The 57,243-nt window shown below is 71.2% G+C and carries 52 protein-coding genes, 3 tRNA genes and 1 pseudogene (2 of these 56 running past the window's edge); 27 read left to right on the top strand and 29 right to left on the bottom strand.

The annotated features are described in order from the left end of the window. The 4 genes from JMF97_RS12270 to JMF97_RS12255 form a co-directional block, all read left to right on the top strand. Positions 1-1,132: the 3' portion of a flotillin family protein gene (locus JMF97_RS12270; protein WP_203221693.1), read on the top strand. Its footprint begins 890 nt before the window's first position; the window shows 1,132 of its 2,022 coding nt (coding positions 891-2,022); its start codon lies off the left edge, out of view; the stop codon is at positions 1,130-1,132. After that, positions 1,125-6,200 (top strand): DNA repair ATPase, encoded by a 5,076-nt coding sequence (locus tag JMF97_RS31775; RefSeq protein ID WP_203221692.1) that lies wholly within the window; start codon positions 1,125-1,127, stop codon positions 6,198-6,200. Before JMF97_RS12270 ends, JMF97_RS31775 begins: the two co-directional genes overlap by 8 nt. 365 nt (positions 6,201-6,565) lie before the next feature. Then, entirely contained in the window at positions 6,566-6,922 is a 357-nt protein-coding gene (locus JMF97_RS12260) for a putative quinol monooxygenase (RefSeq protein WP_203221691.1), read from the top strand. 155 nt (positions 6,923-7,077) lie between these two features. Continuing rightward, positions 7,078-7,425, top strand: coding sequence for a winged helix-turn-helix transcriptional regulator (locus JMF97_RS12255; protein ID WP_203221690.1), 348 nt, complete (start codon positions 7,078-7,080; stop codon positions 7,423-7,425). Positions 7,426-7,491: 66 nt separating this feature from the next. Here the strand turns inward: JMF97_RS12255 and JMF97_RS12250 are convergent, their stop codons facing one another. The 3 genes from JMF97_RS12250 to JMF97_RS12240 all read right to left on the bottom strand — a co-directional run bounded on the left by JMF97_RS12250 (position 7,492) and on the right by JMF97_RS12240 (position 10,930). Then, positions 7,492-9,057 carry an AMP-binding protein gene (locus JMF97_RS12250; protein ID WP_203221689.1) on the bottom strand — a complete coding sequence of 522 codons (1,566 nt, stop codon included), beginning with the start codon at positions 9,055-9,057 and terminating at the stop codon, positions 7,492-7,494. Between the two features lie 204 nt (positions 9,058-9,261). After that, positions 9,262-10,476 (bottom strand): acyl-CoA dehydrogenase family protein, encoded by a 1,215-nt coding sequence (locus JMF97_RS12245; RefSeq protein WP_203221688.1) that lies wholly within the window; start codon positions 10,474-10,476, stop codon positions 9,262-9,264. 1 nt (position 10,477) lies between these two features. Then, positions 10,478-10,930, bottom strand: coding sequence for an SCP2 sterol-binding domain-containing protein (locus JMF97_RS12240; protein WP_126712372.1), 453 nt, complete (start codon positions 10,928-10,930; stop codon positions 10,478-10,480). A 65-nt stretch (positions 10,931-10,995) separates the two neighbouring features. Between JMF97_RS12240 and JMF97_RS12235 the strand changes: the two genes are divergently transcribed. Further along, on the top strand, positions 10,996-11,634 hold the full coding sequence (locus tag JMF97_RS12235; protein ID WP_203221687.1) for a TetR/AcrR family transcriptional regulator: 639 nt from the start codon (positions 10,996-10,998) through the stop codon (positions 11,632-11,634). A gap of 45 nt (positions 11,635-11,679) precedes the next feature. Here JMF97_RS12235 and JMF97_RS12230 read toward each other — a convergent pair whose 3' ends face one another. From JMF97_RS12230 to JMF97_RS12200, 7 genes and pseudogenes are all read right to left on the bottom strand, one after another. After that, a complete protein-coding gene (locus JMF97_RS12230; RefSeq protein WP_203221686.1) occupies positions 11,680-12,309 on the bottom strand; it encodes a DedA family protein in 630 nt (209 codons plus the stop codon). A gap of 25 nt (positions 12,310-12,334) precedes the next feature. Beyond that, positions 12,335-13,649: pseudogene (locus JMF97_RS12225) on the bottom strand (adenylosuccinate synthetase). Positions 13,650-13,657: 8 nt separating this feature from the next. Further along, positions 13,658-14,620, bottom strand: coding sequence for a hypothetical protein (locus tag JMF97_RS12220; RefSeq protein WP_203221685.1), 963 nt, complete (start codon positions 14,618-14,620; stop codon positions 13,658-13,660). 10 nt (positions 14,621-14,630) lie between these two features. Further along, positions 14,631-15,605: a protein kinase family protein gene (locus JMF97_RS12215; protein ID WP_203221684.1), complete on the bottom strand. Its 975-nt coding sequence runs from the start codon at positions 15,603-15,605 to the stop codon at positions 14,631-14,633. Then, positions 15,602-16,357, bottom strand: coding sequence for an NUDIX hydrolase (locus JMF97_RS12210; protein ID WP_013730860.1), 756 nt, complete (start codon positions 16,355-16,357; stop codon positions 15,602-15,604). The genes JMF97_RS12215 and JMF97_RS12210 overlap by 4 nt, the downstream gene beginning before the upstream one ends. Before the next feature lie 83 nt (positions 16,358-16,440). Further along, on the bottom strand, positions 16,441-17,562 hold the full coding sequence (locus tag JMF97_RS12205; protein ID WP_238359242.1) for a MaoC/PaaZ C-terminal domain-containing protein: 1,122 nt from the start codon (positions 17,560-17,562) through the stop codon (positions 16,441-16,443). Then, complete coding sequence (locus JMF97_RS12200) at positions 17,562-18,935, bottom strand: 3-oxoacyl-ACP reductase (protein ID WP_203221683.1); 1,374 nt, start codon at positions 18,933-18,935, stop codon at positions 17,562-17,564. The genes JMF97_RS12205 and JMF97_RS12200 overlap by 1 nt, the downstream gene beginning before the upstream one ends. A gap of 54 nt (positions 18,936-18,989) precedes the next feature. Between JMF97_RS12200 and JMF97_RS12195 the strand changes: the two genes are divergently transcribed. From JMF97_RS12195 to purB, 5 genes are all read left to right on the top strand, one after another. After that, a complete protein-coding gene (locus JMF97_RS12195; RefSeq protein WP_203221682.1) occupies positions 18,990-20,282 on the top strand; it encodes an acetyl-CoA C-acetyltransferase in 1,293 nt (430 codons plus the stop codon). A gap of 970 nt (positions 20,283-21,252) precedes the next feature. After that, positions 21,253-22,101, top strand: coding sequence for a helix-turn-helix domain-containing protein (locus JMF97_RS12190; RefSeq protein ID WP_203221681.1), 849 nt, complete (start codon positions 21,253-21,255; stop codon positions 22,099-22,101). Between the two features lie 6 nt (positions 22,102-22,107). Further along, positions 22,108-22,335 (top strand): DUF397 domain-containing protein, encoded by a 228-nt coding sequence (locus JMF97_RS12185; protein ID WP_203221680.1) that lies wholly within the window; start codon positions 22,108-22,110, stop codon positions 22,333-22,335. A 121-nt stretch (positions 22,336-22,456) separates the two neighbouring features. Further along, complete coding sequence (locus JMF97_RS12180) at positions 22,457-23,092, top strand: hypothetical protein (RefSeq protein WP_203221679.1); 636 nt, start codon at positions 22,457-22,459, stop codon at positions 23,090-23,092. A gap of 148 nt (positions 23,093-23,240) precedes the next feature. Next, positions 23,241-24,665, top strand: a complete 1,425-nt coding sequence (gene purB, locus JMF97_RS12175; protein ID WP_203221678.1) for an adenylosuccinate lyase — start codon at positions 23,241-23,243, stop codon at positions 24,663-24,665. 492 nt (positions 24,666-25,157) lie between these two features. Here purB and JMF97_RS12170 read toward each other — a convergent pair whose 3' ends face one another. Together JMF97_RS12170 and JMF97_RS12165 are read right to left on the bottom strand one after the other, a co-directional pair. Continuing rightward, a complete protein-coding gene (locus tag JMF97_RS12170; protein ID WP_203221677.1) occupies positions 25,158-25,721 on the bottom strand; it encodes a YbjQ family protein in 564 nt (187 codons plus the stop codon). Between the two features lie 27 nt (positions 25,722-25,748). Then, positions 25,749-26,429, bottom strand: a complete 681-nt coding sequence (locus tag JMF97_RS12165) for a S1 family peptidase (protein WP_203221676.1) — start codon at positions 26,427-26,429, stop codon at positions 25,749-25,751. A 456-nt stretch (positions 26,430-26,885) separates the two neighbouring features. Between JMF97_RS12165 and purS the strand changes: the two genes are divergently transcribed. The 4 genes from purS (at position 26,886) to JMF97_RS12145 (ending at position 31,341) form a co-directional block, all read left to right on the top strand. Continuing rightward, positions 26,886-27,149, top strand: a complete 264-nt coding sequence (gene purS / locus JMF97_RS12160; RefSeq protein WP_013730868.1) for a phosphoribosylformylglycinamidine synthase subunit PurS — start codon at positions 26,886-26,888, stop codon at positions 27,147-27,149. Beyond that, positions 27,146-27,829 carry a phosphoribosylformylglycinamidine synthase subunit PurQ gene (gene purQ, locus JMF97_RS12155; protein WP_013730869.1) on the top strand — a complete coding sequence of 228 codons (684 nt, stop codon included), beginning with the start codon at positions 27,146-27,148 and terminating at the stop codon, positions 27,827-27,829. Before purS ends, purQ begins: the two co-directional genes overlap by 4 nt. Positions 27,830-27,896: 67 nt before the next feature. Next, positions 27,897-30,578 carry a phosphoribosylformylglycinamidine synthase subunit PurL gene (gene purL / locus JMF97_RS12150; protein WP_203221675.1) on the top strand — a complete coding sequence of 894 codons (2,682 nt, stop codon included), beginning with the start codon at positions 27,897-27,899 and terminating at the stop codon, positions 30,576-30,578. 4 nt (positions 30,579-30,582) lie between these two features. Then, positions 30,583-31,341, top strand: coding sequence for a 2-phosphosulfolactate phosphatase (locus tag JMF97_RS12145; protein WP_203221674.1), 759 nt, complete (start codon positions 30,583-30,585; stop codon positions 31,339-31,341). Between the two features lie 98 nt (positions 31,342-31,439). Here JMF97_RS12145 and JMF97_RS12140 read toward each other — a convergent pair whose 3' ends face one another. Continuing rightward, a complete protein-coding gene (locus tag JMF97_RS12140) occupies positions 31,440-33,464 on the bottom strand; it encodes a carboxypeptidase regulatory-like domain-containing protein (RefSeq protein ID WP_307816884.1) in 2,025 nt (674 codons plus the stop codon). A gap of 525 nt (positions 33,465-33,989) precedes the next feature. Here JMF97_RS12140 and JMF97_RS12135 point away from each other — a divergent pair. From JMF97_RS12135 to amcA, 5 genes are all read left to right on the top strand, one after another. Then, positions 33,990-34,310, top strand: a complete 321-nt coding sequence (locus JMF97_RS12135; RefSeq protein ID WP_203221972.1) for a sterol carrier family protein — start codon at positions 33,990-33,992, stop codon at positions 34,308-34,310. A 159-nt stretch (positions 34,311-34,469) separates the two neighbouring features. Next, positions 34,470-36,071: an amidophosphoribosyltransferase gene (gene purF / locus JMF97_RS12130; protein WP_203221673.1), complete on the top strand. Its 1,602-nt coding sequence runs from the start codon at positions 34,470-34,472 to the stop codon at positions 36,069-36,071. A gap of 60 nt (positions 36,072-36,131) precedes the next feature. Then, complete coding sequence (gene purM / locus JMF97_RS12125; RefSeq protein WP_203221672.1) at positions 36,132-37,286, top strand: phosphoribosylformylglycinamidine cyclo-ligase; 1,155 nt, start codon at positions 36,132-36,134, stop codon at positions 37,284-37,286. Positions 37,287-37,454: 168 nt separating this feature from the next. After that, the gene (amcB, locus tag JMF97_RS12120) at positions 37,455-38,561 is read left to right on the top strand and encodes a cyclophane-forming radical SAM peptide maturase AmcB (RefSeq protein WP_307816904.1); all 1,107 of its coding nucleotides are present in this window, start codon (positions 37,455-37,457) and stop codon (positions 38,559-38,561) included. Beyond that, positions 38,530-38,766, top strand: coding sequence for a multiple cyclophane-containing RiPP AmcA (amcA, locus tag JMF97_RS12115; protein ID WP_203221670.1), 237 nt, complete (start codon positions 38,530-38,532; stop codon positions 38,764-38,766). Before amcB ends, amcA begins: the two co-directional genes overlap by 32 nt. A gap of 140 nt (positions 38,767-38,906) precedes the next feature. Here the strand turns inward: amcA and JMF97_RS12110 are convergent, their stop codons facing one another. Further along, positions 38,907-39,119, bottom strand: a complete 213-nt coding sequence (locus JMF97_RS12110; protein ID WP_043719245.1) for a DUF3073 domain-containing protein — start codon at positions 39,117-39,119, stop codon at positions 38,907-38,909. Positions 39,120-39,413: 294 nt separating this feature from the next. Next, positions 39,414-40,496 carry a Glu/Leu/Phe/Val family dehydrogenase gene (locus tag JMF97_RS12105; RefSeq protein WP_203221669.1) on the bottom strand — a complete coding sequence of 361 codons (1,083 nt, stop codon included), beginning with the start codon at positions 40,494-40,496 and terminating at the stop codon, positions 39,414-39,416. A 202-nt stretch (positions 40,497-40,698) separates the two neighbouring features. On the opposite strand from JMF97_RS12105, the gene JMF97_RS12100 reads away from it, so the two are divergent. Next, positions 40,699-41,538: a DUF8083 family protein gene (locus tag JMF97_RS12100; RefSeq protein ID WP_013730880.1), complete on the top strand. Its 840-nt coding sequence runs from the start codon at positions 40,699-40,701 to the stop codon at positions 41,536-41,538. A 276-nt stretch (positions 41,539-41,814) separates the two neighbouring features. Continuing rightward, positions 41,815-42,024: a BldC family transcriptional regulator gene (locus JMF97_RS12095; RefSeq protein ID WP_007073996.1), complete on the top strand. Its 210-nt coding sequence runs from the start codon at positions 41,815-41,817 to the stop codon at positions 42,022-42,024. A 95-nt stretch (positions 42,025-42,119) separates the two neighbouring features. On the opposite strand, the gene JMF97_RS12090 is transcribed toward JMF97_RS12095, so the two are convergent. After that, positions 42,120-42,506, bottom strand: coding sequence for a PPOX class F420-dependent oxidoreductase (locus JMF97_RS12090; RefSeq protein WP_203221668.1), 387 nt, complete (start codon positions 42,504-42,506; stop codon positions 42,120-42,122). Between the two features lie 54 nt (positions 42,507-42,560). Between JMF97_RS12090 and JMF97_RS12085 the strand changes: the two genes are divergently transcribed. Next, positions 42,561-43,340 (top strand): class I SAM-dependent methyltransferase, encoded by a 780-nt coding sequence (locus tag JMF97_RS12085; RefSeq protein ID WP_203221667.1) that lies wholly within the window; start codon positions 42,561-42,563, stop codon positions 43,338-43,340. A gap of 69 nt (positions 43,341-43,409) precedes the next feature. Here JMF97_RS12085 and JMF97_RS12080 read toward each other — a convergent pair whose 3' ends face one another. Further along, positions 43,410-43,700: a hypothetical protein gene (locus tag JMF97_RS12080; RefSeq protein WP_013730883.1), complete on the bottom strand. Its 291-nt coding sequence runs from the start codon at positions 43,698-43,700 to the stop codon at positions 43,410-43,412. 194 nt (positions 43,701-43,894) lie between these two features. On the opposite strand from JMF97_RS12080, the gene JMF97_RS12075 reads away from it, so the two are divergent. Both JMF97_RS12075 and JMF97_RS12070 read left to right on the top strand, forming a co-directional pair. Next, positions 43,895-44,818 (top strand): 3-hydroxyacyl-CoA dehydrogenase family protein, encoded by a 924-nt coding sequence (locus JMF97_RS12075; protein WP_203221666.1) that lies wholly within the window; start codon positions 43,895-43,897, stop codon positions 44,816-44,818. Next, positions 44,815-45,555, top strand: a complete 741-nt coding sequence (locus tag JMF97_RS12070; RefSeq protein WP_203221665.1) for an enoyl-CoA hydratase/isomerase family protein — start codon at positions 44,815-44,817, stop codon at positions 45,553-45,555. The genes JMF97_RS12075 and JMF97_RS12070 overlap by 4 nt, the downstream gene beginning before the upstream one ends. A 54-nt stretch (positions 45,556-45,609) precedes the next feature. Here JMF97_RS12070 and JMF97_RS12065 read toward each other — a convergent pair whose 3' ends face one another. Next, a complete protein-coding gene (locus JMF97_RS12065; protein ID WP_203221664.1) occupies positions 45,610-46,950 on the bottom strand; it encodes an ABC transporter substrate-binding protein in 1,341 nt (446 codons plus the stop codon). A 153-nt stretch (positions 46,951-47,103) separates the two neighbouring features. On the opposite strand from JMF97_RS12065, the gene JMF97_RS12060 reads away from it, so the two are divergent. Next, positions 47,104-47,493 carry a hypothetical protein gene (locus JMF97_RS12060; protein WP_013730887.1) on the top strand — a complete coding sequence of 130 codons (390 nt, stop codon included), beginning with the start codon at positions 47,104-47,106 and terminating at the stop codon, positions 47,491-47,493. Positions 47,494-47,521: 28 nt separating this feature from the next. On the opposite strand, the gene JMF97_RS12055 is transcribed toward JMF97_RS12060, so the two are convergent. From JMF97_RS12055 to JMF97_RS12015, 9 genes are all read right to left on the bottom strand, one after another. After that, the gene (locus JMF97_RS12055) at positions 47,522-48,025 is read right to left on the bottom strand and encodes an SRPBCC family protein (protein WP_203221663.1); all 504 of its coding nucleotides are present in this window, start codon (positions 48,023-48,025) and stop codon (positions 47,522-47,524) included. Between the two features lie 173 nt (positions 48,026-48,198). Further along, a tRNA-Phe gene (locus JMF97_RS12050) sits at positions 48,199-48,272 on the bottom strand. A gap of 101 nt (positions 48,273-48,373) precedes the next feature. Then, positions 48,374-48,447, bottom strand: a tRNA-Asp gene (locus JMF97_RS12045). Between the two features lie 33 nt (positions 48,448-48,480). Beyond that, a tRNA-Glu gene (locus JMF97_RS12040) sits at positions 48,481-48,553 on the bottom strand. A gap of 154 nt (positions 48,554-48,707) precedes the next feature. Next, complete coding sequence (locus JMF97_RS12035; protein WP_013730889.1) at positions 48,708-49,487, bottom strand: polysaccharide deacetylase family protein; 780 nt, start codon at positions 49,485-49,487, stop codon at positions 48,708-48,710. A gap of 100 nt (positions 49,488-49,587) precedes the next feature. Next, entirely contained in the window at positions 49,588-50,538 is a 951-nt protein-coding gene (locus JMF97_RS12030) for a MerR family transcriptional regulator (RefSeq protein ID WP_203221662.1), read from the bottom strand. Then, positions 50,528-51,118, bottom strand: a complete 591-nt coding sequence (gene idi, locus JMF97_RS12025) for an isopentenyl-diphosphate Delta-isomerase (protein ID WP_203221661.1) — start codon at positions 51,116-51,118, stop codon at positions 50,528-50,530. The genes JMF97_RS12030 and idi overlap by 11 nt, the downstream gene beginning before the upstream one ends. A 46-nt stretch (positions 51,119-51,164) precedes the next feature. Beyond that, entirely contained in the window at positions 51,165-52,667 is a 1,503-nt protein-coding gene (crtI, locus tag JMF97_RS12020; protein ID WP_203221660.1) for a phytoene desaturase family protein, read from the bottom strand. Next, positions 52,667-53,821 carry a polyprenyl synthetase family protein gene (locus JMF97_RS12015; protein WP_203221659.1) on the bottom strand — a complete coding sequence of 385 codons (1,155 nt, stop codon included), beginning with the start codon at positions 53,819-53,821 and terminating at the stop codon, positions 52,667-52,669. The genes crtI and JMF97_RS12015 overlap by 1 nt, the downstream gene beginning before the upstream one ends. Before the next feature lie 63 nt (positions 53,822-53,884). On the opposite strand from JMF97_RS12015, the gene JMF97_RS12010 reads away from it, so the two are divergent. Both JMF97_RS12010 and JMF97_RS12005 read left to right on the top strand, forming a co-directional pair. Then, a complete protein-coding gene (locus tag JMF97_RS12010; protein ID WP_203221658.1) occupies positions 53,885-54,829 on the top strand; it encodes a phytoene/squalene synthase family protein in 945 nt (314 codons plus the stop codon). Between the two features lie 107 nt (positions 54,830-54,936). Next, positions 54,937-55,788: a Rieske (2Fe-2S) protein gene (locus tag JMF97_RS12005; protein WP_203221657.1), complete on the top strand. Its 852-nt coding sequence runs from the start codon at positions 54,937-54,939 to the stop codon at positions 55,786-55,788. A 19-nt stretch (positions 55,789-55,807) separates the two neighbouring features. Here the strand turns inward: JMF97_RS12005 and JMF97_RS12000 are convergent, their stop codons facing one another. Next, the gene (locus JMF97_RS12000; protein ID WP_203221656.1) at positions 55,808-57,007 is read right to left on the bottom strand and encodes a LysM peptidoglycan-binding domain-containing protein; all 1,200 of its coding nucleotides are present in this window, start codon (positions 57,005-57,007) and stop codon (positions 55,808-55,810) included. 16 nt (positions 57,008-57,023) lie between these two features. Continuing rightward, positions 57,024-57,243, bottom strand: partial view of a pilus assembly protein TadG-related protein gene (locus JMF97_RS11995; RefSeq protein WP_203221655.1) — the 3' portion only. The gene runs 206 nt beyond the window's last position; the window shows 220 of its 426 coding nt (coding positions 207-426); its start codon lies beyond the right edge, outside the window — the gene reads right to left on this strand; the stop codon is at positions 57,024-57,026.

The raw sequence follows: 57,243 nt of genomic DNA, 5'->3' as shown, positions 1-57,243 counted from the left end.
CGAGATCGCGGTCGCGGAGAAGAACCGCGAGCGGGTCATCGCCATCGAGACCGAGCGGATCGAGAAGGACCGCATGCTGGAGGTCATCGGCCGGGAGCGGGAGACCGAGCTGAGCACGATCGCCAAGAACAAGGAGGTCGAGGCCGAGAAGCGGGCCATCGCCGAGGTCGTCCGGGAGCGGATCGCGGTGGAGAAGACCGTGGCCGAGCAGGAGGAGAACATCAAGCGGCTGCGGGTGGTCGAGGAGGCCGAGCGGACCCGCCAGGCGGTGATCATCCAGGCCGAGGCCGAGGCGCAGGAGAACCTGGTCAAGGACATCAAGGCGGCGGAGGCCGCCGAGGCGGCCGCCAAGCACAAGGCCCGCGAGCAACTGGTGCTGGCCGAGGCCCGGCAGCAGGCCGCCGAGCTGGAGACCCGGGCGAAGATCCGGTTGGCCGAGGGCGTCCAGGCCGAGACCGCCGCGGCCGGCCTGGCCGAGGTGCAGGTCCAGGAGCGCAGCGCCGAGGCGATCGAGAAGGTCGGCCGCGCGGAGGTCGCGGTGGAGCGCGAGAAGCTGCTGGCCGCCGCCGACGCGGTGCGCGAGAAGCTGAAGGGCGAGGCCGAGGGTCTCACCGAGAAGGCCGCCGCGATGGCCGCGCTGGACGACGCCACCCGGGAGCACGAGGAGTACCGGCTGCGCCTGGAGCTTGAGAAGGAGGTCCGCCTCGCCGGGCTGGACACCCAGCGGCAGGTCGCCGAGGCGCAGGCCAAGCTGGTCTCCACCGGCCTGGAGAAGGCGAACATCGACATCGTCGGCGGGGACAGCGTCTTCTTCGACCGGCTGCTCAGCTCGATCTCGTTCGGCAAGAGTGTGGACGGTTTCGTGGCCCACTCGGACGTGGCGCAGAACCTGACCAAGCCGTGGTTGGACGGCAGCGCCAGCTTCACCGACGACCTGACCCGGATGATCGGCTCGCTGAACAGCGCCGACGTGCAGAACCTCACCCTGTCGGCCTTCCTGGCACAGCAGATGCGCGCCGGTGGCGCCGACCAGGGCAAGCTCCAGGAGCTGCTGAAGGCCGCACAGCGCCTGGGCGTGGCGGAGACTCCGGTCGCCGCCCTGACCGGCTCCCGGCAGCGCGCCGGTGAGTGAGCCGACCACCGGTTCGGCCGCTGGGCGTACGCCCAGCGGCCGGCCGGGCCCGGCGCCCCTGACCGACGAAGTGGAGGCGGCGGTCCCGACGGCCGGAGCAGACGGGACGACCGGCTCGCCGGGCGCTGCCCCGGGACTGGACGACGGCAGCTACGAGGTGCTGCGCAGGCGGCTCGCCACGCAGGCCGCCGAGCTGGCCCGGCGGGCGGAGGCGCTCAACGCCCGACGGCTGGAGGTCTTCGGCAGCACCGAACTGCGGCTGCTGAGCACCGAGCGGATCCGTACCGAGCACAACTGCGTACCCCGGGACATCGTCTCCGTCGGCGGGCTGATGCTGTTCGGCTACAACGTCTTCATCGGGTTGAAGCCGGAGACGAGCGTCGACGACGTCTTCTCCCTGCACCGGTTCGTTCGTGAGCCGGCCATGGACGCCTTCCGGTTCGACGAGGCGGGCCACGACGAACTGCCCGGCCTGCTGCGCCACCCACAGTTCGTCCGCGACTTCTCCGAGCTGTACCGCTACTACCGGCAGGCCCGACTGCTGCAACTGCGCCGGGTGGACGGCCGACTGCTGGCGGTGTTCCAGACGGGGCCGCGCACCGAGGACATCCGGGTGCTGCGCTGGCAGGTCGGGGTCGACGGGGTGCCCGAGTACCTGGACAGCCGGGGCGAGCGGGATCACGTCTTCCCGCCCAGCCACGACTTCGAGTGGATCGAGACCACCCGCGAGGACCACGTCCTCGGCCGGCACCCGCACATCTCCATCGGCGGCGAGGTCTTCGTCGAGACGGTGGGCGGCACGCTGACCGTCAAGGTGGAGAACAACACCGAGGTCGGCGAGGGCATCTACAGCGAGCCGGTGGACGAGCCGTTGCAGAGCCTCGCCGACGCCGACGTGCACTGGGCCCGGGTCGGTACGTTGATCCTGATGCGGCTGCGGCCGTACAAGGAGACGCAGTGGCGGCACCTGGTCTTCAACACGATCACCCGTGAGGTGGTCCGGCTCGACGGCATCGGGGTCGCCTGCCAACGGCTGCCCGAGGACCACGGCATCATCTTCCCCGGCGGTTACCACCTCGCCACCGGTGTCACCCGGACCTTCGACGCCGAGGTGGCCGGTCTCGAATTCGAGCGGGTGGTGCGCTCGCCCAACGGCGAGGACGTGCTCTACGTCTTCCACGCCCGCGAAGACGGGCGCTCGCTGCTGCTGCCGTACAACGCGATCCGCAAGGAGGTCGCCGCACCGATCCCGTGCCACGGGTTCTCGCTGTTCGACGACGGCACGCTGGTGGTGTTCCGGGCGGTCTCCGAGGAACCGACCCGGGTCCACCCGATGCAGATCTGGCAGACGCCGTACGTCTCCGACGCGTACGCCGCCGCGCAGCCGGCCGGCACCGGGCCGTTGGAACGGGTCGGCAACGCCGACCTGGTACGCGGCATCTCCGACTCACTCTCGGCGGCCCGGATGGTCGAGGGCACCGCCACCGCCGAGGTGTACGAGGCGTTGATCGCCGCCTGCGGCCGGATCGGGGACCACTACCACTGGCTCGGCGAGTCCGAACTGGGCGACCTGGCCACCCCGTTGGCCGGGCTGAGGCGTACCGCCACCGCCGTGCTGGAGGAGCACGAGAAGGTTCGTACGCTCACCGAGCGGGCCCGGGCCGAGGTGGAGGCGAGCGCCGAGCAGATCGCCTCGCTGGCCCGCCGGGCCCGGGGCGAGGCACCCCTGACCGCCGACGACTGGGTGGCCCAACTGGGCGGCCTGCGGCGCGCCCGGGGACACCTGGAGACGCTGCGCGAGCTGCGCTACGTCGACCACGCCCGGATCGACGAGCTGGCCGGACGGCTGGACGAGGAACTGGCGGTGGCCGGCCGCCGGGCGGTGGAGTTCCTGCGCCGGGACGAGGCGTTCACCGGCTACCAGCAGGAGGTGGAGCGGCTCGCCGCCCGGGCCGCCGAGATCGGCACGGTGGCCGAGGCCGGCACGGTCGGCGACGAGTTGGCCGCCCGTACCGAGGGCCTGCAGACCATCACCGACGTGGTGGGTGGGCTGGACATCGCCGACGCGACGGTGCGTACCGCGATCTTGGGCCGGGTCGGGGAGGTGCTGGGCGCGGTCAACCGGGCCCGCGCGGTGCTCGACAAGCGCCGTCGTGAGCTGGCCGCGGTGGAGGGACGGGCCGGGTTCGCCGCCGAGTTCGCGCTGCTCGGGCAGGCGGTGGCCGGTGCGCTGGCGGCAGCGGACACCGCCGAGCGGTGCGACGAGCAACTGGGTCGGCTGCTGCTGCGGGTGGAGGAGCTGGAGTCGCGGTTCGGCGAGTTCGACGACTTCCTCGCCGAGCTGGCCACCCGGCGTACCGACATCTACGAGGCGTTCTCCAGCCGCAAGCAGGCGCTGCTGGACGAGCGGTCCCGTCGGGCCGACCGGCTGGTCGCCTCCGCCGAGCGGATCATGGTCAGCGTGCACCGGCGGGCCGGGACGCTCGGCTCACTGGACGAGATCAACACCTATTTCGCGGCCGATCCGATGGTCGGCAAGCTGCGTACGGTGGTCGAGGAGCTGCGTACCCTCGGCGACGCGGTGCGGGCCGAGGAGCTGGACGGCCGGGTCCGCGCCGCCCGCCAGGAAGCCGGGCGCGGCCTGCGCGACCGGCTCGACCTGTACGCCGACGGCGGCGAGACGATCCGGCTGGGCCGGCACCGGTTCGCGGTGAACACCCAGCCGATCGACGTGGCGGTGGTGCCGCACGACGGCCGGATGGCCGTCGCGGTGACCGGCACCGACTACCGCGCGCCGGTGCGCGACGAGCAGTTCCAGCAGACCCGCCGGTTCTGGGACCAGCTGCTGGTCTCCGAATCGCCGCAGGTGTACCGGGCGGAGCACCTGGCCGCCACGATCCTGTCCGCCGCCGAGGCGGGTCGCGACGGGCTCACCCTGGACGCGCTGCACACCGCGGCGGTCGACGGGGACGACCTGCGCGAGCTGGTCCGGCGGATCGCCGAGACCCGCTACGACGAGGGGTACGAGCGCGGCGTGCACGACCACGACGCCGCCGAGATCCTGCGGGTGCTGCTGCGCCTGCACGCCGGCGCGGGACTGCTGCGCTACCCACCGGCCGACCGGGCCGTGGCCTGCCTGTTCTGGCGGTACGGCACCGACGAGGCGACCCGGACGGCCTGGACGGCGCGAGCCGCCTCGCTGGCCCGGGCCCGCGAACGGTTCGGCCGACCCGACGGCGAGGACGCGGCCGACCGGCTCTGTGCGGAACTGGCCACCGCGATCGACGGTTTCCTGCGGGAGACCGGGCTGCCCGTGCCGACCGGCGGGACCGAGCTGGCCGGGGAGTACCTGTTCGCGGAGCTGTCCGCGCCGCCGGTGCGGTTCGTCACCGGCAGCGGGGCGCAGACCATGCTGGAACGGTTCCGGCGGGCGCTCGGCGGAGCACAGTCCCGTTCGTCCCGGGAGTTCGACGACGACCTGCGGGCGCTCGGCGGCGACCTGGCCGGCCGGTACCAGCTGGTCGACGCCTGGCTGACCGCGTTCCTCGCCACCGACGACGGCACCCTGTCCTCCTACGACCTGCCGGAGGCGATCGCCGTCGAGCTGTGCGGCACCGAGCTGCCCCGCTCCGACAGCGCCGCCGCCATGACGGAGACCGTCGGCGGGTTGCTCGGCGCGCACCCGCGCATCGAGGGCTCCACGCTGGACGTACGGCTCGACGAGATGTTGGCGCGTACCCGTGCCTTCCGCACCGAGCTGATCCCGGCGTACCGCGAATACCAGCGGCAACGCAACGCGCTGGTGGACGCCGAACGGGACCGGCTGCGGCTGGACGAGTACCGGCCGAAGGTGATGAACGCCTTCGTCCGCAACCGGCTGCTCGACGAGGTGTACCTGCCGCTGATCGGTGACAACCTGGCCCGGCAGCTCGGCGCGACCGGCGACGGCAAGCGGGTCGACCAGTCCGGCCTGCTGCTGCTGATCTCCCCGCCCGGTTACGGCAAGACCACCCTGATGGAGTACGTGGCCAGCCGGCTCGGCCTGGTCTTCGTCAAGGTCAACGGACCGGCCCTGGGTACGAAGGTCACCTCGCTGGACCCGGCGGAGGCGCCCGACGCCACCGCCCGCCAGGAGGTGGAGAAGATCTCCTTCGCCCTGGAGTTGGGCAACAACGTGCTGCTCTATCTGGACGACATCCAGCACACCAACCCGGAGCTGTTGCAGAAGTTCATCTCGCTCTGCGACGGGCAGCGCCGGATGGAGGGCGTCTGGAACGGCCGTACCCGCACCTACGACCTGCGCGGCAAGCGGTTCGCGGTGTGCATGGCCGGTAACCCGTACACCGAGTCGGGCAAGCGGTTCCGGATCCCGGACATGCTCGCCAACCGGGCCGACGTGTGGAACCTCGGTGACGTGCTCTCCGGCCGGGAGGAGGTCTTCGCGCTCAGCTACATCGAGAACTCGCTGACCGCCAACCCGGTGCTGGCACCGCTCGCCGGGCGGGACCGCGCCGACCTGGAACTGCTGGTCCGGATGGCCCGCGGCGACGACAGCGTACGACCCGATCAGCTGTCGCATCCGTACCCGCCGGTGGAGTTGGAACAGATCGTCTCGGTGCTGCGCAAGCTGCTGCGGGTGCAGCAGGTGGTGCTGGCGAACAACCAGGCGTACATCGCCTCGGCGGCGCAGTCCGACGACGCCCGTACCGAGCCGCCGTTCCAGCTCCAGGGCTCGTACCGGAACATGAACAAGCTGGCCGAGCGAGTCGTCCCGGTGCTCACCGAGGACGAGCTGGAAGCGGTGATCGACGACCACTACCTGGGCGAGGCGCAGACCCTGGCGGCAGGCGCGGAGGCGAACCTGCTCAAACTCGCCGAGTTGCGCGGCCGGCTCACTGACGAGCAGGCCGCCCGCTGGGCCGAGGTGAAGGACGCCTTCCGACGCACCCGGGCCCTCGGCGGTGCCGGGGACGACCCCGTCGACCGGGCCGTCGGCGCACTCGGCCTCCTCGCCGACCGCGTCAACAGCATCGCCACCGCCATCGGGAAGGGACGCGAACCTTCTTGACGCGAGCACCGACTGCCCGTCGGCCTTCGTGTCGGGCGGGGTTGCGGCGATCGACACTCCGATGTCACCGTTCGCAACCCCGCCGACAAGCGGTTGCTGGACCGCGAAACCGGCTACCTTCGCGCAGCTCGTGCATGACCTCCGAGCGGCGGCAGGTGCACTAGTTACTTGCAGGTTCGAAGTAGCTCGTGAGCCCTTTGCCAGGGTTGAAGCGGCGGCGGAGAATTGCCTTCGGTCGAGTTCCGCTCGGAATCTCGCCCTTTTCCGCTTGCTCTTGCGCGATTTTTGATGCATATCACGAAGCTCCGGACCGTGAATTCCTCGGTCTTGCCTCAAAATCGCCAACCCCGTGAAAGGATCTCCGAATGGCCAGCAACGATCAGACCCATCCCGATGACTTGGTGCCGGCAGAGGTACGTACCTCGACCAGTCCTGTAGCCATCTTTTCGCTGGCTGCGCTCAAGCCGGGCAGCAGCGAGAGCGATATGCAGCAGACTCTCAAATCGATGACTGCTGCGACCCGCGAGGAGCAGGGGTGCCGGCAGTACTCGGTTCACGCCAGCATCCAGGAGCCGGGCATCTATGCGTTCTACGAATGCTGGTCAACTGGTGCAGATCTTCTCGCGCACATGAAGAATCCCGCATTGCAGACCTACCATGCTCAGATGTTCGGGAACCTCGAGATGAAGACGCTGGAGTTTCTCCGCCCGTCGGAGGACTGACGCCGGACGGCGTTTCGGCCTGATCGGCACCGCGCGTCGCGGGGGAGATGCTGCCCAGCGGCAGCGCGGTGACCGACGCCGAGTCGGCGGATCCGTGGCGGCCTGTCTGCCGTACCCGAGCAACTGACTGCTGGGGGTTGCTTATGCTTCGACAAGTGACCGAGCCTCTGCCCTTCCCGAGTGGCGAGCAAGGGTGCCACCGGATTCTGAACGCGATCGACGTCATCGGGGCCCGCTGGACCGGATCGATCTTGATGGCGGCGGTCCGCGGCGCACGTCGATTCAAGGAATACCGTGCCCTGATCGGCGGCATCTCCGACTCTCAACTCACCGTCCGACTCAAAGAGCTTCAGGCTCGTGGCCTCATCGCGCGTACGGTGATCCCCAGCACGCCCGTGCAGATCACGTACACCCTGACTACCGCGGGCGAAGAGTTGATCGCCGCACTTGTGCCGCTGTCGCGATGGGGAGAGCAGCATCTGGCGGGCGACGACGACGCCTAGCGCGATGAACATGGTGAGATCGACGACAATTTTCGGTCGGACCTGGCTCTCAGAGATGACGGGTGGTCAGCCGGTGATGTAGTCGCGTAGTTCGCCGGTGAGTACCTTGCCGGTGGCGTTGCGGGGCAGGTACTTGACGAAGACGACGTCGCGGGGCACGGAGAAGCGGGCCAGGTAGTGCCGGACGTATTCGCGGACCGCGTCGGCGTCGAGGGTCTCGCCGGGGTAGAGGGCGAGGAAGGCGGCGAGCCGCTGACCGTACTCGGGGTCGGGTACGCCGACGACGGCGGCCTCGCGTACCTGGGGAAGTTGGGCGAGCAGGTTCTCCACCTCGGCGGGGAAGACGTTCTCCCCGCCGGAGACGATCATGTCGTCGGCCCGGCCGTCGACGAAGAGGCGGCCGTCGGCGTCGAGTCGGCCCAGGTCGCCGGTGTCCAGCAGACCGTCGTGGCGTTCCCGGTCGGCCCCGGAGGTGTACCCCTCGAAGAGCATCTCGTTGCCGACGAAGACCCGGCCGACCTGACCGGCGGGGACGGGTCGACCGTCGTCGTCGAGGATCGCCAGCCGGGTGCCGTGCGGCGGACGGCCGGCGGTGGTGGGTGCGTGGCGCAGGTCGGCGGGGACGGCGATGGAGGCCCAGGATGCCTCGGTGGAGCCGTACAGGTTGTAGAGCACGTCGCCGTAGCGGTCCATGAAGGCCGAGGGCAGGCCGCCGGGCAGCGCTGATCCGCTGACCGCCACGATCTTCAGGGGCGGCCGGGGGTCCGGCGGTGGCACCTCCATCAGGCGTTGCAGCATCACCGGCACCGCGAACAGTGCCTGGCAGCGGTGTCGTACCAGGGCGTCCAGGGTGGCGGCCGGGTCGAAGCGGCGGTGCAGCACGATGGTGGCCCGCAGCGCGAGGCAGACCTGCAGGGCCGCGTACCCCCAGGTGTGGAAGACCGGCGCGGCGATCATCACCCGGTCGCGGACGTGCAGCGGGATCCGGTCGATGATGGCGACCAGCGGGCCGAACCCGGTGGGGGTGGGGCGACGGGCGCCCTTCGGCGTCCCGGTGGTGCCCGAGGTCAGCACGATGATCCGCCCGTCCCGTTCGGGCGGGTCCAGTTGGCCGGGGAGGGCGGTGCGGATCAGTTCCTCCCGCGCCCGTTCGTCGACGCGGTGCAGGTCGGCCGGTAGCCCGAGGAGCCGTTCGGCGAACTCGTCGTCGTGCACCAGGACGCGCAGCCGCTGTTCCTCGGCCACAGTGGTCAGCTGTGCCGGGGAGAGGCCGGTGTTGATCAGTACCGCGTCCGCGCCGAGCAGGGTGGCGGCGACGATGGTCTCGACCAGGCCGGGATGGTTGCGGCCGAACACGCCGATCCGGTCGCCGGCCGCCACGCCCAGTCCGGCGCGGAGCGCGCGGGCCAGTCGCAGGCTGCGTTCCAGCAGGTCGGCGTAGGTCAGCTCGGTGCCCTGGTCGTCGATGACCGCGATCCGGTCGGGGTCGCGGGCGGCGGCCTGGCGAAGTTCACCGGCCAGGCTCCAGCCCCAGGTGCGTAGCGCGTTGAGCTGGGAGGCGACCCGGATCGGGCGACCCGGGGCGAGCAGGCCACGCCGGGTCAGCGTGGCGACGATGAATGGCAGCTCCACGACCGCGTACCTCCTTCGGTTGCTCGCCCGGAAGGCTCGAAGCCCTTTCGATCATGCATCGGGAGCCAGCCGGCCGCCACGCAGCGCCCGCCGCCCCACGCCGCATCGGCCCTCACGCAGCGCCGGTCGGCACCCGTTGAAGGGGTGCCGACCGGCGGCACCGCCGCGACCGTGAGGTCTGCGGCGGTGGCCGGGCCGGGCTCGTCAGCGGATCTGCATGCCGGAGATCGCCCGGGAGATGACCAGGCGCTGGATCTCCGAGGTGCCCTCGAAGATGGTGTAGATCTTGGCGTCCCGGTACCACCGCTCCACCGGGTGGTCACGCAGGAAGCCGGCCCCGCCGAGCAGTTGGACGGCCTTCTCGGTGACCGAGACGGCGACCTCGCCGGCCTTGAGCTTCGACATCGAGCCCTCGCCGGCGGTGAACGGCCGGTTGTTGCGCCCCATCCAGGAGGCCCGCCAGACCAGCAGCCGAGCCGCGTCGATCTCCATCTTCATGTCCGCGAGGGTGAACGCGACCGCCTGGTTGGTGATGATCGGACGACCGAACTGGACCCGGTCCTTGGCGTAGTCGAGGGCGTACTCGTAGGCGGCCCGGGCGACGCCGAGCGCCTGGGCGCCGACGGTGGGCCGGGACAGCTCGAAGGTCCGCATCGCGGCCTGACCGGAGGAACGCTGCCCGGACCGGGCGCGGGCCAGCCGCTCGTCGAGGGCCTCCTTGCCGCCGAGCAGGCAGCGACCCGGGACGCGGACGTCGTCGAGGAAGACGTCGGCGGTGTGCGAGGCCCGTAGGCCCAGCTTGCGCAGCTTGCGGGTGGCGCTGAGCCCGGGGGTGCCCGGCGGTACGACGAACGCTGCCTGACCGCGCGAGCCCAGTTCCGGTTCGACCGAGGCGACCACCACGTGCACCCCGGCGATCCCGCCGTTGGTGGCGTACGCCTTCTGCCCGCGCAGCACCCACTCGTCGGTGGCTTCGTCGTAGCTGGCCCGGGTGCGCATCGCGCCGACGTCCGAACCGGCCTCCGGCTCGCTGGAACAGAAGGCGGCGACGGCCGGGGAGTCGACGTCGCCGAAGCACTGCGGCACCCATTCGACCAACTGGTCGGGGGTGCCGGTGCCGTAGATCGCGGCGACCGCGAGCCCGGTGCCGAAGATGCTCAGGCCGATGCCGGCGTCACCCCAGAAGAGTTCTTCGCTGGCGATGGGCAGGGACAGGCCGGTCGGGTCGGCCCAGCAGGTGGCGAGGAACTCGAAGCCGTACAGCCCGACCTTCGCCGCCTCCTGGATCAGCGGCCACGGAGTCTCCTCGCGGGCGTCCCACTCGGCCGCGGCCGGGCGCACGACCTCGGCGGCGAAGCCGTGCACCCAGTCCCGCAGATCCCGCTGTTCCTCGTTCAGGTCGAGCGAGAACTCGACCATCTCAGGCCTTGGGGATGTCGAAGAGGTTCGCGATGTTGGCGGCGAGGCCCAGGTCGCCCTTTGCCTTGAGCTTGCCGGTCATGAACATCATGACCGGGTTGGCGCCACCGGAGACGACCTTGAGGAAGTCGACCGGGCCCAGGGTCAGGCTCAGCCGCGGGTCGTGCTGCGGGGTCTCGTTGACCGTGCAGGCACCGTCGGCGACGACCACCTCGTAGGTGTCGGTGCCGCCGTCGGGGGCGCCGGTGATGTTCCAGTGGATGACCGCGTTGGTCGAGCCGGCCCGGTCGGCCCGGAACAGCTGCGGCATCCGGCCGAAGACCTCACCGAGGATCTTGCCGCGCAGCTCGCCCGACATCACCTCGTTGAGCTTGCTGTCCGGCGTGGACTTGACGAGCTGAGCGAACTCCTTCGGGCCGACGTTGGCGAAGTTGGCCGGGTCGAAGTCAGTCATGGAAGCACCTCTCGGGCAGTGGTTACTCAGGCGTAACCTTACGTGTGAGTAGGTATGCTGGCAAGGTGTCCACCAGGCCCACCTTCAAGCGCTTACCCAGGGCCGTCCGCGAGCAACAGATGCTCGACGCGGCCGTCCGGGTCTTCTCCCGCCATGGGTACCACGGTGCCAGCATGGACGAGGTCGCGGAGCGTGCCGGCATCTCCAAACCCATGGTCTACGCCTATCTCGGCACCAAGGAAGAGCTCTTCATCGCCTGCCTGCACCGGGAGGCGACCCGGATGATGGAGGCGATCGCCGGGGCCGCCGTGCCCGGCCTGCCAGCCGACGAACGGCTCTGGCACGGGCTGCGGGCGTTCTTCGGGTTCGTCGGCGCACACCGCGACGGCTGGGCGGTGCTCTACCGGCAGGCGCAGGCCGAACGAGCGTTCGCCGACGAACTGGCCGGGATGCGGGCGAGGATCGTCGAGGTGGTCGTCGGGATGCTCGACCACGCACTGCGCGCCGAAGGGCGCGAGGTGGCCGAAACCGAACTGGAAGTGGTCGCGTACGCCCTGGTCGGCGCTACCGAGTCGCTCGGTGACTGGCTTGCCGACCACCCGGAGGCCGACCCGGAGAAGACCGCCACCCGGATGATGAACGTCGCCTGGCTCGGCGCGGGGCAACTCCTGCACGGCGTCACCTGGCATCCGCCCGAGCAGTAAGGAAGGGCACCTTATTAACGCCTGGTGTAGAGGAAGGGCCCCCTTTTAACATTCGCCGTCCGTGCCGCGCGCGGCCCGACGGTGGGCGCGGTGCCGCAGCCAGCGGATCAACTCCAGCCCCAGGGTGATCGCGAGCGACAGACCGATCCCCGCCAGGATCCCGTGCAGCGGGTGACGTTCGAAGGCGAGCCCGCCGAAGACACCGAGCAGCACGCAGTAGCAGGCCCAGCTGACCGAGCCGATCAGGTCGAACAGGAGGAACGACCGCACGGGGTAGCGGACCGCTCCCATGGTCAGGGTGACCGCCGTACGCCCGCCGGGGACATAGCGGGCGGCGACCAGGATCATGCCGCCGCGTCGGTCCACGGCCCGCCGGGCCCACTCCGATCCGGCCCGGCGGCGGCTGTCGACCGGCGAGTGGTCGAGCTTGCGCGAGCCGCCGCCGCGCCCCACGGCGTACGAGAGGTGGTCGCCGGCGGCGGCGCCGAGCGTGGCCACCACGAGCAGCAGCGCGAGGTTCGGCTCACCGCCGGTGGCGAGCACGGTGGCCGTGATGACCGCCGCCTCGGCCGGCACCAGCGGGAAGATCGCGTCGACCGTGGTGAGCCCGAACAGCAGCAGGTACACCCAGGGCGAGGTGAGGGTCTGCCGGAGCAGGTCGATCGCGGCTTCCATGCCTCCATGCTCGGGGCACCGGCTGTTAAGAAGGGGCCCTTCCTCTACACCAGGCGTTAATAAGGTGCCCTTCCTTACACCCTCGCGAGCAGCTTCTTGTCGGTGGCGGTGGGGCCGTGGGAGGTGAGCACGACGGGTGCGCCGAGCGCCTCGCCGACCGCCTGCGGCCAGTCGGACGGCGAGTCGTCGTCGTACACCGGGCGGGCGCGCAGCAGCCGGGCGGTCAGTGCGGCCTGCCGGTCGAGATCACCGGGCGGGCCGGGCAACAGCCGGTCCAGCCCTTCGTAACGGCGGCAGATGCGCAGGTCGAGGCCGCGTTCGGCGAGATCCAGGTGGGTCAGCGCCAGGCCGTCGACCCCACCGGCGGCCGCCAGGGCGTACGCGTGCGCGACCGCGTCGAAGTGACCGAACCGGAAGCGTCCCTGCCACGGGTTGGTCGGGTTGTGCGGATCGGTCAGCGGCAGGGTCGGATCCTCGGTGACCAGCGGTCCCGGCCCGTGTCGGGTGGTGACCGTCCGCAGCACCCCGAGTCGGCTCGCCGCCCCCGCCTGCCCGGCCTCGGTCAGCAGCGCCTCGGCGTTGGCGAAGGTGGTGGTGCTCCACGTCGTGTACGGGTGGAAGCCGTGCCACTCGTCCAGCAGCACCCCCTGCGCGCCCTCGAACACGCACGGCCCGGCCCGCAGTGCCCCGGCCAGCCAGGAGCGGTCGACGACCGCGACCCGTTCGGCGAAGGCGGTGAAGGCCGGCAGGCAGTCGTCGACCGGTGGTGCGTCCAGCGGGCCCAGTTCGGCGGTGAGCCGGTCCCGCAGCGCGGTCAACCGGCGGCGTAGCCGCTTCGGGCTGCGGCAGTCGGCCACCCGGGGCGCCTCGTCGGGGTGGGCGAGACCGTACGCGACGGCCTCACCCACCCCCAGCCCGCAGGAGCCGTGCCGGTCGGCTCCCCGGGACAACTCCCGCGCCCGGTTCGCGGCCCGGTGGTACGGGGTGGCCAGCAGCGCCTCCCCGTCCACGGTCAGCCGGTCGAGCGCGTCGGGCACCCCGACGTCGGCGAGGTGATCGGCCTCGGCGGCCAGCGCCAGCGGGTCGACGACGACGTGCCGGGACAGGTGCGTCCACACGCCGGGGTGGAACGTGCCCGCGCCGAACTGGGCGAAGGTGTGGTGCCGCCCGTCGGGCAGGACGACGTTGTGCGCCGCCTGCGCGCCCCCGTTGAAGCGGACCACGGTGTGCACCGGCCGGGTCGCGCAGAGCCAGTCCACGACCGTGCCCTTCCCGGCGTCGCCGTACCCGAGGTCGACCACGATGGTGTGTTCGTCGTCCAGCCCGTCCCGGCCCGTCATCAGCCCGTTCACAGCCGCACGACTCCGCCACGGCCGGTCCCGGTGGCCGGCAGCCGGGACGTCTCGGTGCGTCGGCCGGTGTTGCCGATGCGGGCCAGCGCCTTCGACACGGTGCCGGTGGCCGTCGAGCCGGCCCGGTGCAGGTCGCGCAGGCCGGTGTCGAGGTCGATGGCCTGCTCGCCGAGGCCGACGGTGAGCGCGATGGTCTCGCAGACCGCGTCCAGGTCGTCGAGTTCCAGGGTGTTCTGGCCGAGCAGCCCGCGCCAGAAGTCGAGCACCTTGCGGTTACCGGCGTAGTGGCTGCCGGCGGGGAGCAGGTAGTAGGTGTCCCAGCGCCGGGTCACCTCGTCGACGATCTGCTGCACCGGCATGTCCTTGCGCAGGCCGCCGCCGATCCACCGACTCACCTCGGCCGACTTCACCTTCGAGTACGCCAGTTCGTCGCCGATGATGAACAGGTAGCCGCGGCGGCCACGCTTTTCCCAGCTGTCGGTGACGGTGTGCCGGGCCATGAAGTAGAGCGCGAGCTCGTACGACTCCATCATCTGGCCGCCACCGCCGCCCTCCAGCACGATCCGGCCGAGGTCGTCGTCCATCCGGTTGTCGGACTCGAACTGGCCCACCTGCAACGGCACCCGGTCACAGGTGGCGTCGCCGATCGCGCCGAACATGATCTGCGGGTCGCGGGCGTACCCCTGACGCAGCAGCAGACCCAGCAGCTGCGGCAGCTTGGCCTGGAGCGTACGGGGCACGTGCCCCATCGAGCCGGTCACGTCGAAGAGCACGGCGACCGGGGTCGACTGCGGGTGCTCGGCGGAGTCGCGGCTCTCCCGCATCGCGTCGCGCGGGTCCAGCGCCGGGTGCACCTTCCGGGCTCCGCTGTCGCTGTAGGCGAACGCGCTGGTGCCGGTGGCCCGGCGGTACCGGTCGGCGGCGTCGTATACGTCGGTGGACCACATTCCGCTGCCCATGGCAGCCTCCTTAGGGGTTGAGGGTGAAGGGTCGGAAGGTGCGGGGGCCGTAGAGGCGTTCCAGCACCTCGTCGAGTTCGCCGAGTAGTTGCCAGGCGTCGTGCGGGCGGGCGGTCAGGTGGGGCTGCTGGCAGCCCTTGACGAAGGCGCGCAGTTCGGCCGGCGCGTGCCGCCCCATCAGCCAGGCCATGCAGCGCACCGCCATGGCGATGTCGGTGCCCGGTCCGGCGGGGTGGCGATCGGTGACCTCGGGCGGGTACCAGTCCTGGTAGTCGGGGACCAGCGCCGGCACGACGCCGCCGGTGTCCGTGGAGAAGCACCAGTCGACCAGGACGACGCCGTGCGCGTCCGGCTCGATCAGCACGTGCGGCGGCAGCACCGCACCGTGCACCAGGCCGGCCCGGTGGGCCAGGCCGAGCGCCACCAGCAGCCGCCGCCACATCCAGGCCACGTCCCGGGCGTCCAGCCCGTCCGGGTACGCCCGCCGCACCTCGATGAGGCTGTGCAGGCGGGGGGCGGTGGCGATGACGTTGATCCGCCGTTCCGCCCCGGTGGCCGCGTCCCGGTGGGCGAAGCTGTCGACCAGCCGAGGCACGTACGGCAGCCAGCGCGGGTCACCGTGCTCGGCGAGCCGACGCAGCGCGCGTTCCTCCTGGAGCATCAGGTCGTTGTCGTTGGCGGCACGGGGCAGCTTGAGCAGCCGGTCGTCGCCGACGTCGTACAGGTCGGCGAGGTCACCGCAGTGCGCCGGCCGGCCACAGCGGTAGCCGTTCAGCTCGGTCACGTGGCGGCTCCGCCAGCGGGTGGTCACCTCGACGAAGGCTGCGGTGGCCTCGGCCTGGAGGCCGGGCCCGGCCAGGCTGAGCCGGTCGGGGTGCAGGGCGGCGACCAGTTCCCGGTAGCGGCGTTCCGGTGCGTCGACACCGAACAGTTCCTCGTCGTCGCGGGCCGCGCCGACCAGCCGGATCGCTTCGGCGGTGGTCATCGCACCGCCTCCTCGCGGGCCGGACGCAGCAGCGCCGGGTGCAGCAACTGGGCGTCACCGGCCCGGTAGAGCCGCGCCCGCGGGCCGCCTCGGCTGCCGCCGCGTTCGGTGCTCGCACCGGTGCTCTCCACGAAGCCGGGCACCGACAGCACCTTGCGGTGGAAGTTGCCCGCGTGCAGCGGCTGCCCCCAGACCGTCTCGTAGACCGACCGCAGCTCGCCGATGGTGAACTCGGGCCCCAGGAAGCGGGTGGCCAGCGGGGTGTATTCCAGCTTCGACCGGGCCCGCTCCAGCCCGTCGGCGACGATCTGGCGGTGGTCGAAGGCGAGCTCCCGGTTGGCCAGCCCGCTGACCGGCAGCCAGACCGCCTCGTCGGCGTCGGTGCCGGCCGCCGCGTCGGGCAGGTCCGGCGCGAAGGCGAGGTGCGCGACCGAGACGATCCGCATCCTCGGGTCGCGCTCGGGCGCGCCGTAGCTGGCCAACTGCTCCAGGTGTACGCGGCCGAGCCGGTCGTCGCCGAGGCCGGTCTCCTCGGCCAGCTCCCGCCGCGCCGCGCCGGCCAGGTCCTCGTCGGGTCGGACGAAGCCGCCGGGCAGGGCCCAGTGACCCGCGTAGGGCTGCTCGCCGCGGCGGATCAGCAGCAGGTGCAGCGCGCCGTCGCGGATGGTCAGGGCGACCACGTCGACGGTGACCGCGATGGCGGGATAGTCCCGCGGGTCGTACGCGGCGAGGAAGTCCTGCTCATTCACCATGGGGTCACTCTCACTCCGAGAACATCTCTATGTGAGAACAACTTAGCGCGAAAACGAGGGCCGGGCAAGTGCCCGACCCTCGGTCAGCGGACGGTGCCCACCAGATGGGGACGTCCCCGCTGGTCATGCAGCGCGAAATCCCAGTCGTCACCCTGCCGCCCGGCGCTGAACGCGACAGTGCTGGGCAGCGACACCGGGAGCTTGAACGCCACCTGCACCGTGTACGCCTCCGGCAGGCGGCTCTCCAGCGCGGCCAGGCACCGCGCCTTCGTCCACATGCCGTGTGCGATCGGCCGGGGGAAGCCGAGCAGTCGCGCACCCAGCCGGGAGGTGTGGATCGGGTTGTGGTCGCCGGAGACCCGGGCGTACTCCGTACCGATGCGGGGTTCGACCCGCCACCGGGCGGAAGCGGCCGGCGGCGCGGGCGGCTCCGCCCGGTCGCGCCGCTCACCGCCGCTCGGTGTGCGCTGCCGCCAGAGGTACGTCGACACGCCGTGCCACACCTCCTCCCCGTCGACCGAGCCGACGAGTACGACATCCACCTGCCGCCCCCGGTCGTGCGGACGCAGGTTCTCCGCCCAGGCGGTGAAGTCCAGCCGGTCCGTGACCGTGATCGGCCGGTGCACGGTGATCCGGTTGCCGATGTGCACCACCCCGGTCAGCGGGATCGGGAACTCCGGCGCGGTGATCAGGCGCAGCGCCAGCGGGAAGCCCATGACGTGCGGAAAGGTCGCCGGCAGCGGGTCGGCCAACCGGAATCCACAGACCCGGTCGTAGTCGGCCAGCCGCTGCGGATCCACGGCCACCCCACCCACCGCCAGCTCGACCGCCGGCACGTCGGCACCGCGCCGGCCGCCGAGTCCGGGCAGCGTGCCCAGCAACGCCCGCCGGTACAGCGGCCCCGGCGCGGGTAGCCGGGACAGCTCCACCCGGGCCCGAGCCGCCGGCTGCCCGGCCTCGGAGACGGCAGCAGGCCCCACGACCGACGCGGCCGCACTGGTCAGGTCCTGCGTGACCCCCGGATCGGGGCCCGCACCGGCGCGCGCGGCGGCGCTGCTCAGGTCCTGGGTGGCGTCCACATCACGGCGTTCGTCGGCGAACGCGGCGGCCAGGATCTCCGGGGTCAGCGCCTCCGTCGGCCCGTCGATCAGCTCGCCGACCGACAGGTCGTCGGAGGGCTCCTCGTGCGGACTGCGCCGGGCCATCACGCCCCCAACAGGCTCTGGCCGCAGACGCGGACCACGTTGCCGCTGATCGCGCCGGACGCCGGCCAGGCCAACCAACTGATCGTCTCGGCGACGTCCACCGGCAGCCCACCCTGGGCGAGGCTGTTCATCCGGCGACCGGCCTCCCGCACCACAAGCGGAATCCGGGCGGTCAGCCGGGTCTCGATGAACCCGGGCGCGACCGCGTTCACGCTGATCCGCCGCTCCCGCAGCGCCGGGGCCAGCGAGTCGACCAGCCCGATCACCCCGGCCTTGCTGGTGGCGTAGTTGGTCTGACCCCGGTTGCCGGCGATCCCGGCGATCGAGGAGACACCGACGATCCGCCCACCGGCCGGAATCAGCTCCCGCTCCAGCAGCAGGTCGTTGATCCGCTCCTGGCTGGACAGGTTGACGTCGATGACCTGGTTCCAGCGGTCGGCGTCCATCCGGCCGAGGGTCTTGTCCCGGGTGATGCCGGCGTTGTGCACCACCACGTCCACCCGCCCGTGCCGGCCGGCCAGATACTCGGCGAGCCGGGTCGGCGCGTCGGCGGCGGTCAGGTCGAGCTGTACGGCGCTCGCGCCGATCTCGTTGGCCACCGAGGCCAACTCGTCCCCGGCGGCCGGGACGTCCAGCGCCAGCACGGTCGCGCCGTCGCGGGCCAGCACCCGGGCCAGCGCTGCGCCAATCCCCCGGGCCGCCCCGGTCACCAGCACCACCTGCCCGTCGAGCGGGCGCTCCCAGTCCACCGGCGCGGTGGCCTGGCCGGCACCGACCCGGATCACCTGACCCGAGACGTACGCGGACCGGCCGGAGAGCAGGAAGCGCAGGGTCGCCTCCAGGCTGGTCCAGGTGCCCTCGTCGGCCTCGCGGGTGACGTGGACCAGCTGGGCGGTGATGCCCCGGCCGAACTCCTTGCCGATGCTGCGGGTCAGCCCTTCGAGGGCGCGCTGGGCGGTCGCCTCACGGGGCGTGGCGCATTCGTTCGGCGGGGTGCCCAGCACGATCACCCGACCGCTGGGCTGCACCGCCCGCGCCTGCGGGTGGAAGAACTCGTAGAGCTGGCGCAGCTCGGTCGAGTCGGTGATGCCGGTAGCGTCGTAGACGAGGGCGGCGTTGTCGGGCGTACGGCCGGTTGTCGGGTCGGGCACGGCGGTGGCCGGATCGCGCAGGGCGAGCCCGGCGGCGGCCAGGATCCTGCCCACCGGTTCGGTGAGGCGACCGCCGGAGGCGGAGCCGAGCAGGACCGGCCCGGGAAGAATGGGCTCGCCGGGGGCGTACCGGCGCAGCCGCGGCGGATCGGGCAGGCCGAGGCGCTTGACCAGCGCCCGACCGGCGCCCGACTGGACGAAGCTCGCGTACCTGTCGCTCATAGGCGTAGCCTACTGGTGAGTAAGGTGCGGGCAACCCTTTCGAGGAGGCGGATCGTGCAGAACGTTCGACGGGTCGCGGTGATCGGCGGTAACCGCATCCCCTTCGCCCGCTCCAACTCCCGCTACGCCAGCGCCAGCAACTCCGACATGCTCGGTGCCGCGCTGGACGGCCTGATCGCCCGCTTCGGGCTGGCCGGGCAGCAGATCGGCGAGGTGGTCGCCGGTGCGGTGCTGAAGCACTCCAAGGACTTCAACCTCACCCGCGAGGTGGTGCTCGGCTCCAAGCTCGACCCGCGCACCCCCGCGTACGACATCCAGCAGGCCTGCGGCACCGGTCTGGAAGCCGCCATCCTGGTCGCCAACAAGATCGCCCTCGGGCAGATCGAGGTGGGCATCGCCGGTGGCGTCGACACCACCTCCGACGCCCCGCTCGCCATCAACGAGGACCTGCGCCGCACCCTGCTCAAGCTCAACTCCGCCCGGACCCTCGGCGAGCGCCTGAAGATCGCCGCGAAGCTGCGCCCGGCCCAGCCGTTCAAGCCGGAGATCCCGCGCAACGCCGAGCCGCGTACCGGACTGTCCATGGGCGAGCACGCCGCCCAGACGGCGCTGCGCTGGAACGTCGACCGGCAGGCGCAGGACGAGTTGGCGCTACGGTCGCATCAGCGGCTCGCCGCCGCGTACGACCGGGGGTTCTTCGACGACCTGATGACCCCCTACCTGGGGCTCACCCGCGACCAGAACCTGCGCCCCGACACCACCCTGGAGAAGCTCGGCACCCTCAAGCCGGCCTTCGGCGCCAAGGGCCCGGACGCCGAGCGGGCCACCATGACCGCCGGCAACTCCTCCCCGCTGACCGACGGCGCCTCCACGGTGCTGCTGGCCAGCGAGCAGTGGGCCGCCGAGCACAACCTGCCGGTGCTGGCCTGGTTCACCTGGTCGGAGACGGCCGCGGTGGACTTCGTCCACGGTGACGAGGGCCTGCTGATGGCACCCACGTACGCGGTGCCCCGGCTGCTCGCCCGAGCCGGCCTGACCCTTCAGGACTTCGACTACTACGAGATCCACGAGGCGTTCGCCTCCCAGGTGCTGGCCACCCTCGCGGCCTGGGAGTCGCCGGAGTTCTGCAAGGACAAGCTCGGCCTGGACGCCCCGCTCGGTGCGATCGACACCGACAAGCTCAACGTGAACGGCTCGTCGCTGGCCGCCGGGCACCCGTTCGCCGCCACCGGCGGACGGATCGTCGCCACCCTTGCCAAACTGCTCGCCCAGAAGGGCAGCGGTCGCGGACTCATCTCGATCTGCGCCGCCGGCGGCCAGGGCGTGACCGCCATCCTGGAACGCTGATCGTCAGGGCTCGTCGGCGTGTCGACTCGCGTTGATCCGGTCGGACGGTCGTCGCCCGGGTCGGGCAGCCAGCCCAGGAACCGCCCGTAGAGGTTCGCGGGCGGCACCTGGCGCAGATCCGACACCGCATCGACCAGCTGGGTGGCGAGGTAGACCGCGAGCGCAACCCGCTCGCCCGCGTACCGATCCAACAGCCGACGCCGCCGGTCGGGGCACGGCCACGGCCGCCCGCAGCCGGTGCAGTCCCAACCTGGTCGGGCCGGCACATGCGCGACCCAGGTGGGGGCGACACTGAGCCGTACGGCGTCGAGCCGGGCCAGCACCCGACGCTGCCGTGGACCGCGCGGATCGCCGAGATCGACGCCGCGCAGCCGGACCCACACCCCGTCGCTGTGCCGCTCCCGGCGACCGATCTCCACGATCCGCAACGTCAGCGTGCCCAGGCCGTAGCAGTAGTGCTGCTCGGGCACCTCCACCACCGCGCCAACCCGCAACGGTGGCCCGCCGGTCAGTCCCATCTCCCGCTCCTGTCAGGCGAGGGGCGGGCGCACGGCACGGCCACCGGGCCGCAGGGGGATTGCGGCCACAGGCGGGGGACCTGCCGGGCGGCGGGCGTGCGCCCGCCCCGTCACGGACCGGTGCGGGCAGGCTCGACCCGACACCGGAGTACGACCGGGAGCGGCCACGATGGACACGCCACGCCCATCACCGGGTACGCGCCGAGCGCGTTCGGTGGTAGACAGAAGGGGAGTCGATCCCCGGGTGCGTCCAGCGTGACTGCTCCCTTCGACTCGTTCCGGACCGGGAGTGGGAGAGGCCGCCAAACCGCCCCACCCCGGTCCCTCTTCTTTGGCGACTGTGACGCCGCCATCACTGCACGTACAAGCAGCATGCATGCATGGCGGCGTTCATGCAAGCTTGCATTTTCTGGATTTCTCGCAGACTCTTGGGTTGCAGCTAAGGAGGCGACATGGTGAAGGCGGCGACACTTCGCGCTCAGTGGCTCGGCCAGCAGCTCCGGGAGATGCGCGAGTCAGCCGGGCTGACCCTCAAAGACGTGGGCGACTACATCAATCGCAACGCCTCGACCGTCAGTCGCCTTGAATCCGGTGTCGTGGCGGCCCGCGTGCCAGAAGTGCTCGCCTACCTCGACATCTGCGGTGTGGACGATGGTCGGCGTCGCGCCGACCTGACCACCATGGCGAAGGATGTCTGGCAGAAGGGCTGGTGGGACGGCTTTGCCGCCGACGTTGTCGGCTCGCTGATCGACTGGATCTGGCTAGAGAGTCGGGCGACGGAGATCTACTCCTTCGACGTCGCCGTGCTGCCCGGCCTGCTGCAAACCAGGGCATATGCCGAGGCGATCATCCGTGCGGTGGACATCGACGCCACCGAGGAGCAGATCAACCGCTATGTCGAGATCCGGCTCGCCCGTCAGCGCCGACTCTACGGCGACGAGTCGGTGAAGCTCTCTGCCATCATCGACGAAGGTGCCCTCCGCCGGACCGTGGGCGGGCCCACCGTGATGCGGGCGCAGCTTGAGCACCTGTCCACGATGGCTGTGCGCAGCCACATCGAGCTGCTGGTGTTGCCGTCCGCCGCAGGCGAGCATCCGAGCCCCGAGGGAAGCTTCAACCTCTTCCAGATGCGTCCGCCGTATCCGCTTGCCGGGTGTATCTGGACGCCTGCCGGCAACATCGTGATCGAAGGTGGCATGGCGGAGTCCTTGCTCCGGACCTACGATCGGCTTCGCGGGCTGGCTCTCCCCGCGCAGACAGGGCTCGCACTCGTGTCTGAACTGATCGATCAGTTGGAGTAGACGGCAATGAGGCACACGGCGGCATCCGCGCTACTACTGCCGCCGGTGGCTTGGCACGTGAGCACGAGGAGCCCGAGCGGCGGCGGCAACTGTGTCGAGGCCGGACCGATTCTCGATGGCAGTGGCCGGGTGGCCGTCCGCGACAGCAAGGACCGCACCGGTCCCGTACTCATCTGTGCCTCCGACAGTTGGCACAGCTTCCTCTCCGCGCTCCGCCGCGGTGACTTTGCGTAGGGCGCGACCAGAGTTGCCAATGCCCCGACTTGAGCTGGTCGGGAGGCATTGTTAGTCGTCTCTACTGTGGACCACAGCCTGCGCCCCGGAGCCACCGGCGGCGCGCTACCAAGGAGTGGTCATGACTGGTCAAGCCCTGCTCCGCACCTCCATCGTCGCCCTGACTGCCGCGCTCGTGGTCAGCGGCTGCACGTCCGCTGACACCAGCCCGGAGTCCGCCTCCAACGCGGCCCCCAGCGCACCCGCAACTGCCGAGTCGACCGACGCCTCCGACCCCACCGCCGCTGCCGAGCCGACTCCCGCTTCCGCGCCCACCGCAGTCGATGCGACCAACGGCGGTTCTACCGACGGTGGTGCGACGGGAGGCGGCTCCACCGGCAACTCGACCGGGGGCGGCTCGACCGGCGGGGGACAGTCCGGGGCGAAGTCGGGCACCGGGCCGACCATCACCTACTTCCGGGTTGCCCAGAAGCCCTCCTGCCCGGCCGGGACGAACGTCAACCCGATCCCCGGCACGCCGGTCGTCCTGGAGTGGAAGGTCGGCAACGTCGACTCCGTCGCCCTCTCCGTCGACGGTCAGGGCGTGTACGCCGACAACTACCCGCCCACCGGCAGTGAAACGCTGACTTTCCCCTGCGGAGGGGCCGGGGGTGACGTGCAACGGCACACCTACCAGCTGACCGTACGAAACTCCCACGGCAAGCAGTCGAAGACCCTGGTGGTGACGGCGACCGTGAATGAGGTGCCGGAAGTCTGACCCGGTCGCTCAATGGGTCCGCCAGGAGTGTCGGGTCCCGCTCCTGCTTAGCTCCTGCCCTATCGCGCGTCCTCACCCCTGACCGGGAACCGTCACTGCTGGTGAGGGGCGGTCGAGGGCTGGCTGGTGGGTGCCGGAGAATGGGCGGGTGACGACGATCCCGAACGTGCTCGCCAACCGGTACGCCTCGCCCGAACTGGTCGCCCTCTGGTCCCCGGAGGAGAAGATCCGGCTGGAGCGGCGGCTCTGGCTCGCCGTGCTCCAGGCCCAGCGGGACCTCGGCGTGTCGGTGCCCGACGGAGTGGTCGAGGCGTACGAGCGGGTGTTGGACGACGTCGACCTGGACTCGATCGCGGCGCGGGAGCGGGTGACCCGCCACGACGTCAAGGCGCGGATTGAGGAGTTCAGTGCGCTGGCCGGGCACGAGCACGTGCACAAGGGGATGACCTCCCGGGACCTCACCGAGAACGTCGAGCAGCTTCAGGTACGCCGGTCGCTGGAGCTGATCCGGGATCGGGTGGTGGCCACGCTGGCCCGGCTGGCCTGGCACGCGCACGAGTACTCAGAGGTGGTGATGGCCGGGCGGTCGCACAACGTCGCGGCGCAGGCCACCACGCTGGGCAAGCGCTTCGCGTCGGCCGCCGAGGAGCTGATCATCGCGTACGAGCGGCTGACCGACCTGATCGACCGCTACCCGCTGCGAGGGATCAAGGGGCCGGTGGGCACCGCTGCCGACCAGTTGGACCTCTTCGACGGTGACGCCGAGAAGGTGGCCGAGTTGGAGCGGCGGGTCGCCGAACACCTGGGCTTCAACCGGGTGCTGGACAGTGTCGGGCAGGTCTACCCGCGTTCGCTCGACTTCGACGTGCTCTCCGCGCTGGCGCAGACCGCTGCCGCGCCGTCGTCGCTGGCCACCACGATCCGGCTGATGGTCGGTCAGGAGTTGGCCACCGAGGGCTTCAAGCCCGGCCAGGTCGGCTCCAGCGCCATGCCGCACAAGATGAACACCCGCTCGTCGGAACGGGTGAACGGCTTCGCGGTGATCATCCGTGGGTACCTGTCGATGGTCGGTGAGCTGGCCGGCGACCAGTGGAACGAGGGCGACGTCTCCTGCTCGGTGGTACGTCGAGTAGCCCTGCCCGACGCCTTCTTCGCCGCCGACGGGCTGTTCCAGACCTTCCTCACCGTGCTGGACGAGTTCGGTGCGTACCCGGCGGTGATCAACCGGGAGTTGGAGCGCTTCCTGCCCTTCCTGGCCACCACCAAGATCCTGGTGGCGGCCGTCCGCCGAGGCGTCGGCCGGGAAACCGCCCACGAGGCGATCAAGGAACACGCGGTCGCCGTTGCCCTGGCCATGCGCGAGCAGGGCAGCCCCGACAACGACCTCTTCGACCGCCTGGCCGCCGACCCCCGCCTGGGCCTGTCCCGCCCCGAGATCGACGCCCTGGTAGCCGACCGCGCCGCCTTCGTCGGCGCCGCCCCCGCCCAGATCCAGGCGGTGACCACCCGCATCTCCAAGATCGTCCAGTCCCACCCCCAAGCCGCCACCTACACCCCACCCCCCATCCTCTAACCCCTCCCACCCCCACCCCGCGCGCCCCACCCCGACGCACCCAGCCCTGCGCACCCAGCCCCGCGCACCCAGCCCCGCGCACCCAGCCCCGCCGCTCCACCCTGCGCACCCAGCCTGCGCGTCGATCATGCACTTTCCGTCGGGACATCAGCGGACAAAAGCCACATAGCGGCGACCCAAAGTGCAAGATCGGCGCGCGCAGCATCGTGCGGGCAAGGGCTGCGGGCAGGGGTGAGGACGTCGCGCGGGCAGGGCTGCGGACAGGGCGCGCGAGGGCACTTCGTGAACCCGCACTCCCTTCACACCCCCTCCCCGCGCGCCGATCTTGCACTTTCTGTCGGGGCGTAAGCGAGCGAAAGCCGCAAAACGGCGACTGAAAGTGCAAGATCGACGGGGCGAGGGCCGTGGGGCTGGAGGGTCGAGGCGAGGGTTGCGGGCAGGGGCCGTGGGGCAGGGCCTCGCGGGTCGAGCGCGTGGGCGGCAGGGCGTGGGTTAGCTGTCGCGGGTGGGGGTTTCGGCGGCGGTGCGGAGGTTGGGGGCGCTGGCGGGTTCGGCGATGCCGCCGGGAGTGCTGGCGAAGGACGGGTCGTTGGCGGTTTCGGCGGCGATGAGTGGCTGGTCGGGGGGCATGACGTCGGGGACCTTGGGTGCCACGATCACGGCGGTGCCGTAGGCGCAGATCTCCATCCACATCTCGCCGCAGTCGCGGCTGTCGAACCGCATCCCCACCACGGCGTTCGCGCCGAGCCGGCGGGCCTCTTCGCCGAGTCGGGCCACCGAGTCGGTACGCCAGCGGGTGAGGTTGTCCGGTGCCATCGGGTCGTACGCGCCACCGCGCAGGTTCTTCACGCCCTCGCGGTACGGGTTGCGGGTCCTGGCCATCGAGGAGACCACCTCGCCGAGGATCTGGCGGATCTCGTAGCCGGGAAGTTGATCCGTCGTCACGACCAGCACGTTTTCGATGCTGGCAGCCTCCGACGCCCGGCAACGTGAGCCGCGTTCACCTGCTCGGATGCTGAAAAACAGCGCGGCGCGGACGGCGGGCGCGTTGCCCACCTTCCGCGCCGCATCGGACGCTTTCGGTCAGACACCGGCCACCGAGGTGATCCAGGCCCGGTTGAAGGCGACACTGCCGTAGTTCTGGATGCTCTGGCCGTCGGCGGTGGAGGCGACGCCGACCTGGGCGCCGTTGTAGAACTGCGGGCCGCCCGAGTCGCCCCGCCAGGCGTTGCCGTTGATCCGGGTGCTGCGGATCGCCTGCCCGCCGTACGCGTCGGTGACGTTGGTGCTGGTCACCCGGACCGACGCGGTCTTGAGCTGGGGCGAGGCGGAGCAGCCGCTGTAGCAGGTCATGCCCCAGCCGAAGATGGTGTTGGTCGAGTTGACCGGCGGGTTGCTGTTGGCCAGCGTGACGTAGCTGGTGCTCACCGAGCTGGACAGGCGCATCAGGGCCAGGTCGTAGCGGCCGTAGGTGGCGCTGACGGTGCGGGTGACGCCGCCGGAGCCGTAGTAGACGCTGCCCACTCGCACGGACATGGTGCCGCCGAGGCAGTGCCGCGCGGTCAGCACCCACTGCGGGGCGATGATCGTGCCGGAGCAGGTGAACGAGCCGTTGCTGAACACCGCCGCGGCCCACGGCGCGGAGGAGACGGTCCCGCCGCCGATGATGTACGGGCCGACGGGCGCGGCGACGGCGCCGGAGCTGGCGCCGAGCACGCCGGCCAGGGCTGTGGCGAGGACCGCGAGCAGGGATCGGATGCGCATCGGTAGGGCTCCTTCGGGGATCGCGGGACCCGGGTGGCCGGGTCGACCTGCGGTGACGGGCGGGGGTGGTCCGTCACCGCGACACCGATAAATCGATGTCTGACGATGTACCGTAGGGCTGGGTGAGGTGTTTCACAAGAGGTTCATTCAAACAAGTTGATGTAACAGCCGGATTTCCCCATGTCGGTGCGACAGTGCTCGGTGTCCACCTTCGGTCAAGACCTGCCGAGCCGTCCTCATGTGGTGCGTTACGCGACCCGCCGAGAGATCGGGCAACAATGCCGTATCGGGACAGCAACGAACCCGTATCGTTCTCCAAAGGGCCAGGCGGGTGGCCGCGAGCCGCGCCTCGACGCCCTCCCACCGGTGCGTCCGGTGCGACATCTGCCAGGTAGGCTGGCTGCGCTCGCCCGTTGTGGGTCGGCACCCAACTGCGTACACAGTCAGGAGTGCCCAGTGCCTCGCGTCGTCGTCGACGTCATGCTCAAGCCCGAGATCCTCGATCCGCAGGGCCAGGCCGTCGCAAACGCGCTGCCCCGGCTCGGTGTCAACGATGTCGCCTCGGTGCGGATCGGTCGGCGCATCGAGATCGATTTCACCGGTGAACCGGACCTGGACCGGGCCCGGGAGATCGCCGACAAGCTGCTCGCCAACCCGGTCATCGAGGACTTCACCGTCCACCTGGTCGAGGCCGACGAGCCCGCGGAAGCCCGGTCGTGACCGCGCGGGTCGGTGTGGTGACCTTCCCCGGCTCGCTCGACGACGGGGACGCCGCTCGGGCTGTCCGGATCGCGGGCGCCCAGCCCGTACGCCTCTGGCACGGTGACCCGGAGCTGCACGGGGTGGACGCGGTCGTCCTGCCCGGCGGCTTCTCCTACGGTGACTACCTGCGTTGCGGGGCCATCGCCCGGTTCGCCCCGGTGATGGAGACCATCGTCGACGCCGCCGCCGGCGGGCTGCCCGTGCTCGGCATCTGCAACGGCTTCCAGATCCTCTGCGAGGCCCACCTGCTGCCCGGCGCGCTCACCCGCAACCAGCACCTGCACTTCCGCAACCGCGACCAGATCCTGCGCATCGAGTCGGCGGGCACCGCCTGGACGAACGCCTTCCAGCCCGGCCAGGAGGTGTTGATCCCGGTCAAGAACGGCGAGGGTTGCTACGTCGCCGACCCCGCGACGCTGGACGCCCTCGAAGCCGAGGGTCGGGTCGTCGCCCGCTATGTCGGCGTCAACCCGAACGGCTCTCAGCGGGACATCGCGGCCATCACCAACCCGGCCGGCAACGTGGTCGGCATCATGCCGCATCCCGAGCACGCGGTGGAGGCGCTCACCGGCCCCTCCCTCGACGGCCTCGGCTTCTTCACCTCGGTGCTCAAGCACCTGGTGGGGGCGCCGGCGTGACCGTCCGCGTCGGGATCATCGGTCGGCTCACCCGCCCGTACGGCGGCGAGCGCAACGAGGAGAGGTCATGACTACGCATCCGGACCCGGTACGGGAGACCCCGGAGGCAGTCCCGGCCACGCCGGCACAGCCGGTCCAGCCATATCCGGCCGCCGCACCGGCCCGGCATGCCTCCGGGCAGGCCGACTGGGCGGACCGGGTGGACACCGTGCCGCGCGCCGAGGGCACCCCGGAGGAACTCCAGCCGTACGCCGAACTGGGGCTCCGGGACGACGAGTACGACCGCATCCGGCACATCCTGGGCCGTCGGCCCACCCAGTCCGAGCTGGCGATGTACTCGATCATGTGGAGCGAGCACTGCTCCTACAAGTCGAGCAAGGTGCACCTGCGCCAGTTCGGCGAGAAGGCCCCGCCGAGTGACCGGCTGCTCGCCGGCATCGGGGAGAACGCCGGTGTGGTGCGGGTCTCCGACGAGCTGGCGGTGACCTTCAAGGTCGAGTCGCACAACCACCCGAGCTTCGTCGAGCCGTACCAGGGCGCGGCGACCGGCGTCGGCGGCATCGTCCGCGACATCCTCGCCATGGGTGCCCGTCCGGTCGCCGTGATGGACCCGCTGCGCTTCGGCGCGGCCGATCACCCCGACACCGCCCGGGTGCTGCCCGGCGTGGTCGCCGGTGTCGGCGGGTACGGCAACTGCCTCGGCCTGCCCAACATCGGTGGCGAGGTGGTCTTCGACCCCTGCTACCAGGGCAACCCCCTGGTCAACGCGCTCTGCCTCGGTGTGCTGCCGGTGAGCCGGTTGCAGAACAAGGCCGCCGTCGGCCCCGGCAACGTCGTGGTGCTGATGGGTGCCAAGACCGGCCGTGACGGCATCGGCGGTGTGTCGGTGCTGGCCAGCGCGACCTTCACCGAGGGCAGCGAGCAGCGCCGCCCGTCCGTGCAGGTCGGTGACCCGTTCACCGAGAAGCTGCTGATCGAGGCGTGCCTGGAGCTGTACGACGCCGAACTCGTCGCCGGCATCCAGGACCTCGGCGGTGCCGGGCTCACCTGCGCGCTCACCGAGACCGCCGCGGCGGCCGGTACGGGCATGCGGGTCTGGCTGGAGCGGGTGCCGCTGCGCGAGCCGTCGATGGACCCGCACGAGATCCTGGCCAGCGAGTCGCAGGAGCGGATGCTGCTGGTCGTCGAGCCGGCCAAGCTCGAAGCCGTCCTCAAGACCTGCGAGAAGTGGGGCGTGCTGGCCACCGCGATCGGTGAGGTCACCGCGCCCGAGCCGGACGGCCGGCCGGGTCGACTGCTGATCACCTGGCGGGACCAGCTGGTGGTCGACGTGCCGCCGGGCTCGCTGGTGGACGACGGGCCGGTCTACGCCCGCCCGATGCGGGAGCCGGCCGACCTGATCCTGCTCCAGGCCGACCGGGCCGAGACGCTGCCCCGGCCGAGCGACCCGGACGCGCTGCGCGAGACCGTGCTGCGCATGATCGCCTCGCCGAACCTGTGCGACAAGACCTGGGTCACCGAGCAGTACGACCGCTACGTGCTGGGCAACACCGTGCTCGCCCAGCCGGAGGACTCCGGCGTGATCCGGATCGACGAGCGGACCGGCCTGGGTGTGGCGCTGTCGGTCGACGGCAACGGCCGGTACGCCCGGCTCGACCCGTACCACGGTGCCAAGCTGGCGCTGGCCGAGGCGTACCGCAACGTTGTGGTCACCGGCGCGACGCCGATCGCGGTCACCGACTGCCTGAACTTCGGCTCCCCCGAGGACCCGGGCGTGATGTGGCAGTTCGCCGAGGCGGTCCGTGGTCTCGCCGACGGCTGCGCCGAGCTGGGCATCCCGGTCACGGGCGGAAACGTCAGCTTCTACAACCAGACCGGGGCGGCGGCCATCCACCCGACGCCGGTGGTCGGCGTGCTCGGCGTCCTGGAGAACGTCGCCGAGCGGGTGGCGATGGGCTTCGTCCCGCGGCCCAGCGGCGACCACGACCAGCTCTTCCTGCTCGGTGAGACGCACGTGGAGCTCTCCGGCTCGGAATGGGCCTGGGTGGCCCACCAGCACCTCGGTGGCGTACCCCCGCACGTCGACCTGGCTCGGGAGAAGCAGCTCGGCGAGCTGCTGGCCGCCGCGGCGCGGGTCGGCCACGTCAGCTCGGCGCACGACCTCTCCGACGGTGGCCTCGCGCAGAGCCTGGTGGAGTCCTGCCTGCGCTACGGCGTCGGGGCGCGGATCGCGGTGCCGGAGCGCTTCGAGGTCAACTCGATGCCCTTCGTCTTCCTGTTCAGCGAGTCCGCCGGTCGGGTGCTGGTCTCGGTGCCCCGCGGCCACGAGAAGGCGTTCACCGCGCTCTGCGCCGAGCACGGCGTGCCGTGGGAGCTCATCGGCGTCACCGATTCCACGGGCGGCGCGCTGGAGGTGCACGGCCAGTTCCGCATCGGCCTGGACGAGCTGCGGGAGGCGCACAGCGCCACGCTGCCGGCGCTGTTCGGCGGCGTGCAGCCGGTCGAGTTGACGGCGCAGGACAGCGCGGTCGAGGCCGCGCCGGTGGACGCGGTCGAGGCACCGGTCGAGGCTGACCCGGTTCCCTCGGTCGAGGACACCGAGCCGCACGCGGAGGCTGCTGTGCCGGTGTCCGACGGCGTCGAGGCGCCCGAGGAGGACCAGCCGGTCGAGCGGGCGGCACCGCCGGTCCGCCAGCAGCCGATCGAGCAGGACACCGCACAGGAGCAGCCCTCCGCCGACGAGCGCTGAGGCGTTGGCCGAGTCCGTTCACGCCCAATCCGGTTCCGGGGCCCGGTTCGACTGGGGCCTCGCGGGGGCGGCGGAACTCGGCCGCGTCTGCGCGGTGCTGGTGGTGGTGGACGTGCTGTCGTTCACCACCACCGTCGAGGTGGCGGTCGGGCGCGGAATACGCGTCCACCCGTTCCCCTGGGGAGAACAGGCCGCCGAGTACGCGCGCCGGGTCGGTGCCGTGCCCGCCGCCGGGCGTCGGCAGGTTACGCCGGAACATCCGTGGTCGCTGTCGCCGGCCGCGTTGAGCCGGGCACCTGTCGTCGCCGACCTGGTGCTCCCCTCCCCGAACGGTTCGGCGATCAGTGCGGCCGCCAGCGCCACCGGCGTACCGGTGGTCGCGGGCAACCTGCGTAACGCGCGCGCCGTCGGGCGCTGGCTGCTGACCCAGGGGTACGGCTCGACAGACGAACCGATCGGTGTGATCGCCGCCGGTGAACAATGGCCGGACGGCTCGCTGCGTCCGTCGGTGGAGGATCAACTCGGTGCGGCGAGCGTGCTGGACGCGCTGTCCGGGGTTCCCGGTGGTCTCTCTGTCGAAGCGGCCGTGGCACTTGCGGCGCTGGCCAGCATCCCGGACGTGCCCGCGGCGATCAGGGGCTCCGTGTCGGGCCGCGAACTGATCGAGGGCGGCTTCGCCGAGGACGTCGAGATCGCCGTACGGGTCGACAGCTCGGCCGTGGTGCCACTGCTGCGGCAGGGCGTCTTCACACCCGCCGCCTGAAGGGCCAGACCCGCCCGACGGCATACACACGGAACGGGCGACCCCCTCGCGGTGGGTCGCCCGTCACACGTTGTTGTTACGCCTGCCCTGGGGCTGGTTCAGTCGTCCAGCCAGTCGAGCCGACGTCCGCGCTCCGTGGGGCTGCCGTCCGGCCGGCCATGGCCGGCCTGTGCGGGGTCGCTGCCGTACGCACCGCCCTGCTCGTAGCCGTTGTCGTAGCCCCCACGCTGGCGTGGCGGCTCCTGGCCGTACCCGCCGGTGTTCTGGTCGTAGCCACCGTCGTAGCCGGTGCGCTGCTGCGGAGGCTCCTGCCCGCCGTAGCTGCCGCCGTAGCCGGCCTGGCCGTAGCGGCCGGGATCGTCGTACCCGCCGGTCTGGGCGTAGCCGCCTGCGGATTGTCCGTACCCACCGGTCTGCGGCGGGTAGCCACCCGTCGGCTCGGCAGCCTGCCCGTAACCACCCGTCGGCTCGCTCTGGCCGTAGCCGCCGGTCGGCTCGCTCTGGCCGTAACCGCCAACGGGATCGGTCCGACCGTAGCTGCCGGTCGGCTCGCCCTGGCCGTACCCGCCAGCGGGCGTGCTCGGGGAGTATCCGCCGGCCGGCGCGCCCTGCCCGTAGCCGGTGGCGGGCTCACTCTGCCCGTACCCGCTGCCGTTGCCGTAGCTGCCGGTCGGCTCGCCCCGGTTGTAGTCCCGATCAGCCGAACCGTAACCACCGGCCGACCCGCCCTGGCCGAAGCCGCCAGGCTGCTCGGCCTGCCCGTACCCACCAGCGGGCGCACCCTGGCCGTAGCCGCCGGTCGGTTCGCTCTGGCCGTAGCCGCCGGTGGGTTCGCCCCGGCCGTAGCCACCGGTGGGTTCGCCCCGGCCGTAGCCGGTCGGCTCGGAACTGCCGTAGCCCTGGCCCGCCTCGGGCTCGTACAACCCGGTCGCGTACGGGTCGGCGGGCGTCGGGTAGCGGGTCTCGTCGCCGGTGTAGCGGCCGGTCGGCTCGTCGTACCGCTCGCCGTAGCCGGCTGCGCCACCGGCCGGCGGGTAGTCGGCCCCGGCGCTGCCTGCGCCGTAGTCACGGCCGCCGTAGCCCGCCCCCGACGAAGGGCTGGTGCCGTAGCCACTGCCGGACGACGGCGCGTTGCCGTAACCGGCTGCGCCGTAGCCGCCGGGCTCGTCGCCGTAACCACCGCCCGACCAGGCCTGCGCGGCACCGGGCGCCGCGCCGTAGGGCGGTGCGGGCGGCGCGCCGTACGGGTCCGGGGGAACGTCGTCGACGATCGGCTGGTGCATCATCGTCGGCGCGTTGCTGATCCCGGCACCGGCGACCATGGTCGGGTCGGGAGTGTTGCCGACCCGGCTGACCACGCGGGTCTGGTCGTCCGCGCCGGCGAAGGAGCCTCGTGCCGCCGGAACCGCGCCGGCGGGGGCACCGGCCGGCGCATCCCCGTCGACCTCGGCGTCGTCGTTCTCCTTGCGCTTCATCCAGAGCAGCACGATCGTGCCGACACCAACGGCCACGAAGAGGCCACCGAGCAGGACCAGCAGCCAGTTGCCGAAGCCGCCGGAGTCCTCGTTGCTGGCCTGGGCCGGAGGCGCCGCGGACTCGGCCGGCGCCTCGTCCACCTCGTCGGCGAGTTCGTCGTCGAACGGGTCCTCCGTCGGCACCGCCGATTCGCTGGCGGTGGGGGTCGGAGTCGGGCTGTTCGAGGCCTGGATCGCGAGCGTGATCCGCTGCCCGGTGACGCTCTGACCCGCGTTCGCTGTGAAGCTCACGACCTCGCGGACGCTGTTCGCGCTCGCGCCGAGGTCGATCCGGCCCGGAGCGATGGGCCGCTCGCTGGTGCCGGTGAAGCGGAAGTTGCCGTCGGAGTTCGCGTTGGTCTCGTACTGCTTGCCAGCGCTGTCCTTGAGCAGGACGTACGCGTTCGGCACCCCGTCACCGGCCTGGTTGACCACCTTGCCGGAAATAGACCGCACCGTCTGCGGCGCCTGCGTGGTCGGCGGCGGGTTGGGCCCACGCACCGTGACTTCGCGCTGGGCGCCGCCGGATTCGCCGCCGATGGTGGCACTGATCTGTACATTGCCGGACTTCGTGTCACCGGCAGCGACGTTGCCCGCCACGAGGGTCACGCTGTAGCTCTGTGACCGACCGCGGCCGATCTCCTCGGTGAAGTCGCATCGACCGTCACACGTGAGTTCACCAAAGGACGTGCTGACCCTGATGTTGACCGCGTCGCCCTCGGGTGGGATTTCTATTGGGTTCGTGTTCGTTACGCGGAATGAGAGAGTCGCTCGCTGGCCTGGACTGAGAGTGCCGGACGATAGGCCGGTGATCTGTACCTGCGGCTCCGCGGCGAGGACGGGTGTGGCGGGGACGGCGAGCAGGGCACCCACAACCAGCGCCACGACCACACCGGCCCGCTTTTGCCAGGCTCGTCGGTGTGTTGACACGTCCACCGCCTTCCGGACTGACTTTCCGTGGCCGGGCGGGGTGCCGGGCCGGGGGAACATCACGGTACGAATACGCCGTCGGCAACTATGCCTTGTCGGGGCGGATCGGCGCGACCCAGGGCCAGCGTCGCGCGCGGCGAGGCGAGGCCGTATCGTCCCGTCGTGTCCTCTCCGTACGATAAGTCCGCCGTAGTGGCGGCGGCGATGGCGGCGCTCGATGAGGGCCGCACGCCCGAACGGTCGGTCCTGCGGGTGGCGGTCAGGGCCCTGTTGACCACCCTCGCGGACCGCACCCCCGGCCGATCGGTGGAGGTGCGTGTCCCACCTTACGGTGCAGTTCAGTGTGTTCCGGGGCCGCGACACACCCGCGGTACGCCACCGAACACTGTCGAGATGGATCCGGAAACCTGGCTCGCATTGGCGACCGGGCGACTCGATTGGACCCAGGCGGTCACGGAGGGTCGCGTACGGGCGAGCGGGACGCGGGCCGACCTCTCCCCGTACCTGCCCCTCGAACTGGAGTGACGCGTGTTTCAGCTGACCTAAAGCGGTGACAACGTGACTGTATGTGCCGACTCGGATTCGCGTACACTGTCAGGCGACAGTGTGGTCCCGGCCGATCAGCGCGGAGCAGGCCCTTCGGCTTCCGCGAGGCCAGTCCAGACCAGCAAGAGGGAGCGGCAGGTGCCCCGAGGCGACGGCCGGCTGAGCCACGACCTTGATCCCCAACGACCCGGCCCGCAGGACGCTTGTGGCGTCTTCGGTGTCTGGGCGCCGGAGGAAGAGGTTGCCAACCTGACCTATTTCGGGCTGTACGCGTTGCAGCACCGGGGGCAGGAGGCGGCCGGCATAGCGGTCAGTGACGGCTCCGGCGTGGTGGTTTACAAGGATCTCGGCCTGGTGGCCCAGGTCTTCGACGAGCCGACCCTGGCCAGTTTGCGCGGCCATGTCGCGATCGGCCACACCCGTTACTCGACGACCGGCGGGTCGACCTGGGAGAACGCCCAGCCGACCATCCGTGCCACCAGCTCCGGCACGACCATCGCGCTGGCACACAACGGCAACCTGGTCAACACCGCCGAGTTGCAGCGCGAGGTGACCGACCGCGGCCTGACCGCGGACGGTTCGACAAACGACACCTCGCTGGTGACCGCGCTGCTGGCGAGTCGACCGGATCTCTCCGTCGAGGCGGCCGCGCTGGAGGTGCTGCCGCAGCTGCGCGGCGCGTTCAGCTTCGTCTTCATGGACGAGACCACCCTCTACGCCGCGCGGGACCCGCACGGCGTACGCCCGCTGGTGCTCGGCCGGCTGGAGCGGGGCTGGGTGGTGGCCAGCGAGACGGCGGCACTGGACATCGTGGGTGCCAGCGTGGTCCGTGAGGTCGAGCCCGGTGAGCTGATCGCGATCGACGCCGAAGGGCTGCGGTCCAGCCGGTTCGCCGCCCCCGAGCCCAAGGGCTGCCTCTTCGAGTACGTCTACATCGCCCGCCCGGACGCCACCATCGCCGGTCGTAACGTGCACGCGGCCCGGGTGCAGATCGGTCGGCAACTGGCCAAGGAACACCCGGTCGAGGCCGATCTGGTCATCCCGGTGCCGGAGTCGGGCACCCCGGCGGCGATCGGCTACGCCGAGGAGTCCGGCATCACCTACGGCGCCGGCCTGATGAAGAACCCGTACGTCGGGCGCACCTTCATCCAGCCGTCGCAGACCCTGCGTCAGCTGGGCATCCGACTCAAGCTCAACCCGCTGCGGCAGAACGTACGCGGCAAGCGCCTGGTCGTGGTGGACGACTCCATCGTCCGCGGCAACACCCAGCGCGCGATCGTCCGGATGCTCCGCGAGGCCGGCGCGCTGGAAGTGCACGTCCGCATCTCCTCGCCGCCGGTGTCCTGGCCGTGCTTCTACGGCATCGACTTCGCCACCCGCGCCGAACTGCTCGCCAACGGTCTCGACAACGAGGGCATCCGGCGCTCCATCGGCGCGGACACCCTCGGTTACGTCTCGCTGCCCGGCCTGATCGCCGCGACCGAGCAACCGAAGACCCGCCTGTGCCGGGCCTGTTTCGACGGGGAGTATCCGATCGACCTTCCCGTCGGCAACCTGATCGGCAAGCACGTCCTCGAAGGAATCGGCCGTCGGGTCGCCCACAACTCGGACGACAGTGATTCCGCCGAGCAGCCCGTCCCTCCGCTCGTCGCCGCTGCGGGAACTGACGACGATCTCAACCGGTCGCGTCGCGCGCCGCGCTCCGACCTGAAGATCTCGGCGACCACAAACCGCCCGTAGCATCGCCCGGCTGCGGTCGGTCACCGTCGACCGCCGCCGAGAACCACAAAGGGGAGAACCGTGACGCACGTGTCCGAGCGCAGCGGCGCAGGAAGCAGCCCGAGCGGCGCTGGCAACGACCGCCAGCCCTGGACTGCCGGCAGCGGCCGCCAGGCTCGCAAACGTTCCGTCTCGTACGCGGACGCCGGCGTGTCGATCGAGGCGGGTGACCGCGCCGTCGAGTTGCTGAAGTCCAAGGTGAAGGAGACCCGCCGGCCGGAGGTGATGGGCGACCTCGGCGGCTTCGCGGGCCTGTTCCGGCTGGACACCACGAAGTACAAGAACCCGATCCTGGCGTCGTCCACCGACGGTGTCGGCACGAAGCTGGTGATCGCCCAGCAGATGGACATCCACGACACGGTCGGCATCGACCTGGTCGCGATGGTCGTCGACGACCTGGTGGCCTGCGGCGCCGAGCCGCTGTTCCTGCTCGACTACATCGCCACCGGCGAGGTGGTGCCGGACAAGGTCGCCGAGATCGGTGCCGGCATCGCCGACGGCTGCCGCTACGCCGGCTGCGCGCTGCTCGGCGGCGAGACGGCCGAGCACCCGGGCGTGTTGCGTCCCGACGAGTACGACATCTCCGCCACCGGTGTCGGTGTGGTAGAGGAGAGCGAGATCCTCAGCTCCGCGCGGGTCGAGGTGGGCGACGTGGTGATCGCCATGCGCTCGTCCGGTCTGCACTCGAACGGGTACTCCCTGGTGCGGCACGTGCTGCTCGGTGCGGGGCGGATGCGGCTGGACGTGGTCATCGACGACTTCGGCCGGCAGCGCACGCTCGGCGAGGAGCTGCTCACCCCCACCAAGATCTACGCCAAGGACTGCCTCAAGCTGATCGCCGAGGCCGAGGTGCGGGCGCTGGCCCACGTCACCGGCGGCGGCATCCCCGGCAACCTGGTGCGGATCCTGCCCGAGAACGTGGACGCGGTGGTCAACCGCTCCACCTGGCGGCCGCAGCCGATCTTCGACCTGATCCAGTCCAAGGGGCGGATCGAGGACCCGGAGATGGAGGCGACCTTCAACATGGGCGTCGGCATGTTCGCCATCGTCTCGGCCGAGGACGCCGACCGGGCGCTGGCCACGTTGACCGGCCGGGGCGTCGACGCCTGGCAGGTGGGCGAGATCATCGAGGGCACCGGCGAGGTGCAGATGGTCGGTCAGCACACCCGCGGGTGACGTGAGCTGAGCTCACGGCCATCTGATCCGGGCTTCACCCGAGTGGCCATCGCGGCCTAGCCTGAAGGGCACCCTCAACGCTGCGGGCATGCCCTGCCGGGGTGTGCCCGGCAGCCTTCAACTGCTACGAGGAGGGCGATGGCTGCACCGGGACGGTCACTGCATGGGATGCGCGGCATGGCTGCCGTCCCGTCGTACGTCGTGATGCAGCCCACCACGCTCTGCAACCTCGATTGCGCCTACTGCTACCTGCCGTTTCGGGCGGCCGACCGACGGATGCCGGTCGCCGTGGCGGAGGCGGTGGCCGCCTCGGTGAACCCCTGGGCGGCGTCGGCGCGGTTCTCCGTGGTCTGGCACGGCGGTGAGCCGCTCGCCGCCGGTCGGGAGCAGTTGGCGGCGCTGATGGCGCCGTTCGGCCCGGAGGTGGAGCACCACGTCCAGACCAACGCCACGTTGATCGACGACGCCTGGTGCGAGTTCTTCGTGGCGCATCGCATGCGGGTGAGCGTGAGCGTGGACGGCCCTCGGGAGCGCAACGGCGACCGGGTCACCCGGTCCGGTCGGCCCGCGTACGACCGGATCGTTCGTGGGGTGGCGGCGTTGCGCCGGCACGACCTGCCCTTCTCGGCGCTCGCGGTGGTCAACGACCCGGCACCCGGCCGGGCGGCGGAGCTGTACGACTACTGCCTCGACCTGGGCTGCGAGGTGCTCGGGGTGAACATCGAGGAGACCGAGGGCGTCAACACCCGGACCAACGCCCACGATCCGGCCGTGGTGACCGGCTTCTGGGCCGAACTCGTGGCCGCCTGGCGTCGGCAGCCGCGGATCCATCTGCGCGAGGTCGAGTGGTCGCTGCGGTACGCCGCGGCCGTGCTGGACGGCACCGCCGATGATCTTCTGCCGCGCCGCCTCGACCCGATCCCGACCATCGCGTACGACGGCTCGGTCGTGGTGCTCTCACCCGAGCTGGCCGGCTTCACCGACTCCCGCTACGGCGATTTCAGCAGCGGAAACGTGCTTGCCACCCCGCTGCACGCGATCCTCGCCGACGCGGCGGAGCGGACGGCCTGGGTGGGTGAGTTCCTGACCGGGGTGGAGGCGTGCCGCTCGTCGTGCCCCTATTTCGGCTTCTGTGGCGGAGGCCACGCTGCGAACCGTTACTTCGAGCTGGGGCGTTTCGACGGTACGGAGACCGAGCACTGCCGCAACAGCAAGATCCGCCTACTGGAGGGAGTGTTGGAGCATGCCCGAAACCACCAGTCACCGGGAGCCTGAGCGAGCGACGGACGAGGGACCCGACCAGGTCGACTCCCGGGTGCGGGAGGCCGCCACCGGGCTCGCTGCGCTGCTGCACGAGGCCGAAGTCGCGCGACAGTCACGGGCAGAGGTGGCGGGTGGCGACGGCGCCAGCGCGGTCTGCGCCTGGAACCACTTCGAGAACATCCCGACGTTCTACAACTGGAACAACCGGCCACGCTGACCGGGCTGAACCAAGGGCCCGCCACACTGCCGGAGGGTGTCCGGGCGTGGCAGGCCCTTGGATCGTCGGGTGTTACGCCGCCTAGCGGGCACATACGTGAGCACGCGGGGAGTTACCGCGTGCTCAGATGTGACCGGGGGTCAGCGGGTCGGACGTACCCACTTGTCCGGGTCGTCCTCGGCATGGTCCTCGTCATCGTCGACGTACTCTTGGTAGTCGTCGTCGAAGTTGCGGTCCGACTTACCGCCGCCGCCGAGTTCTCGCTGCAAGGCGGCGAGGTCGGTGTTCGGGGAGTGGTACTTCAACTCCCGCGCCACCTTTGTCTGCTTGGCCTTAGCACGGCCGCGCCCCATGGCTCGACCCCCTCGCACAGAATGCGGGGCAGCCCGAAGGCGGGCCCCGATGACGTCAGGCATCTCTCGTGGCTCTTACGGTACATGGGGATGCCACCGTTCGGCACCTCGGGTTACCGTCGACCGCCACCGCGCGTTGCGGTCGTGCGGTCGTCACCCATTGTACCCGGTAAGGAGCGATGCCGGGAACGGTCGTGACACGGGGCGAAACCTCACGAATGCGTCGTATCCTCAGCTTAGCCGGGAACGACGGTCGAGGGCGGGACCAACGGCCCCGCCCTCACCGGTGAGTCGTCAGCGCAGGTGAATCGCGCGCAGTCGGCCGATCTCGGCCATCCGCCGCTCGGCCAGCCGGTCGGCCGCCACCGCCGGCGGGACGCCGTCGGCGTCGGCGAGCCGGAGGATCTCCCGGGTGGTGTCGTAGATCCGGGTGGCGCGCAACTTGGCCCGCTCGAAGTCGAAGCCCTCGATCTCGTCGGCGACCTGGATCACACCGCCGGCGTTCACCACGTAGTCCGGCGCGTAGAGGATGCCCCGGTCGGCCAGCAGCTTCTCGACGCCCGAGTGGGCGAGCTGGTTGTTGGCCGCGCCGGCGATCACCTTCGCGCGCAACGCCGGCACCGTGTCGTCGTTCAACGCGCCGCCGAGCGCGCACGGGGCGTACACGTCGATGTCGGCGGCGACCAGCGCGGAGACGTCGTCGAGGAGCGAGACCTGCGGGTGGGTCGTCCGGGCCCACTCCAGCGCCTGCGGGCTGACGTCGGTCGCGACCACCTCGGCGCCGTCCTCCACCAGGTGGCCGACCAGGTACTTGCCGACCTTGCCCAGGCCCGCGACGCCGACCCGTCGGCCGTGCAGCGTCGGCACTCCCCAGACGTGCTCGGCCGCGGCCCGCATGCCCTGGAAGACACCCCAGGCGGTGAGAATGGAGGAGTCGCCCGCACCGCCGTGCTCGACGCTGCGGCCGGTGACGTACCGGGTCTCGCGGGCGATCACGTCCATGTCCGGTACGTAGGTGCCCACGTCGCAGGCGGTGTAGTAGCGCCCGCCCAGCGACTCCACGAAGCGGCCGTACGCGCGCAGCAGCGCCTCGGTCTTGATCTGCGCCGGGTCGCCCCAGATGACCGCCTTGCCGCCGCCCAGGTCCAGACCTGCGAGGGCGTTCTTGTACGCCATGCCGCGAGACAGGTCGAGGACGTCCGCGAGGGCCTCCTCCTCGCTGGCGTACGGGTAGAAGCGGGTGCCACCGAGCGCGGGGCCCAGCGCGGTGGAGTAGATGCCGATGATCGCCTTCAGGCCGGTCTGCTTGTCCTGGCAGAACACGACCTGCTCGTGGCCGGTGGATTCCGGGTCGTCGGTGCTGGCGAATACGCCCATGACTGGCTCCTGTGTCGGTGGGCGCCCTTGTGGGACGCGGACCTGGTCTACGGCCGGCGGGGATACTGCCGGTGTAGCGAGCCTAGTATCGGCTGACCTCGGGCTGCTTGCGCGAGCACCTCGTCCCGTCCAGCGGGCACCCATTCACGGCCACGATGACGCCGAGCAACGCTCGGCCTGCGATTCGTGGGAGGATCGCGCCGTGCCGTCGCTCTTCGCTTCATACCTGCGCGTGTACGAGCCGTTGACCGCCTTCGACCGGGACCGCCAGGCGTACTGGCGGCGCTACGTCGAGCAGGGGCGGGCAGTGGCGCCGGTGGAAGGGCCGGGCCGGCAGCGGACCTCGGTGATCGAGGCGCTCGGCGCCGGCTGGACCCGGCTGCCCGACCTGCCCGAGGAGGCGTACGTCCTGGAGACGGACGAGACGCTGCTGGTGTGCCCGTGGAACCTGCGGATCCGGGTGGCCGAGGCGGCGTTGAGCGCGCGCGACGGCGTGCCACCGGTGCTGGCCGACGCGTTCGTCCCGCCGGTGCTGGCCGGGCAGGCCAAGGCGGTGGTGGAGGACTGGCGCAGCGGCGCCCGGGTGCTGGAGCGTGGCGTGCCCCGGGTGCACGAGCAGGTCGCCACCTGGGGGGTGCCGCTGCGCTGGTTCGTGCTGTTCGAGGCGGAGGAACGGCAGCACGTGACCGCGCCGGGGCGTCGGGCGCTGCGGTTCCGGACGGAGATCTCCAAGGCGCGGCGTCGCTCCTCGCGGGCGCTGTCGGTGCTGCGCAAGTCGATCGGGGACGCCCCGATCACCGAGGCGGTCGAGGAGGCGGCCCGGTGGTTGGAGGAGTTCCACCCGGGTTCCGTGGTCGAGCTGGACTACGGCGGCCTGGTCGAGTTGCTCTCGGACGAGACACTGGCGGACGACGACTCGCCGGAACTGGTCGCGGCGGGGCTGGCCGGGCTGTCCCAGGGCGAGGCGGAGGAGGCGTCCGCGGCGTACGACAAGCTGGTCGCCCGGTGGCGTGCCGTGCAACTTTTGGAGCGGTGCAACTAGCCCGGCGTGCCGGGGCAATTAGTGGGGCATTGTCCATCATTGTCGGGCCACAACACGAGGCTCCTTCGTAGTTGATGCATCACGAACCGTGATCATGAGTCCGAATAAGGTGGCTTCTGGCGTGTAAAAGTCCTATATATCGGGCATGGTTCATCCGTCCGTCTAGGGACGTTCGGCCGTTCGGCCCATGTCGGACATCGGGGACTAGCCGGACCATGGGAGACGCGTCGGCCGGCGGGACCCCGGCCGATGTCTATACATGTGGAGGAGTGACCGATGGCATCGCGAACGCACGAACCAGAGCCGCTACTTACACCGGCCGAGGTGGCGTCGATGTTCCGTGTCGACCCGAAGACGGTGACCCGTTGGGCGAAGGCTGGCAAGTTGAGCGCCATCCGGACCCTGGGCGGCCACCGTCGCTACCGGGAGTCGGAGGTCAGGGCATTGCTGCAGGGTCAGATCCCGCAGCAGCGCCAGGGGGACTGACTGCACGACAGATAACAGAGCTGAGCGCAAGGGCGGCGGATCGTCAGATCCGCCGCCCTTGCGGCGTGTCAGGGCAGGCAGCCCGCCCGGTCCGGTCAGCTCGGGTCGGTCAGCTCGATTCGGATGCCGACCGTCCCGCCCTGCCCGCGCCGCAGCCGGCTGCCGAGCAGGGTCAGCCGACCGATCATCCGGTACTTCTGCTTGATCAGGCCGCGGATGTGCTCGGTCGCCCCCGGGTCGTAGAGGGTCGCGCGGGCCGGTACCGCCGCGCCGTGCGGCCGGCCACGGACGTCGCACGGCGCCACCGTGACCTCTCCGCTGCGCCGGATCCGCTTCACCTTGCCGGCGTCCGAGACGGTCCACACCGCCAGGGCGTCGCCGTCGCGAACCGCCCAGACCGGAGTGGGTACCGCTCGGCCGTCCTTGCGGAAGGTCGTGAGGAGGATGTACTTCTCCGCCGCGAGGCGGTCCAACGTGGTCACCCCCTCAGCGTACGGGCGCGGACGGGGAATGAGCAGGCCGATAGCGTGGCAGGTGTGACGGGAGAACCACGAATCGGTGACGTCTTCGGGGAACTGCTGCGCGACACGCTGGCGGTGGCCACCGGGATCGGTCCCCGACCGCTGGCTGGCGGGCGCGTACCCCGCCCGGTCATCGAGATCATCGAACGCGACGACGGGCTGATCAACGGGGCGCCGGCCGCGCAGTACCTCGACGGGCCGCAGGAGTGGCAACCGCACGACCACCGGGCCGTGGACCGGGTACGCGGCACCACCCTGGACATCGGCGTCGGCGCCGGGCGGATCGCGCTGCTGCTGCAGGAGCGCGGCGTACCGGTCACCGGGCTGGACGTCTCACCGGGCGCGCTCGCGGTGTGTCGCCGTCGGGGCGTACGGGAACTGGTGCACGGAACCGTGGACGAGCACGCGGCGAGCGGGCGGCGCTACGACACGTTTCTGCTGCTCGGCAACAACCTGGGGCTGTTGGAGGGGCGAGAACGGGCACCCGCCTTCCTCGCCGCGCTGGCCGCGATGGCCAACCCCGGTGCGCAGGTGATCGCCCATGGCACCGATCCGTACGGCACCCGCGACCCGGTGCACACCGGCTACCACGAACAGAACCGGCGTCGAGGCCGGCTCGGCGGGCAGCTACGGCTGCGGCTGCGGTACCGCGAGCTGGCCACCACCTGGTTCGACTACCTGGTCTGCTCACCGGACGAACTGGCCGACCTGGTCCGGGGCACCGCCTGGCAGCTGGCCGACATCGACAACCGCGACGCCCCGTACTACCTCGCCACATTGCACCTGCCCGGCTGACCGGGCGAGAACGTTAAGAGGGGCCCCTTGCTATACCGGAGGCGTTAACAGGGGGCCCTTCCTTACAGCTCAGACCTGGACGGTGGGGGGAAGCTGCTCCGGGGGGAGGCCACCGTCGCCGTCGACCACCTCGTCGGGCTGACCGTCCTCGTCGATGTCGACCATCGTGACGTCCACCTTGCCGTCGCCGTCGGTGTCGAACTGGAACAGGTCGGCCTTGCCGTCGCCGTCGGTGTCGACCACCCAGACGTCCGTACGGCCGTCGTTGTTGGTGTCGGCCCGCAGCAACTCGACCCGCTCGTCGCCGCGCGTCTCGACCGTCTCCTGGGCCTCCGTGCCGGTCTCCGGTGCCTGGCTCATCAGCTCGTCCCTTCCCTTGGTTGTCAGCGGTCCCTACCCGATCTCGCCCGCCCCCACGCACGCGACGATGATCGTGCTGCATAGGGTCGCACCATGACTGAGCGGAGGGTACGGTCCGGCACCGGCGTGGCGGCGATCCCGCGCGCCATCGGCCACGCGGTAGCCGAGGGCCGTCACGGAGCGGTGGTGTATCGATGACGCAGCGATTCGTCGTGGTCGGTGCCGGCACGATGGGCCTGGGCATCGCGTACGTGGCAGCCGGCGCGGGTTACGCGGTGGAGCTGGTCGAGCTCGACCGGGCCCGTGGTGAGGCGGCCGTCGAACGGCTCGCCCAACTCTGGGAACGGGCCGTGCAGCGCGGCAAGCTGACCGCTGAGCAGGCCGCCGCCAACCGCGCCTCGGTCACCCTGCGAGCCGGGCTCGGCGAGGTCGCCCCGGAACCGGCGGTGATCGTCGAGGCGGTACCGGAGCGGCTGGAGCTGAAGCGGGCCGTGCTGGCCGAGGCGGAGCGACTGGAGCCCGCCCTGCTGGGCAGCAACACCTCCAGCATCGCCATCGCCGAGCTGGCCGGGGAACTGGCCCGGCCCGAGCGCTTCTGCGGGCTGCACTTCTTCAACCCGGTCTGGGCGATGGCGCTGCTGGAGATCGTGGTCGGCCCGGCCACCGCCGCGCAGACCACCGAGGCGGCCCGCGCGCTCGCCGACCGGCTGGGCAAGGACCCCGTCGTCGTACGCGACATGCCGGGTTTCGCCACCTCCCGACTCGGGGTCACCCTCGGGCTGGAAGCCATCCGGATGGTCGCCGACGGGGTGGCCAGCCCGGCCGACATCGACAAGGCGATGGCGCTCGGCTACCGGCACCCGATCGGCCCGCTGGAACTGACCGACCTGGTGGGCCTGGACGTGCGCCTCGACATCGCCCGTACCCTCCAGGCCGCGTACGGCGACCGGTTCGCGCCGCCGCCGCTGCTGGTGGAGATGGTCGCGGCGGGCCGCCTGGGCAAGAAGTCGGGCCAGGGCTTCTACCAGTGGGTCGACGGGGTCCGCTCGGGCGGCACCGAGTCGGCCGCCCCGACCACCGATCCGGCCTCCGACGCCGCGCCGGGAGCGACACGGTGAGCGCCGGGCTGCGGGTCGAGGAGCTTTCCGACCGGCTGGTGGTCACCCTCGACCGGCCGGAGAAGCGCAACGCCATCGACGCCGACCTCATCGCGGCGCTGCACGAGGTCTGCGCCGAACTGGAGGCCCGTCCCCGGATGCTGCTGCTGACCGGCGGCACGGACGGGATCTTCGCGGGTGGCGCGGACATCGCCCAACTGCGCGAGCGCGGCCGGCTGGACGCTCTCGCCGCGATCAACTCGGCGGCCTTCGCCCGGATCCGGGCGCTACCGATGCCGACCGTCGCCGCCGTCGACGGCCCGGCGCTCGGCGGTGGCGCCGAACTGGCGTACGGCTGCGATCTTCGGGTGTGCACCGAGCGGGCGGTGTTCGGCCAGCCGGAGGTGCGGTTGGGCATCCTGGCCGGTGCCGGCGCGACCCACCGCCTGCCGGCGCTTGTCGGTGAGGCCCGGGCCAAGGAACTGCTGTTCACCGGGCGGCGGGTGGACGCCGCGGAGGCGCTGCGCATCGGCCTGGTCAACCGGGTGGTGGCGACCCCGGAGGAACTGCTGCCGGCGGCGCACGCGCTCATCGACGAGATGGCCAAGGGCTCGGCGCTGGCGCTGCGGCTGACCAAACTCGCCGTCGACGCCCCGGCCGCCGCACACCCACAGCTGGACCTGGTCAGCCAGGCGGTGCTCTTCGAGGACGAGGAGAAGCGGCGTCGGATGACCGAATTCCTCGACCGGCGACGCTGAGCCAACCGGAAACGGCCGCACCGACGGGTGTCGGTGCGGCCGTCGCGGGTGCGCTCAGCTGTTGGCGAGCGCCGCCAGCGGTACGTTGGCGTCCGCCAAGGCCCGGACCACGGCGGCGGACTCACCGAACCCGATGATCAGGACGGCGTCGGCACCGAAGTCCTTGATCTCCTTGGCGCCGGCGCTGAAGTCGATCGGCGCGGCGTTGGCGTCCTCGCCGGGCTGGTAGCCGAGCAGCTTCACCTTGTCGCCGCCGAACCCGGCCCGTTCCAGCTCGGCCCGGACGATGCCCTGCAGACCCTCACCGTAGGAGTCCTTACGGGCCACGATCGCGATCTTCTGCGGGCCGTCCCGGAGGATCACGTCGGCCAGCGCCCGACCCTGGAGCCCGTCCGGCGGCGCGGTGCGGAAGTAGAGGCCCCGGTCGTCGACCTCGGTCAGGTTCGCCGCGGTGTTCGACGGTGAGAACAGGATCCGTCCCGCCTTCACCACGTCCTCCAGCACGGCGGCAGAGATCCCGGAGCCACCGGCACCGATGATCACGTGAACGCCGCCGTCGACGTGCCGGGCGACGGTCGCCTTGGCGATCGCCGGGTTGGTGCCGTCGTCGCCGTCGACCCAGACCACCTCCTCGCCGAGCACCCCACCGGCCGCGTTGATCTCCTTGATGGCCAGCGCCGCGCCGGCGGCCAGCGGCGGGTAGGCGATCGCGAGGTCACCGGTCTTGGGCAACAGCCCGCCGATGACGAGCGGCCCATCGGCGGACGAGGTGTTACCGCGCGGCGGTCGCTTGTTGCTGGCCGCGGACTCGTCACCGGCGCCGACGAACTCGGTCTTGGCGTCGTTGAGCTGCTGCCCGTCGAAGTGCAGGGTGGCGTAGCTGGCGGTCGCCGGCTCACCGACGTCGGTGAACCCGGCCCGGGTGATCGAGACGCTGCGGTACTCGATGTCCTTACCCTCGCGGATCAGGCGCAGGCACTGGGCCACCGTCCCGCAGCGGGTGCCGGTGTTGGTGACCCCGACGATCTGCCTGGCGATGGCCGCCGGATCGGTGGTGCCCGCGACCTCAGCGGCCAACGCGCTGATCACCACCGCGTCGTAGGACTCGGCGGCGTAGAGGAAGCCGTCCAACTTCGGGTCGACGGACAGTAGCCGCTTCTTGAAGTCCTCGGGCAGCGGCGTGAGCGGGGTGGTGCCCTTCATGCCATCGACCAGGTTGGCTCGATCGCCCAGCTCCTCCGCGTACGAGTTGGACATGTTGCCGTCGGTGCCGTAGAGGCGCACCTGGTGGGCGGTCGCCTCTTCGGGCTGGTCATCCCCGCAAGCGCTGGTGGCGAGCAGGAGCGTGGCGCAGACCGCCATGACGGCGCCCCGCGTACCGCGTGACATGTGCATTGTCGTCCTTCCTCCGCGAAGGTCCGCTGCGCAGACTAACGTGCCGACCCGGACGACGGGACCGTGGAGGGCCGTCTATCCGCAGGTCGCCTAGCTTATGTACGGAGAGTGACGATCGCGGTCGCCTTGACCGGCACGCCTACTGTGCGGTGCGTGACCGACTCGCCACAGCAGACGTTTGCCGACGCCACCGCGATCCTCAGCTCGGCGCTCGACGGAGACTCCGACGCCGTGGTGGGGACCTTCGACGCGGTCGTCGACCGGGACGGCCTCACCGGTGCGTACGACGTGGCGTGGTGCCTGGCCGCGACCATGGTCGGTGATCCGGTGCCCCCGGGTGCCTGCGCGCTCGACTTCCCCGGTATCGACCAGGCCGAGTACGACGCCCGCTGGGTGGCGCGCTTCGTCAGCGCGTACGCCAACTCCGACCTGGAGACGGCCCGGGCGCTGTTCGGTGCGGCGGCGGCCGACGGCCTGCTGCCCGAATGCCTGCTCACCCTCGCCGGCTCGACCATCGCCACCCTGCGGCACCGCTCCACCTGAACGCTCCCACGTGCGGGCCGGCCCTGCCTCACGCCGGCTCGGCGACCGCGGTCGCGGCGAACCGGGAGAGCAACTCGTGCCACCCGGCGGTGAGCGCCTGCAGATAGCCCTCGGCTGCCTCGCCGTGCCGGTCGAAATGCCGGTGTGAGACCTCGACCAGGGTGCCGGCCGTCGCAGGTGTGAAAATCACCTCGACCTCGCTGGCCCGCGCCGGGTCCGGCACCGGTGCCCGATCCGGGCCGATCTGCCAGGTGAACACCAGCCGACGGGGCGGATCCCAGATCAGCACCCGACCCCAGTCGTTGCGGAAGCCGTAGGGGCCGATCTCGTAGAGCATCCCACCGGCCCGAGGCTCCATGCCCAACTCGGCGAGCACGTCCGGGCCGGACCAGGTGTACTCCGTCACCCACCAGTCGGTGAGCCTGGTGGTGAACGTCTCGTACACGGCTTCCATGGGCGCGGGGACCAGCGCCGTGGTCCGCAGCGCGAACCGCTCGTGCTCCTGTCGGATGTCGGGCGGCCGGTCTCCCATACGCCCGGACCATACCGGCTGCTGTCCGACTGCGCAGCTTGCTCAGGGCCCGGATCGCATCACCGACGGCGAGCACCGACAGGTGCCCGAGGGCTGCGAAGTGAGGGCATACAGCAAGATCCCCACCTACGTTTCCGCTGGTGGGGACCTCTGTAGCCCGGCGAAAGGCTATGTGGCCAGGGGCGGGGTCGAACCGCCGACCTTCCGATTTTCAGTCGGACGCTCGTACCAACTGAGCTACCTGGCCGTGCTGCTCGGGTCATGTTACCCGGCGGGATCGCCGCCGACTGGGTCACCTGTCCCGATACGCAGAACGCCGCGCGTGGTGCGCGCGGCGGTCAGCGCTTGCGGTCCTGACGGGACTTGAACCCGCGACCTCCGCCTTGACAGGGCGGCGAGCACTCCAACTGCTCCACAGGACCTTGCTGGTGTTGCCTCCGGCCGAAGCCGGACCGTGCCCCCAACGGGATTCGAACCCGTGCTACCGCCTTGAAAGGGCGGCGTCCTGGGCCGCTAGACGATGAGGGCGGCCCCGCCATCATTGCACATTCGCAACTCTGTGCGGACTTGCTCCCATCCGGCCCCGCCGGAGGCTTGGAAAGCATACGTGATGGCTGACCGGACGACCAAACCGGTATGCCATCAGCCGCAGGCGCTCCTGAAACCGCAGGTCAGGAGGGGGTTAGCGGAGCCGGGTGATGCCGTGGTCGCGCTTGAGGGCGGCGATCACCTTCGGGCAGGCGGCGAGGGTGGCCGCCCGGTTGCCGCCCCCGTCGTGCAGCAGGACCACCGAGCCGGGCCGGGCAGCCCGCTGCACCCGCTTCTGGATCGTGGCGGCGGTCGGCCGGGCCCAGTCCTGCGGGTCGACCGTCCAGTGCAGCGAGCGCATCTCCAACTGCTTGGCCACCTTGACCACTTCGGCGGTCCACCGGCCGCCCGGCTGCCGGTAGTACGGCACCTTCGCGTCCTCAACGGCACGTCGGATCTCCCGGTTCGTCCGGGTCAGGTCGGCGCGGATCTCGGCGACCGGTCGCCGGGCCAGGTTGAGGTCGTGGTTCCAGCTGTGGTTGCAGAGCTGGTGGCCCTCCCGGGCGATCCGGCGGACCAACTCGGGATGCTTGCGGACCTGCGTACCCACCACGCAGAAGGTGGCCTTGACCTTGGCTGCCTTCAGCAGGTCCAGCACCTTCGGTGTCCAGGCCGGGTCCGGACCGTCGTCGAAGGTGAGCGCCACCTTCTTGCCCCCGGTGGTGCGGACCAGGCCGGCCGGCAGCTTGGCCGGTAGCGGCCGCAGCTTGGGCTTCGGCGAGGCGGTTGGGCTCGGTGGGGCGGGCGGGTCCGGCAGGGCGGCCGACGGGGGTGCGTCGGCGGGTGTCGGGTTGGGCTCGGCGGAGCCCGCGCCGCAGCCGGACAGCAGGAGAGTCAGCCCGGTGAGGCAGGCGAGCAGCAGACGAGGACGCATGGGTCGCTCCCGAGAGGGGTTCGGGTTCGCAAACCCCGACGCTAGTTCACCCCTTTTCGGCGGATAGCAGCGGGTAGGGGCAGTCCTCGTGGTGAGCGGGTCAGGACGCGGCGGACCGGTCCAGCGAGTCGCGTACGGCGACGGCGAGCGTGACCGCCTCGGCCAGTCCGCCGGGGTGGACCACCCCGGCGGGCAGACTGTCGGCCGGCCAACCCGGCCCCGCGGCGATGACCAGCAGCGGTCGGCGTGGGGCGCCGAGCAACGCGCTCAGTTGGGCCGGGTCGCCGGTGGCCCGGGTGTGTGACCAGATCACCACGGCGGCTGGTCCGGTCCGGTCGATCGCGTCCAGCAGGGCGGTCACCGGCACCCGCGCACCGAGCATCCGATGGTTGACGCCCACCTCGGCGAGCGCTGCGGCGAGCGCCTCCAGCGGCAGGCTGTGCTGCTCCTCGTCGGCGCAGGAGAGCAGGATGCGGGGTGGCTGCCCGGCGGGAGCGGGACAGCCCGCCACGACCGCCGCGAACGCCGCCGACACGCACCTGGAGATCAGGTGCTCCACCTCGATCAGGGCGGCGGTCGCGGCATGCCGCTCACCGATGCCGACCAGCACCGGGCGGAGCAGCCGGTCCCAGGTGTCGACCACCCCGTCGGTGGCGATCGACCGGGCGATGGTCTCGCTGATCACCTCGGCGTCCATCCGCATCGCGGCCCGGGCCAGGCCGCGAGCCACCGGGCCGGCTCGGCGTACCGGAATGGTCGCGCCACCGCCGGCCCGCGCCGTGGTCGACCGGACCGAGCGGGGGGCGCGGGCGGACACCGGGTCCGGTGCCTGCCGGGCCCAGCGGGCCGCCTCCGCCGGGTTGACTCCCTCGGCGGTGAGCCGCCGCATGATCTCCAACCGAGCCAGGTCGGCCGGGGTGTAGCGCCGGTGGTGGCCGGGGACGTGCTGGCTCGGCCCGAGGCCGTACCGCTGGTGCCAGGTGCGCAGCGTGGTGACCGCGACACCGAGCCGCCGGGCGACCGCCCCGGCGCTCAGCGCCTCATCGGCCACCCGACCGCTCCGACGCGTCGCTGGGGGGTAGCTGGGTCGGGCTCGACGGGTGCAACAGCCGGTCCAGCACCCCGCCGAGCCACGGGGCGTACGAGTCGGGATCCTCGGTCAGTTGGGTGGCCAGGGTCACCGGATCCGCCCAGCGCAGCTCGGCGACCTCCGACGGTTCCGGGTGCAGCGGCGCGTCCGGCCGGAACTCGCCGCGCAGGACGTGGTCGTACTCGACCTCGACGCGCCCGGTGGCCGGGTCCTCGGCCTGGTAGACGTGGACGCCGACCTCGGTCAGCGGCACCGGCCCGACACCCAGTTCCTCCGCTAGCCGACGGTTGGCCGCCTCGGACAGGGGCTCGCCGGGCTGCGGATGGCCGCAGCAGGAGTTGGCCCAGCGCAGCGGGAACCGGGTCTTGATCGCGGCGCGGCGCTGGAGCAGTACCCGACCGTCCGGTGCCACCAACAGCACGGAGAAGGCGCGGTGCAGCCGGCCTGGTGGCTGGTGGGCCGTGGCCACTGTGGTCGAGCCGACGGGCTGACCCGTCTCGTCCACCAGCTCGACCAGATGACTCTCCCGGGACGGGGACATCAGTGCATTCCTCTGTTCAGGCTCGGCTGCGTTGCGCCGCGTGGCGTCACCGGCTCGCTCCGGTGATCCGGCTCGCCGCGAGCTTGCCGGAGATGAGCACCATAGGCACTCCGACGCCGGGCTGCGTACCCGAGCCGACGAACACCACGTTGGACAGCGACCGGTGCAGGTTCGCCGGCCGGAACGGGCCGGTCTGGAACAGGCTGTGCGCGGCGGCGAACGGCGTGCCCGCCGCCATGCCCTGTTCCGCCCAGTCCGCCGGAGTGATCGCCTGGAGCACCTCGACACCCGCGCCGAAGCCGACGTAGCCGCGTTGCTCAAGGGTGAGAATCAGCTCGTCGGTGTAGTGGGCGGTGAGGCCGCCGCGCCAGTCGAACGGTGCGCGGTCGAGGTTGGGCACGGGCGCGAGCACGTAGTAGGTGTGCCGGCCGGCGGGCGCCACCGCCGGGTCCGTCCGGCTCGGGTTGGTGACCAGCAGGGACGGGTCGCTCATCAGTTCGCCGCGGCGGATGACCTCGTCGAAGGTGCCCTTCCAGGCGCGCCCGAAGTGGATGTTGTGGTGGGCGATCTGCCCGTACCCCTGGGTCGAGCCGACGTGCAGCACGACGCAGGACGGCGAGTAGGTCAGCCGGCGCCGGCGGGCCGGTGGGAGCAGGTCCTGGTAGGCCACCGGCAGATCAGGGTTGAGCACCACCGCGTCCGCCGGGACGAACTCGCCGTCCGCGGTCACCACCCCGGTGGCGCGGCCGTTCGCGGTCTCCACCCGGGTCACCGTGGTGCCGTACCGGATGCGTACGCCGTGCTTCTCCGCGGCCCCGGCCAGCGCGCGGGAGACCGCGTGGATGCCGCCGCGCGGGAAGTAGACCCCGGCCACCGAGTCGAGGTACGCGATCACGGCGTAGATGGCCAGCGCGTCGTGCGGCGCCAAGCCGGCGTACATCGCCTGGAAGGAGAAGATCCGCCGGGTACGCGGGTCGCGGAAGAACTGGTCGATCTTGGTCTGCAGTCGGCGGAAGGCGCCGGTGGCCATCAGCTTGAGCAGGTTGCCGGTGAGCAGATCGGTGGGCGCGTCGAAGTTGCGTTCGATGAAGTCGGCCCGCTCCAGCCGCCACAGGTTGCGCGCGAAGTCGACGAACCGCAGGTAGCCGTCGGCCTCCCGGGGGCCGCAGACCCGGGAGATCTCCGCCGCCATCCGGGCGGTGTCGGTGATCACGTCCAGCGTCGACCCGTCCGGGTAGTAGGCCCGGTAAGCCGGATCGAGGGGAACCAGGTCGAGCCAGTCGGACAGCTCCTCGCCGACCGCGCCGAGCGCCTCGGCGATCAGGTCGGGCATGGTGAGCACGGTCGGGCCGGTGTCGAACTCGTAGCCGTCGACGCTGAGCCGTCCGGCCCGCCCACCCGGCACCGGCTCGCGTTCCAGCAGGGTCACCTGCCGTCCGCTGCCGGCCAGGTGCAGGGCACAGGCCAGACCGCCGAGGCCCGCCCCGACGACCACCACCCGGTCCGTACGCCCGGCGACCGTTCGCGCCGTTGACGATCGTGCGCCCATCATGACCTCCGGTCGGTGGCCGCGCTGGCGAGGCCGAACAGTGCGGTGCGGGCGGTCTCGTCGATCCGGACGGTGGCGAGCGCGTCCAGGGCCTCCTGGACCCGTTCGTCGATCATCCGCTCGATCCGGTCGACCGCGCCGGTGTCGAACACGATCTCGGCCAGGCGAGCCACCTCCGGCTCGCCCGGCAGCGAGCCGGTGCCGTCCAACGCCTGCCGCTGGGCCGGCGAGGCCAGCTCGCGGGCCAGCATGAGCAGCGCGGTCGGCTTGCCGGTGCGCAGGTCGTCGCCGGCCGGTTTGCCGGTGGCGGTCGGGTCGCCGTACACGCCGAGCAGGTCGTCGCGGAGCTGGAAGGCTTCGCCGACGGCGAGGCCGTAGCGGGTGTACGCGTCGGTCAGCGGCGTGTCGTCGCGCACGCCGGCCAGGCTCGCCCCGAACAGCAACGGGCGCTGGACGGTGTAGCTGGCGGTCTTGTAGCGGGCGACCCGCAGCGCCCGGTCGACCGACCAGTTCTCCGGGGCGGCCTCGCCGAGGATGTCGAGGTACTGCCCGGCGATCGTCTCCACCCGCATCCGGTCGTAGCCGCGGCGTACGTCGAGCAGGCGGTTCGCCGGCAGCGCGGCCCGGGCCAGCAACTGGTCGGCCCAGACCAGGCAGAGGTCCCCGATCAGCACCGCGACCGCCTCGCCGAACCGGCCGGAGTCGCCGCAGCGCCCTGCGGCGGCATGTTGAGCGGCCACGGCCACATGGGCGGTCGGCCGACCCCGACGGGTCGCCGAGTGGTCCATCACGTCGTCGTGGACCAGAGCGAAGGTGTGCAGCAGTTCCAACGTGGCCAGTGCGGGCAGCACCCGGTGCAGCGGCTCGTCGCCGCTGGCCGCGCCGCGCCAACCCCAATAGCCGAAGGTCGGGCGGACCCGTTTGCCGCCGGCGAGGACGCAGTCGCGGGCCGTGGCGGCGAATCCGCCCATGGCCGGATCGATCGTGGCCAGTGCGTCGACTTCGGCGTCGAGGAATTCGGCGAGGGTCTGCTCGACCGCGGTGACGAGATCCCGTGTGTACGCCGCGAGGACGGCCGGAATCGGTTCATCTCCACCGACCGGCTGTTCAGGCAACACGCGAAGGAGGTTACCCGTTAGTCGGTCGTTGGCCATGCCGCTGAGCGTACCCTAGGGTTCATGTTGCGTCGATTGGTGCGTCGATTCTGAGGAGGGCGAATGGATCTGGACCTCGCCGCCGCTTACGAACGGTGTCGTGACCTGCACAGACAGCACGGACGCACCTACTATCTCGCTACCCGCCTGCTGCCCGCATGGAAACGTCGACACGTCCATGCCCTGTATGGATTCACCCGCTACGCCGACGAGATCGTGGACCGCACCGAGGCGCTGCCGTCGGCCGAACGGGCCGCGCTGCTCGACGACTGGGGCGGACGGTTCGTGGCCGGGCTGCACGGCGAACCGGTCGACGACCCGCTGCTGCCGGCGGTGCTGCACACCATCGCCGTCTTCGACCTCGACCGGGAGGACTTCGCCTCGTTCCTCAAGAGCATGGCGATGGACCTGACCGTCACGTCCTACCGCACCTACGATCACCTGCTGGACTACATGGAGGGGTCGGCGGCGGTCATCGGCACCATGATGCTGCCGATCCTGGGCAGCTCGAACCTGCTGGCCGCCCGGGAGCCCGCCCGCCAACTCGGCTTCGCGTTCCAGCTCACCAACTTCATCCGGGACGTGGCCGAGGACCTCGACCGGGGCCGGACGTACCTGCCGGACGAGGATCTGGCCGAGTTCGGCGTGACCCGCGACGATCTGCTGGCCTGCCGGGCCGCCGGTCGGGCCACCGAGCCGGTCCGGGAGTTGATCCGGTACGAGGTCACCCGCGCTCAGGCGCACTACGCCGCCGCCGCGCCCGGGGTGGTCCTGCTGGACGCCGGCTCACAGTCCTGCATCCGTACCTCGTACCTGCTCTACGGCGGCATCCTCGACGAGGTGGCCGCGCAGGACTACGACGTGTTCGCCAGGCGGGCCACCGTGCCGCAGCGACGCCGGATGACCGTGGCGGCCCGTGCCCTGCTCGCCCCGACCGGCGCTCCGGTAGCCCTACCTGGGCCGTCGATCTTGCACTTGTCGTCCCCGCAAATGCCGCATAGGGGTTGAATGGGCGACCGTAAGTGCAAGATCGTCGAGATGGGGTGTGGGGTGGGTTGGGGAAGGTTGTTCTTGTCGGGCGGTTTGGGGGCGGGTAGGGCGGGAAGTCGGTAGTTGTGCGAGAGCTATTGACGAAGATCGAGCAGAATTCCCGGCTTGACCGGTTCGGTGATCGGTTGCAGCGTGCGGTGCAGGGCACCCTGCGGGGGCAGCGGGTCCGGGATCTGCTGCACGGGGTTTGGCTGGGGCATCCGCTGCACCCCGCGATGGTGCAGGTCACGGTCGGTTCCTGGATGAGTGCGGCGGTACTGGATCTGCTGCCGGGTCAGCGGCGGGCGGCCACCGCGCTGATCGCGGTCGGCACCGCCAGCGCCGTGCCGTCCGCGGTGGCGGGGCTCAACGACTGGGCGGCGCTGGCCCGTGACCAGCGCCGGGTCGGCCTGGTGCACGCCGCGTCGAACAGCGTGGCCCTGGTGTTGTACGGGGGCTCGCTGGCCGCGCGGATGTCGGGTCGCCACGGCCTCGGCCGTACGCTCGGCTTCCTCGGACTCAGTGCGGCGAGTGCGGGGGCGTACATCGGTGGGCATCTGGCGTACAAGCAGGGTGCGCAGGTGAACGTGAGCGTCTCCGACCTGCACCTGATCAGCGAGGGGTGGCATGCGATCGCCGAGATGGACAGCCTGCCCCAGCGGGAACTGGTCACCCGCAAGGTCGACGAGGTGTCGGTGATCCTCTACCGGCACGGTGACGACGTGACCGTGATGCTGGAGCGCTGCCCCCACCAGAGCGGGCCGCTCGGCGAGGGCGAGGTACGCGAGATCGACGGCCACGCCTGCGTGGTCTGCCCCTGGCACGGCAGCACCTTCCGCCTCAACGGTGGCGAGGTGGTGCACGGTCCGTCCTCGAACGACCAGCAGATCCTGCCCACCCGCGTGGTGAACGGCAAGCTCGAGGCACGCCTGCCCTGATACGAGTGAGGGCGACCTGTCAGTCCTTGCGGTGTCGGCCGGTGGGAAGTTCGCGGGGTGCGCTGCTGCGCCGGTGCTGCCAGGTGCTGGCCGAGGTGGTCACGGGTCGTCGCCGCAGACCCAGGACGGCGCCGATCTGTGCGCCGACGATGCTGGCCACGGCCAGTACGGCGGAGATGGCCAGGGGGCGGTTCACCCGGTCGGGATCGCCGGCGCGGGCCGCGCCCACCGTCACCACCGGCGGGTGGTCGTCGGAAACCTTGTCGCGTGGCGCGGTCGGCTGTCGATCCTCGGGCGCGGCGGGAGCGGGTGTCGCCGATCCCGGCTGCGACGTGCTCCCACCCGGCTGACCTGAGGCGCCACCCCGCGTCGCCCCGTCCTGCGTGGCCCCGCCCGGCCCCGTCCCGCCCGGCCCCGATCCACCCGGTCCCGATCCGTCCGGCTTCGTCGGGGTGGGCGTTCCTGCGCCGCTGTCCGGGGCGACCGGTGCGGGCGAGGGTCGTTTCGGTGTCACCAGCCGACCGGTGGCGTGTGCCCGTACGCCCTGGTCCTTGGCTTCGGTCGGGAGCGTGATCAGTTGGCCGGGGCGGATCTGGTCGGGGTTGCGGAGTCCGTTGAGGGCGGCGAGTTTGCGATAGTCGTCGAAGTCGTCCAGGTACCGGTCGGCGACCTTGCCGAGGTAGTCGCCCTTGGCCACCTGGTAGACCGGAGCATCGAGGTCCGCCCGTACCGTCGCCTGCGAACCCATGGTGGTCGAGGGGGCCGGCGACGCGTACGCGACGGTTGCGGTGGGTGCGGTGTACGGCCCGGAGGTGTACGCGGCGGTGGCGGCGGCGGCCGGGCTGGCGACGAGGATCAGCGCGACCGAGCCGACCAGGGCGGCGGCGGCCCGTTGCTGGCGGCCCATCCCGGGCAGCCGGGGTGCCGGTCGGCGCAGCGCCTGTGCGCCCAACTCCACGAGCACCGAGATGGCGAAGGTCGCCCACCCGAACCAGCCGACCAGGGCCAGCGCCCGCAGGAACAACTGGCCGTCGTCGCGGCTGGTGAGGGTGGTGCCGATCTCCGCCAGTGTCGGTACGTGGTCGGGCAGCGGGTTGCCGGCGAAGGCCAGCAGTGCGATCGGCCCGCCGACCAGCAGGCCGAGCAGCACGACGAGCGCACCGAAGCCGGTCAGGATGCGACCGAGCCGTCGTACGGCGGTACCACCCGATGCGGCCATGACGACCTTCCTTCTCTCAGGGGAGCCCGGTCAGCGGCCGCGCGGTCGCCTCACCGGAGACGGTGACGGTGTTGGAGAAGCCGAAGAGGCCGAGCATGGCCCGGCGGTAGGTGACCGAGACGCGTACCCGGATCTGGGTCTCGCCGTCGACCACCGGGAAGCTGACGGTGTGGCCGCTGGCCCCGGCGGCGGCGAGGTAGTCCGCGACGGCGCGACGGGCCTGCGGTCGGTTGATC

The organism is Micromonospora fiedleri (assembly GCF_016774385.1).
In the GTDB taxonomy this organism is placed as follows: Bacteria; Actinomycetota; Actinomycetes; order Mycobacteriales; family Micromonosporaceae; genus Micromonospora; species Micromonospora gifhornensis.
The sequence above is the reverse complement of the archived record's forward strand: the minus strand, read 5'-3'. Positions and strand labels throughout refer to the sequence as shown.

Coding starts and splice junctions, on each gene's coding strand:
- JMF97_RS12015 (WP_203221659.1), bottom strand. CDS start 53,821: ATGGCCAACGACCGACTAACGGGTAACCTCCTTCGCGTGTTGCCTGAA.
- JMF97_RS12230 (WP_203221686.1), bottom strand. CDS start 12,309: ATGGAAGCCGCGATCGACCTGCTCCGGCAGACCCTCACCTCGCCCTGG.
- JMF97_RS12240 (WP_126712372.1), bottom strand. CDS start 10,930: ATGACTGACTTCGACCCGGCCAACTTCGCCAACGTCGGCCCGAAGGAG.
- JMF97_RS12010 (WP_203221658.1), top strand. CDS start 53,885: ATGGATCTGGACCTCGCCGCCGCTTACGAACGGTGTCGTGACCTGCAC.
- purL (WP_203221675.1), top strand. CDS start 27,897: ATGACTACGCATCCGGACCCGGTACGGGAGACCCCGGAGGCAGTCCCG.
- JMF97_RS12215 (WP_203221684.1), bottom strand. CDS start 15,605: ATGACCACCGCCGAAGCGATCCGGCTGGTCGGCGCGGCCCGCGACGAC.
- JMF97_RS12180 (WP_203221679.1), top strand. CDS start 22,457: ATGACTGGTCAAGCCCTGCTCCGCACCTCCATCGTCGCCCTGACTGCC.
- JMF97_RS12200 (WP_203221683.1), bottom strand. CDS start 18,935: ATGAGCGACAGGTACGCGAGCTTCGTCCAGTCGGGCGCCGGTCGGGCG.
- JMF97_RS12065 (WP_203221664.1), bottom strand. CDS start 46,950: ATGCACATGTCACGCGGTACGCGGGGCGCCGTCATGGCGGTCTGCGCC.
- JMF97_RS12210 (WP_013730860.1), bottom strand. CDS start 16,357: ATGGTGAATGAGCAGGACTTCCTCGCCGCGTACGACCCGCGGGACTAT.
- JMF97_RS12075 (WP_203221666.1), top strand. CDS start 43,895: ATGACGCAGCGATTCGTCGTGGTCGGTGCCGGCACGATGGGCCTGGGC.
- amcA (WP_203221670.1), top strand. CDS start 38,530: ATGCCCGAAACCACCAGTCACCGGGAGCCTGAGCGAGCGACGGACGAG.
- JMF97_RS12190 (WP_203221681.1), top strand. CDS start 21,253: ATGGTGAAGGCGGCGACACTTCGCGCTCAGTGGCTCGGCCAGCAGCTC.
- JMF97_RS12185 (WP_203221680.1), top strand. CDS start 22,108: ATGAGGCACACGGCGGCATCCGCGCTACTACTGCCGCCGGTGGCTTGG.
- JMF97_RS12055 (WP_203221663.1), bottom strand. CDS start 48,025: ATGGGAGACCGGCCGCCCGACATCCGACAGGAGCACGAGCGGTTCGCG.
- JMF97_RS12135 (WP_203221972.1), top strand. CDS start 33,990: ATGGCGGCGCTCGATGAGGGCCGCACGCCCGAACGGTCGGTCCTGCGG.
- JMF97_RS12105 (WP_203221669.1), bottom strand. CDS start 40,496: ATGGGCGTATTCGCCAGCACCGACGACCCGGAATCCACCGGCCACGAG.
- JMF97_RS12035 (WP_013730889.1), bottom strand. CDS start 49,487: ATGCGTCCTCGTCTGCTGCTCGCCTGCCTCACCGGGCTGACTCTCCTG.
- JMF97_RS12260 (WP_203221691.1), top strand. CDS start 6,566: ATGGCCAGCAACGATCAGACCCATCCCGATGACTTGGTGCCGGCAGAG.
- idi (WP_203221661.1), bottom strand. CDS start 51,118: ATGTCCCCGTCCCGGGAGAGTCATCTGGTCGAGCTGGTGGACGAGACG.
- JMF97_RS12220 (WP_203221685.1), bottom strand. CDS start 14,620: ATGGGCAGCGGAATGTGGTCCACCGACGTATACGACGCCGCCGACCGG.
- crtI (WP_203221660.1), bottom strand. CDS start 52,667: ATGGGCGCACGATCGTCAACGGCGCGAACGGTCGCCGGGCGTACGGAC.
- JMF97_RS12245 (WP_203221688.1), bottom strand. CDS start 10,476: ATGGTCGAGTTCTCGCTCGACCTGAACGAGGAACAGCGGGATCTGCGG.
- JMF97_RS12000 (WP_203221656.1), bottom strand. CDS start 57,007: ATGGCCGCATCGGGTGGTACCGCCGTACGACGGCTCGGTCGCATCCTG.
- JMF97_RS12110 (WP_043719245.1), bottom strand. CDS start 39,119: ATGGGGCGCGGCCGTGCTAAGGCCAAGCAGACAAAGGTGGCGCGGGAG.
- JMF97_RS12080 (WP_013730883.1), bottom strand. CDS start 43,700: ATGAGCCAGGCACCGGAGACCGGCACGGAGGCCCAGGAGACGGTCGAG.
- JMF97_RS12205 (WP_238359242.1), bottom strand. CDS start 17,562: ATGGCCCGGCGCAGTCCGCACGAGGAGCCCTCCGACGACCTGTCGGTC.
- JMF97_RS12095 (WP_007073996.1), top strand. CDS start 41,815: ATGGCATCGCGAACGCACGAACCAGAGCCGCTACTTACACCGGCCGAG.
- JMF97_RS12165 (WP_203221676.1), bottom strand. CDS start 26,429: ATGCGCATCCGATCCCTGCTCGCGGTCCTCGCCACAGCCCTGGCCGGC.
- amcB (WP_307816904.1), top strand. CDS start 37,455: ATGCGCGGCATGGCTGCCGTCCCGTCGTACGTCGTGATGCAGCCCACC.